This is a genomic window from Nostoc sp., assembly GCF_036917635.1.
Lineage (GTDB): Bacteria > Cyanobacteriota > Cyanobacteriia > Cyanobacteriales > Nostocaceae > Nostoc.
Window position 1 is genome coordinate 57672 of sequence record NZ_JBALCW010000006.1, and the last position, 56317, is coordinate 113988.

The following is a 56317-nucleotide window of genomic DNA, read 5'->3' on the forward strand; positions in this document are numbered from 1 at the left end:
GACGTTTGGCTTCTCCAATGAAAGTACGAATTAAGTCTTCCTGTGCTTCTAGCATAGTATTGTAAAGATGGGCATACCGGATTAAATCAATTTTTAGATCCTGCGTCCACGCTTGGGGGTGTGCAAGGGCTTCTGTCTGGAGCGCCAAGGCGTTTTTGATCACTGCTCCCAAAAGTTGTTCTTTGCTAGCAAAGTGGCGAAATAAAGTCACCTCATTCACACCAGCAACACGAGCTATTTCACGGGTAGTTGCTCCTTGAACACCTAAGCTAGCAAATACCTGTGAGGCGGCTTCAATCAAACGTGTACGGGTGAGAGTTGATGAACGGATGGTTTTATTCATTTATGCTGGCAAGTACTTACTTAGATCATAGGTTATGTGGAAAAAGTTGTCGCAACTTGGGGAAAATAATCTTGATACTAGCATTTTTAAAGTTATTGAAAATCTTATATTGGCTTAAACTTATTTCGGTGCAATAACTAATATTTTACTCATTTTAGTAACTGGAACAACTACTCCACTTCTTAAATAATGAGGCGCTCTTTGGATGGCAGTAAATCCCAGTCGTAAATAAAAACCTTCCGCATAGAGGCTAGCAGTTGTAATTACCTTATTTATACCTTGATTAGTTGCTTCATCGCAAAAATGTTGAACTAAAGCACGCCCGACACCTTTACCTTGATATTTAGGATGGACATACAACCCGATCAGTTCATCAACAATAAAACTAGCAAAACCTATAACAACATCTCCCTCGATCGCAACCCAGAAAGTTTCCACTTTCATCCTCTTCAAGATTTTTGAACCATCAGGTTTGTCGCGGTTATTACGCCAAGCTAAAAGTTCTTTTCGGGTGTAAAAAGTTGCAGGCAGAGCTTTGATGGCAGCAATATGAATTGCACTCAGCACCCACGCATCTGTTTGTTGGGCAGGCCGAAGAGATATTTGGTTAGCGCTCATAGGTTCAAGACTGGTAAGTAGGTAGACAAGATAAAACCAAACTATGTAACGAAAAGTAAAATCTCTGTATTTGGCTCGTAGTTGCGCCCTCTTGCGCTTTAGCGCAACTACGAGCCAGTGATGATTATTTGCGCCCACTTACTTATGCAAAATTTGAGTTACGTAGGCGTAGCCCGTTGTAGACATCGCAACACATCAACTAGCCAAATTAAACCAAATCTTAGTTGAGAACCGTAGTTTTCACCCTCTCCCTAAATCCCTCTCCCTCTCTCTGGGAGAGGGAGTTTGAAATTCTGGCTCCCCGAATCCCTCTCTCTGGGATTCGGGGTTGGGGGATGAGGGCAAATCCTTTTCATCATGGAAGAACTATAGGTTTCAAGATAGACGTGGTTTATTAACTACTTTAGTGATCTTAGCAGTTTCCAATTGAGTCACAACTCGCTGGACAATCTGCCGTCTGATTTCCTGAGCATTGTGACTCGCAGCAGTAACGCGAGCAACTACACCCGCAGGAGCAGTTTGGGGAGAACCACTGTTAAAAGGGGGTTGGGGATTGTATTCAATCCCTAGTTGAATTGCTTGAGCAATCGCTTCCCCGAATAACTCAGCAGCTAGAGCCAGCCCAAAATCAATGCCAGCTGTCACACCAGAGCCTGTAATTCGATTACGATCAATGACAACCCTTTGGGCAACTGTCTCAACTCCCAACATCTCAAGTAAATCCAACGATAGCCAGTGAGTAGTAGCGCGATACCCTTGAAGTAAACCAGCCGCCGCCAAAAGCAGAGAACCAGTGCAGACAGCCGTAACGTAGCGGGCTTGTTTTCCTTGGGTTTTGAGAAAGTCGAGAAACTTTTCATCTTCCATTTTGGCATTGATACCTGGGCCTCCTGGCACAAATAACACATCTAAGGCTGGGGCTTGAGCAAAGGTTGTGTCAGGTAGAAAAGCCAGTCCGCGATCGCTCCGAATTGGTTCGAGTGTTTGGGCCAGCAAATATAATTGCACGTTTGGCAATTTTGCAAAGACTTCATAAGGCCCCGTGAAATCTAACTGCGTCACATTTGGGAACAATACTATCCCAATGGATAGAGAAGAAACTTGTTCTGTAGCAATCATTATTTATACCCTTGTTCACGAAAATCCTGATCTAAACCAAATCTTAGTTGAGAACCGTAGTTTTCACCCTCTCCCTAAATCCCTCTCCCTCTCTCTGGGAGAGGGAGTTTGAAATTCTGGCTCCCCGAATCCCAGAGAGAGGGATTCGGGGTTGGGGGATGAGGGCAAATCCTTTTCATCATGGAAGAACTATAGGTTTCAAGATAGACGTGGTTTAATTGCTCCCTCAACTTGCCCAATAGTATAACTCTTGAAATATAAATTACGGTAATCCTATCGATAAAAAGTATAATATAATCAAATTACCGATAAATCTATCGGTAAACCGTATATTATGGATAAAGCAATAAAATAACCAACTTCAAAATATGTATTTTGAAGTAATCAAGCAATATCTTTTGATATTTAGCTAATTTTAGGGTGCTTATTTGAATGTCTTCTTAAAGCTTGCTGATTCGACTATTTATCAAGCTAGAAGCCATTAGAAAGTCAAAAGGAGTGAATGTGATCAACGCCATACAGATTAACGAAAACTTGACAACAACAGGACAAGTCATACCAAAACAGCTTGAGCAAGCTATTCAAGAAGGTTTTAAGTCCGTTTTAAATCTGCGATCGCCTGATGAGTTAGGATTTTCCCAGGATGAGCAAAAAGTAGCGGAAGCATTGGGGCTGCATTATACGAATGTTCCACTCAAGGTGGATTTAAAAAATTTAAATGAAGAGGCTATTACCAAAATCCTTACGACACTCGAACAAATGCCTAAACCAGCAGTGGTGCATTGTGCAGCCGGGATGCGATCGACTGGAATTGCGCTCTTAAGTATCGCTATCCAGGAAGGATTAACACCAGAAGAAACCTTAGCAAAAGCCAAGAATCTGGGTTTTGGATTTTTTGAACACGCCAGCGTTAGTCCCCGGCTGAAGCAATTATTTGTGGACTATGTTAACAAACACGCGAAAGTAGTTGTGCCTAGTTGCTGAAACAGCCAATTTAACAAACCTCCCCCTGCCCATAAAGCTCAAGGTACAAATTTAAGGCGATCGCCCCATAATATAAAAGCTTTTGCTTGAAGGGTGCGATCGCCTTTCGTATAGCCATCAAGCTATTGAGAGAATAAGCACTTACCAAAAAAGCTAAAAATCTTATCTAAGACTATTGGATTATTTTAGAATAAGCGTTACATTATTCCTATGAACCTTAGCCAATGTTTTTGGGAATTAATTAATGTCAAAAATTATATACGATGTCATCCAGCGTTTTGAGGTAGAAAATGGCGTTCCCCGTTTGATTTCAACAAATATTCAGGTGATTGAAGGCGGCGAAGATTTGCTGTCTTTAGCTATGACTATGCTGGAGAAACTTGGTTTTTATGAAAAGTTTGAGGAAAAACGCACATCTCAATATATAGGATATAAACTGAAAAATCCTGGAAAAGGAGCTAAACGTTATCAGCTTATTTTGGCTCAGAGAAAAGAAGGTTTATCTATTTCTATTCCTCAGGAGATATTAGAGCCGTATTTGCTAAAGCTAAACTTTTCAATCAATTTTTTTACAAAAATGCCTGAATTGAAAAATGTAGTAACAATGTTTCAAGAAATATCAAAATTTTATTGGATAAGACCTAGTAAAAAAAGCGTTTTTTTGGATTTAAGTAAAGAATATAGAGAAACCTTTGAAAGCCAAATTACAGGAGAATTTGAATTAAATTTTGAGGGCATAGCTTATAAAGAAGCCAAAAATACTTATTCTGATTCTAAAAGTCAGAATATTAATAATATGCAAATCATTGATATAATCCAAAAAAAATATATAAGTAAGCATCCCCTTTCCAACTCTTTGGATAATAGTGACTGTTGCTTAAAAATTGGTAAAGACGACATAAGTAAAGATAAGCTTTTTAATTATGCATATCAGGTAGCTATAAATTCAAAAGAAATATTAGAAGAATTTGTTACTTATTTTGCAAAAATCCTCATGGAGCAACAATAATGTCTGTAAAAGTCAAAAGGCTAGTTAATGCCTACGAAGAAAGGATGCTAGAGTTTTTGCAAACTTGTGTAGATGATAGTTATAAAATTCATACACAGGTTAGTTTATGCCAATTTTGCGTACTAGACGAAAGCATTGATTGGGAACTAAAAAAATTTTTCTTTAGCTCTAATGTCGATGCTTTAATAACAAACCATGATTATAAACCTTGTTTGGTTGTAGATTTTCAGTCTTCATACCATGACTCAGATGAAGCAAAAGAGCGCGATCGCAAAAAAGCAACTATCCTCGCTCTTGCAGAAGTTCCCTTACTTTATTCACGGGTGAAAGACTTTGGATTATTACATCTTTCCTCTGAATCTGAAGAAGTAGTATGTAATTTATTTACAGGAAACCGACGCGAAAATGCCCAAGCTCTAATTAGAAAGTATTGCGAACAATCTTTTTCTTCTAATGTTCAAGTTACAGCTTGCTAAACCACAAGATGTTTGCACGCCAATCGCCATCAATGTCAGCGATGCCTCCGGCTGTAAACTACGCAAAATTAACAGATTATGGTATAACTTTGGCTGCATTAAATTACTATAAAATATAAATAAGCTTTTATATCAAAGCAGCGGTTATCCTTTCAACGGCAGCACAAGCCCTAAAATGTGTCTACCTATGTCAATTATTGACGACTGCTTACAAACCAATTTACATGGTGCGTCTGGATGAGCGCACTGGAAAAATATTCATCTTGGCTAGAAAAGATATAGAAATTCTGATTAGTCGTGATGGCAACTTGGAATATCCATGAGTAAACCAAACTTTGATGCTATGAGTCAAGGCAGAATTACGCGCCTACGTCCTTGCACATCAAGATGATCAAGAGGCTTTTAATGCATTTGCGGATCGTTTGACGGCAAAACCTCCCTCTGCGACTTATCCCGCATCAATGACAAGAGAGGAAATCCACAAGGCAGTGTTAGAAATTATTCAACAGAAACAACAGAAACAGCGTAGGCGCAGCCCGTCGTAGACATCGCCAGACTCCGAAAAAACAGCATAAATTTTTAATACCCTTGCTCCCAGATATAACCAAGGTGGTACACTACATCAATGCTAGGGGTGCCTACATAAGCAGGCTGAGATCACACCCTTAACACCTGAGTCTGGGTAATACCAGCGGAGGGAAGCTGTTTATTGAGGAATTACAATATGCGGACAGAATGGGTTGCTAAACGACGTGGGCAGAGTAATGTATCTCAAATGCACTACGCCCGCCAAGGTGTTATCACCGAAGAAATGCACTACGTCGCCCAACGGGAAAATCTCCCTGCTGATCTCATTCGTGAGGAAGTGGCGCGGGGACGAATGATTATCCCGGCTAATATTAATCACACTAACCTAGAGCCGATGGCTATTGGCATCGCCTCCAAATGTAAGGTAAATGCTAATATCGGCGCTTCTCCCAACTCTTCTAATCTTCAGGAAGAAGTTGATAAACTGAATCTGGCGGTAAAGTATGGTGCTGATACCTTGATGGACTTGTCCACAGGCGGCGGTAATTTGGATGAAATTCGTACCGCAATCATCAAGGCTTCACCTATTCCCATTGGTACAGTGCCAGTTTACCAAGCTTTAGAAAGTGTCCACGGCACAATCGAGAACCTGACTGCTGATGATTTTCTGCATATCATCGAAAAGCACGCCCAGCAAGGAGTAGACTATCAAACTATCCACGCAGGGATTTTAATTGAGCATTTGCCTTTGGTGAGAAACCGCATCACTGGTATTGTCTCTCGTGGCGGCGGTATTTTGGCAAGGTGGATGTTGCATCACCACAAACAAAATCCGCTTTATACCCACTTCCAAGATATTATTGAGATTTTCAAAAGGTACGATGTCTCCTTCAGTTTAGGAGATTCCCTGCGTCCCGGCTGCACCCATGATGCCTCAGATGAAGCACAATTAGCTGAATTGAAAACCCTTGGACAGCTAACTCGCAAAGCCTGGGAAGATGATGTACAGGTGATGGTGGAAGGTCCTGGACACGTCCCAATGGATCAAATTGAATTCAACGTCCGTAAGCAAATGGAAGAGTGTTCTGAAGCACCTTTCTATGTTTTGGGGCCATTGGTGACAGACATTGCTCCCGGTTATGATCACATCACTTCAGCTATTGGAGCAGCGATGGCTGGATGGTACGGTACTGCAATGCTGTGCTATGTAACACCTAAAGAACACTTGGGCTTACCAAATGCCGAAGATGTTAGGAATGGGTTGATTGCCTATAAAATAGCGGCTCATGCGGCTGATATTGCTAGACATCGCCCTGGTGCAAGAGATAGAGATGATGAACTTTCTAAGGCGCGTTACAACTTCGATTGGAACCGTCAGTTTGAATTATCACTCGATCCAGAAAGAGCTAAGGAATATCACGATGAAACTCTGCCAGCAGATATCTATAAAACTGCTGAGTTTTGTTCGATGTGTGGGCCTAAGTTCTGCCCAATGCAAACTAAGGTAGATGCTGATGCGCTGACAGAATTAGAGAAGTTCTTGGCGAAAGAGACTGTGACTCAAAGTTAGCAGATTGTCATATCGATTCTGGTTGAATACCTATAGCGGTTTCAGATGGATGAGATATGGGATGGGATTGTGGTTTAAATAGTTTTGTCGGGTTTGTTGTGGATATAGGGGTTTTCGCTTGAGTAAAGCACAAAAACCCCACCCCCAACCCCCTCCCCGCTTTTCGAGAGGGGGCTATGATGTAGCTTACTAGGAAACGCTATCTATATTCGTCCTAAAATTCGAGGTGGTCTATATTCAATTCAAATACTGTGAGATTTCTTTTTCCTAGCGATTACTTCAATCCTAAAAAAGCGGATGCAGCATACTTGGAGCAAGTTGCTTGTATGCAAAATGCTGGGTTTACAACTTCTGTTATTTCTTTGGAGTCGCTGGGATCTGATTCATTAAAGATTATCCCAGTCCCTACTCCTGATTCAAAAGTGGTCTATCGGGGTTGGATGCTCTCGCCTTCCGATTATGAGTTATTGGTTAGTGTTGTAGAGAATACAGGGGCAAGTGTTTTAACTTCTAAGGCTGAGTATCTAGCTACGCACTATCTGACAAACTGGTATCCCCTGATTACTGATTTCACTCCAGAGACTAAATTTTATTCCGTCGATGATGATTTAGAGGGTGAGTTGAATCGACTTGGCTGGAATGGATTTTTTATCAAAGATTATGTTAAGTCTCTCAAAACCTCAGTTGGTTCGATGATTGATAAACCTTCACAAATCAAAACAGTGGTTGCCCAAATGCAGAAATTTCGGGGCAGTATTGAGGGAGGTATTTGTGTCCGGCGGATTGAAGATTTTGTGCCTGAAACCGAAAGGCGTTACTTTGTCGTATATGGTAAACCTTTTGCCGCTTTACCAGATGAAGAAATTCCAGAGATTGTTTCTGAGTGTGCCAAGCGCATTAAAAGTCAGTTTTTCTCTGTGGATGTAATAGAGCGTAGAGATGGTACTAAGCGGATTGTAGAAGTTGGTGATGGACAAGTATCAGATATTGTTGGATGGACGGCTGAACGTTTTACTCAACTGTGGGTAGTATAGATGATTAAACTTTTGCGTTCCTCTGCGCTAACCTTTGCGATCCTTTGCGTTTAAATTTCAACTCTCAATTCATCACGAATTTACACAAAAAGGTTGGGTAAAGCGATCGCTCACCCAGTCTACAATTATCCTTAAGCTAATACGCTTGGGTTAAAATCCAATTTCAATGGTTAAGCTGCGAATTTTTCCTGTATCCGCCTCAGCTTTATCTGCAACTTCAAGAGTCCAGGTTCCTTCGGGACTTTTACCTTTAAAGGCGGCAAGTTTAAGGGTATTTACCTCGTCATAAGTAGTTTTTATATTATCTGTAGCTCCGCCCTGGCGATCGTGCAAAATTACAGGAAGTACGCTTGTTTGCACTGGGGGAAAAAGAGTAACTACAAGATCCCCAATAAAAGTATGCTCAATGTCTACATTAACTTTGATTGATTTCATTAGGCTAGTACTAGCGATCGCCAACGATAATGTTGATGTTTGTAGGTCGTTAATTGGGACATCTTGCACTGCCTGGAATCTGCTGATGGGTGATGTTTCAGCTGGCTTGGCTAGTTCCACAGCTTTGAGAGCATTGATTCGACCGTAACCGTAGAAAGGGCTACGACCATTGGCATCATATTTACCTCCAGATGGATCAATGCGATCGCAAGAGCGTTTAATAATATCTCGCACTTCGTCACAACGCAGATTTGGGTTTCTAGCAATAATTAGGGCTGCTACACCAGCTGCACCCGGACAAGCACTGGAAGTTCCCCCGAATTGGTTCGTGTAGTTGCCTGGGACATCACCCAGATTCCGATTACCCGAATTATAGCCAAGTACACCAGAGCGATCGCTTGTCCAAATTCCAGGGGTTTGAGAACTATCGCCATTGTTGCTGGGGAAGGCACACCAGACCGCCTTACCAAAGTCACTGTAAGCGCTTCTCGTGCCATAGTCGTTACAAGCTGCCACAGCAATCACCTTTTGGTAGCTGGCGTAGCCATCATTATCGACGCTTTCGTTACCATTGCCAGCCGCAAATAAAATTACACAGCCCTTGCCGTTGCGTCCCTTATTAATTGCAAACTCCATAGCAAGGCGTGTGGAATCAGGTAGAGGTACTTTCTGGTTGTGTAGAGGATCGTTTGGATCGTACCAAACTCCATCTGCTGGCCCCCAGCTACAAGAAATTACATCAGCACCATTTTGAGCCGCCCAAACAAAAGCATCTGCTTCATTCTGCGATCCTAGCGCCGAAGCTAAACGAATCGGCATCAGCTTTGCACCCGGCGCCACACCAGATGCACCAAAGTTGCCGTTGGCACAAGCTACTCCTGCACAGCTTGTCCCGTGGTTATCGTCGTTTCCCGGTCTGGGATTGTCAGTTTTACGTGTGACATCACGCGGGGCAACAATTTTTCCAGAGGATCGGAACTCTTCATGTTCGAGATCCACGCCGTCGTCAATAATTGCAATAATCGCTCCTGTGCCATCGCTCAACTTCCAAGCTGCCTCAACGTTGGCATGGGCGTTAATTACCTTACCATTAATTGTTGTTTGCTTTAAGTGCCACTGCTGCCAAAAAACCTGACGTTGGCGTGATTCACGCACTAGTTCAGGATGGCACAGTTCAACTGATTCTTCATGCAAAAGTCTCTCGGCGATGTCAAAGATGGCTATACCAGTATTTGTAGGTGCATTGACAAAATAAGCATTTTGTGCATATTCAAGTTGGCGTTTAATTGTTAAGCCGTAACGTCTTAAGACATTTTGGCAGATCCCTGACTCTTCTTCGTTATCGAATTTAACGAAGAGGTTTTCGGTGTAAATTATCGGTTGATTGGATGCTCGATCGATAAGAACACGTCCGGCAAATTGGACTTCAGACTCTTGGTTGAGAATATCACGGGCGCGATCGCGCAAAGCGACACCAAGAGTGGGAACTTTCGCTCGCAAAATTTCCACACCCGCTTGCCGAAACCGCGTTGCTAACTCGAATTCATTAAGGATGCTGCGAGCTGCGGGTGATACTGGTGCAACTTCAAAGGGTCTTGCACCGACAAGACCACTGCGGCTTTCGGTACGCACTACAACGTGTTCGTCACTGATAGCAAGTTCATATTGTTGGCCATTCTGGCCACCATAGCGAACTTGAACCATAATTTTATCTCCTGGGATATTTAAAATATTACTATCTTAAAAATCTGACAATTCAGGTCATCTGGAAAATCTCACTTCTATTGCGCTTGGAGTTTGTATGAAGTAGATTTTTGTCAGAGTGAAACTGTCAGACTCAACGATATCCCGCCCAGAACTAAAGTTCTTTGGCTATGAGACTCGGAATTCATTCCGAGGCGGGATAGAAACGCAGTGCGAGATTTATGAATCTTCAGTATGAATAAAGGCGGATAGCTTGCATCCCGATGGAAGATTTGTATTCCATTCCATACCATTGAAAAACGTTATAACATCATTAGAACTTGAGAAAAATGTTTTATTTCCCGGCTGAGTATTTTCTACAGGTGTACTCTTTACCCCTGATTCCTGAAGTGAGATTTCAAAAAGATTACTTTTCTGAGTATCCTGAACAAATTTGCGTTGGCGGCGATGCCGAATCCGGGCTACGTCTACGTACTGCTGTATCCTACACTCGGAAGCCTGGGTACTATGCAATACATTACAATCAACCTAAAACCGTGGCATTAGGAGCAGTTTTACAACTTAACGATGGTAAAATAGCAGTTTTTTCAGGGGAACCCAATCAATCAGAACAGGGGATACTAACTCCAATTTACACATTACAACCAAATGGTTCGATAGCAGTACCAACTGGGCTGGTTTTCATCCGCTTTGCTGAAGGCGTTGATGTGAAGTCGCAGCGCCAGGTAATTAATCGAGCCGGTTACGAAATAGTAGAAAGCCTTGACTATGCGCCTCACACCGCTTGGTTGCGTGTCCAATCAGGTAATATTGCTGATGCGATCGCCCGGATTTCTCAGTTAAAAGTGATACCTAAAGTTGAGAATATCGAACCTCAGATGCTTATGGAAAGAGGTTTGAGGCTAGGGGATTAATTTTTTTATAAACACCCTCTAAGATTTTTCATTAACCTATAATCTAACTCACCACGGTAGGCAAAGCCGGTCGTAGCGATCGCTATTTTAAGAAAATGTCATCTAGTGAGTTTATCCTTCCCCGCTCCCCAAAAGTAAAAGGCGATCGCAGTGGTCACAATTGCGAGAAACTGAAAGCAGATTAATTAGGAGAGGAGAACCTAATGAGTTGGACTAAAGTTCTTGCAGTCGAAGCACTTTCCCCAGGTACGCGACAAGTGGTGAAAGTTGGTAACCGGAAAATTCTGGTTTTGAATCACGAAAATCAGCTTTATGCTGTAGATAACAACTGTCCCCACTTAAAATTACCGTTGAAAAGTGGGAAAATCACTGAAGATGGGGCAATAGTTTGTACCTTCCATCGCAGTGCTTTTGACCTGCGGACTGGTGAGGTACAAGGCTGGTGTTCCTGGCCACCTGGTGTAGGTAAGGTACTCTCGATGGTTTCGCCACAAAAAGCATTGCCAGTATTTCCTATTCGTGTGGAAGAAGGCAGTATTTGGGTTGATGTTCAAGAGGAATAGCGCCCTCTGTCTGAATTTATTGGAATATATTAGCCGATCTGTTTTTTAGAAGTTAACTAACAAAAACCCCAGCTGATAAGTTTAGCTGGGGTTTTTCTCAAAATGCAACTATTTCTAAAGATATAAAAACTATTGAATGAGAGAGAAAATTTTCTCAAGTAGCTTAAACGCCAGGGCTATTTCGTTTTAGACATAAGCGCCCAGAACTAAAGTTCCTCTCTTATAGCCCAAGTCCACGCTTATAAGCTGTTCCACAAATAAACTTGCATATACTGGGCGGGCAGGATGCCCACCCCACAAGAGTTATATTTAATAAGGGTTATGCAAGCTTATTTGTTTTTTAGCTTACCATTTCTTTGTGAGGCTGCGCCAAATTTTCTTGGCTTCTTCTTTCTTTGTTTCTTTGTGTCGTCTGCGCCCTTTGTAGTTCGTTCCTTATATATTTTGGCGCATCTTCATATTGGTATTAGTGGACTAAAAGTCTTTCTTAGTCGTCTTTAGACGAGTTTTGCTATTAGGGACTTCCAAATTTAAAAATATCCAAAAATCTCATATAAAAATCCTCTTTCCTCTTCCTATCTCTGTGTCCTCTGCGCCTAATAAGGTTCGTTTTATTGGATAATTTACTTCTTGGAAATCCCTTAGCCTCAGAATTTATTCTGAGGTGGGCTAGATGAGAATGAAATAGCCCTGGCTTAAACGCTTTGTTGTGATGTAATGTTGGGTTGTGTATTACCCCAGCTTCTATAGAAGCTGTAGCATTTTGAGAGGGGACTAAATTCACTTTAAATACTTTGTTTTGGTGTTGCTCTAGTTTAGGTAAAGTCAGAATTAAAATCCGATCTTTCATGTCTGCCTTAACTTGTTGATTCTGAATGCTTAGTAAAGGAACTACTCTAGTAAAGTCGCCATACCGAAATTCAGGTTATATTAATTATGAATAACAAATTAAAATTATGTGGTTAGTAGCTGTTTTTATCTGTCTTGGTTGGATATTGTCTTTATGTTTGCATGAATTTGGTCATGCCGTAGTAGCTTATTTGGGTGGTGATACTTCCGTTAAAGATAAGGGATATTTGACCTTAAATCCACTCAAATATACCGAGCCGAGTTTGAGTTTGGTGATCCCATTATTTTTTCTCCTCATTGGTAGTATTGCTCTGCCGGGAGGAGCAGTTTATATTAATCAGAATCGATTACGCGATCGCAAATGGAAAAGTGCTGTTTCTGCTGCTGGACCGATTGCGAATGTTATTTTAGCTTGCTTGCTGGCCTTGCCTTTTCAATTTGGCTGGTATTCCTTGAGGCTACAAAGTCAAAATTCGGTTTTGTATCTTTTTATTATTTCACTAGCTTATATAATTTCTCTGAATATATATATAGTTTTAATTAATTTATTACCTATTCCTGCCCTTGATGGCTATGGAATTATTGAGCCGTGGTTACCAAAACCAATTCAACAGCAATTTAACAAGTTTAGGAAATATGGAATTTGGGTGCTGATTGGTCTGTTATGGTTTGCTACACCTTTCAATAGATTATTATGGAATTTGACTAATGAAATTAATCAATTTTTAGGCGTTCCCCTAGACTTAGCCTTTATAGCTAGTGGGATATTTAGACAGTCATCACAGTATTTAGTACTAGGAATAATTTTGCTATTATGGATATTTAGAGATAAAAACAAAGATTTACAGCGCCAAGGCGATCGCCTATTTTCTTCGCAACAATACGAGCAAGCGATCGCCTGCTATGACAAAGTTGTTAAAAGGGAACGTAAAAATGCTGATGCTTGGTATTGGCGAGGCTATGCGCTTTATTTTTTAAATAAACATGAGGAAGCGATCGCCTCCTTTGACCAAACTATTCAAATTCAACCAGACTACCCTAAGGCTTGGTTTCGGCGTGGTTATTCGCTTTATTCTTTACAAAGATATGCAGAGGCAATTACAGCCTACGAAAAAGCACTAGAAACTAAATCTGACGATCCAGAAATTTGGTATTATCGAGGAATTGTTCTTAAAGATTTAGAAAAATACGAAGAAGCTTTAGCAGCATACGACCAAGCGATCGCCGTCCAGTCAGATTTCTACCAAGCTTGGTATAATCAAGGCGAAATTTTGGCAAAATTACAGCATTATGATAAAGCGATCGCTGCCTATGATAAAGTGATTGCAATTAGACCAGATGACAGCAATACTTGGTGGTTACGAGGAAAAACCTTAGCAATACAGCAAGATTATCAAGCCGCTGTAGACTCTTATGAACGAGCAATCGCTATCGATTCTGACTTTTATGGTTTTTGGCTAGATCGTGGCAATGCACTTTATTACTTACATCGGTATGAAGATGCGATCGCCTCTTATGACAAAGTTATGGAACTAAAACCAGATAATAGCGATGCTTGGAATTTTAAAGGTGTCACTTTAATGGAATTACAAAGATATGAAGAAGCGTTAGTTGTTTACAACAAAGCAATTGAAATCAAGCCTGACTATCCAGAATACTGGTACAACAAAGCTTGTTGTTATGCGCTGCAAAGTAATGTAGCTTTGGCGATTCAAAATTTACAACAATCAATAAAAGGCGAACCAGATATATTCTGGGAACTTGCTAAAACTGACCCAGACTTTGATAGAATTCGGGAACATCCGCTTTTCAAAAATTTAGTTGATAATAAGTAAGTGGGTCAAATTAAATATAACACCTCACCCTGCCTCCGGCTTCCCTCTCCTTATTAAGGAGAGGGATTGAGGGTGAGGTTTGATATAGATATTTAATTACGCCTACCTACTTATCTATAATCTTGCTTTTGAATACTGCCCAAACGAGCAGCATCACGAATATTATAGTCGGGTCGAGTAAAGCGATTTAGCTGCATCTCAAAAAAATCTCGATTGGCTTGTAAATGCTTAGGATTTGGGTCATCTAAAGGATATAAAAGTGCAGTTCTCAAGGCTTGAATTACCGCAGAAGTAACACAGTACATTGACCGTTGAAAACTAACTCCCAACTGAATCAACATATCTTCTTCACCCCGGCAATGTTGGCTGTAGTAATCAATAAGATATGGGGGCAAAAAGTGCAACATATCTTGCATTAATAATGTTGGGGGAATGCCAGCAGTACCCACTGGAAATACATCAGCGTAAAGAATACCATAGTGAAAGTCTTTCTGGTCTTCTGGTACTTGATGCGCTTGAGCATTATAAGATTTTGTCCCCCGGAAGGGTACGGTGCGGTAGAAAACAGCTTCTACATAAGGTAATGCTGCTTCATATAGCCACATAAAACCCTTGGATTTGGGGACAATTTCGTAGCATTCGCCACGAATATAAACCTGATGGTAAATGGGACGACCTGCGATCGCAAATATACCATTAACTATGAAGCTCATTGCCTCTGGGACGCTGCTAATAGTACCTTCGTCATAGCGATCGGACATTTCAAAGAACACTGGCGCCATGATTTCCCAGAATAAGCCCAGATTAGCGTAGTATGACATCTGGCGGCACTGTTCTAAAAACATATCGGGAAAAAGCTTGTAAAGTCCCAGCATGACTGGGTTCCCTTGGAAGTAAGCTTTAATTGCTCGGTCGGCGTTGGCTTTATATTCCTCAGAATCTAGGTAAGGGTCAAATTGTCCACCCATCCCTCTATGCCATAACATCGCCCGCATACAAGCTTCCGCAAATTCCATGTTAATGCGATCGTGGAATAAGTGATGCAATAACTTCGGCATTTTGAAAGTTTCACCCTTTTCAATAAATGCCAAAAGTTCTGGATGTGCAGTAGCTTCGCCGCGCCAAATTCGCAAATCGGCATCATCACCAGCATAATGATTATGCAGTTCTAAATACTCCTTGGGTAAGAAGTATTTAAAGAAGGGAAGCGGGTTTAAAAATTCGTTTTCAGCAATATAAAGTAGGTCGCGCCAGTAAAAATCCATCGGCACAGCATAAGCTTTATATAAACCGATGATTTGCATCAAATTTTCTGGAGTATCGGGTAACATTGCACCGCCTGCTTCTAAGCGGTGAATTACTTCAGCAAATTCGTGCTTGGAAGGAGGTAATTTAATTGCTGTTTTAATTGCTGTCATAGTATGAGGAATGGGGAATGGTAAAGAGGAAGAAACTGTAACCTATTTCAGCGCTACTTCCGAGATTACGGTTTTTTCTAAGGAGGGAATTGCAGCCACCATTGTTGTAGTTGTGGATTCACTCCAACGGACTAACCAAGTGGGTTGTACTCCCAAAAAGATGATAAAAGCTGCCAAAATTAAAGCTGGTATTTTCTCAGACCAAATAACTTTAGGATAGTAAGCGAAGTTATCGAGTCTGCCAAAACAAGTACGGTTGAGGAGGATGACAAAATAAACTGCGGTTAATCCGCTAGCTACTACACACAAAATTGTCGGAATCGGAAAGATAGAGAAACTACCTTGAAAGACGATAAATTCGGCAATGAATCCTGTTAAACCGGGAATACCTGCACTAGCCATCCCACTTAAAACTAGTAAAGCGCTAATTAGAGGTAAGCCGCGGATGGGACTCATCAAACCATTGAGTTTATCTAATTCGCGGGTGCCAACTTTGGCTTCTACGACTCCCACCAAGTGGAAGAGAATCGCCAGAATGATACCGTGGCTAAACATTTGAGCAACTGCACCAACGAGTGCTAAGGGAGTACTGGCGGCAGCACCTAGCAAGATATAGCCCATGTGACCAACGGAACTGTATGCTACCATGCGCTTGATATCTTTTTGAGCGATCGCAACTACTGCTCCATAAATAGCGCTGACTGCTCCCCAAATTGCCAAAGTCGGTGCAATAATACTCCAAGCATGGGGAAACATACCCAACCCAAATCGCAACAATCCATAAGTTCCCAACTTTGCTAACACGCCACCGAGAAGAATCGCAATTGGTGCTGAAGCTTCAACGTAAGCATCCGGTAGCCAAGTATGGAAGGGAACTAAAGGAATTTTAATCCCAAAACCTAATACTATCCCTGCTAGTAAAAGGATTTGTTTTGCTGTTGATAGATTTTCTGTAGAGAATGCATCAAAAGCAAAATTAGTAGAACCACTCAGCCATACCATACCCAAGAATGTTGCCAGAATTAATGCTCCTGAAACAGCAGTATAAATCAGGAATTTAATTCCAGCATAACCCCGTTTTGACCCTCCCCAAATGGAAATTAGTAAGTAAAAGGGGATTAATTCTAGTTCGTAAAACAGGAAGAATAGTAGTAAATTCTCTGCTAGAAAAGCACCTGCGACTCCTCCACTAACTAATAAAATCATGGAGTAGAACAGCCGGGGGCGTTCAGTTTCTTTACTACTGCTGTAAATAGAAATCCAGGTGAGCAGGCTATTTAACACCAACATTAATATAGAAAGCCCATCAACACCTATTTGATAGCTCAAGCCAAGGGTTTCGTTCCAGGGTAAGTACTCTTTAAATTGCATCCCTGGATTGCTAATGTCAAATTTTAGCAGGATAAACAGGTTCCATAAGAAAACTATTCCAGAACAAATTAATGCTGTTAAACGAATGCGATGTTTAGGGATACTTACAGGTAATATTGCTATGATAGCGGCGGCTAAAATTGGAAGCCAAATCAAAACACTTAACATGGTAATTTTTATCCTTTGTCCTTTGTTCTTTGTCCTTCGTCCTTTGTCTTTTGTCCTTTATTACTTACTGACTAATGACAAAGGACAAAAAATTTAACTGACTATGCTGATTTTACCAGTATCTAAATCGTAATAACCTCCGACTATTTTCAGCTTTTCTGCCTTGATTAACTCAGATAAAACTGACGATGATTTCAATTTTTCAACTTGTGCTAAAACATTTGCTTTACAAGCATTTTCTAACTTATCTCCTGATTTTCCTTTTGAGCTTTCTACACTTGGTTTAATTGCCTCAAGCAAACTGCCAATTTGTCCTGGTACTTCACCACCTTTGATTGCAGCAATTACTGCACCACATCTTTCATGCCCCACTACTATTATGACTTTGGAACCTAATACTAAACTACCAAATTCTAGGCTACCAATTTCTTCTCGTGTGGCAATATTACCAGCGACACGGCAGACAAATAAATCTCCAAGTCCTTGGTCAAAAACAATCTCTGAAGGCACTCGTGAATCTGCACAACCTAGAATAGAAGCAAATGGCTTTTGTCCTTTGGCAACTTCGACTAAACGTGAATGGCTTTGGTTGGGATTGCGACGTTTATTTGTGACAAACCTTTCATTCCCATCTAATAATTCTTGCAATGCTTTGTCGGGGGTAATATCATCTTCTACCGGTGCTTTTTTTTCGGCTGCAAGTAAGTTAGAGCTAAGTCCGGCTGTCAATACACCTGTACCGATCGCACCTGCACCAAACTTGAATAAACTTCTTCTGGAAAGATTCATTTGGGGATGTTGTCTGCTCATGGAATTCTTGTGAAAATATTAGACTGTAAACTTTTAGTAGGATAGTTACTACTACCCAAGTGTCGAAATTTGGAAAATCAAATTTAAAAACTGGATTCCCCAAAATGGCCAAGTTACCCACATTCCTAAAACACTTACTCCGAGAAGGACGGTTAAGGCATAAAACTGGGTTTGACCAGATGTGCTGTATTTAAGACCTTCACCACCTAATAGCGAAAATAAACCAACAAAATTAACGATGCCATCGACTACAAAGCGGTCAATCATATCGGCAAGTTGGGATATTTTGGCAACTCCAAAAATTATGGTCATTTTATAGAGTTTGGGGGTGTAAAAGTCGTATGCAAATAAATTTTGTAAACCTTGCCAAGGGAGGCGAATCGGTTTAGGAATGTTGCCTAAATAAATCACACCAGTTATACTGCAACCGAAAATACTCGACCAAATTAAAAGCAATGCGACATCTTTATTTAGGCTTGCCCAATCTGGTAAAAGTGATAAGCTTTGCAACACTAAAGGAAGATGTAGGCTGACACCAAGTAAAATCATCATTGGCAAAACCATAGGCCAGTGTGCTTCAGGCGATCGCTGACTCATTTGTGTAGCTTTACCGCCAAAAATTAAACCAAATTCTCTGGTTAAACTTACGGCTGTTAAAGCATTTACTGCTACCACTACTCCCACTAACCAAGGTTGGGTTTCCCACAACCCATCTACTAGTTTCACCAACGCCCAAAAGCTACCCAGTGGTGGAAAACCAATTAATCCCAAAGTCCCGACGATAAAGGCTATTGCGGAAATCGGGCGACGTGTCCACAATCCGCCTAATTGCGTTACGTCTTGGGTGATGCTATTCCAGATAATTCCGCCAGTACTCATCACCAACAGGGCTGCGGATATGGCATGGGTGAGTACTAACAATAGCGCCGTTTCGTATTGTTGCGTTCCTACAGCGATGAATATTAAACCCATGTAGGCACTGACAGAATAGGATTGGCAGCGTTTAAGATCAATTTGAGCGATCGCAATTAAAGAAGCACCCAACGCTGTCACTACCCCAATGGTCACCATAGCTGAGGAAACTATGGGCGAGATGGTTAACACTGGTTCCAATTTAATTAGCACCCATGCACCACTAGCTACTACTACCGAATTCCGCAAAATTGTACTGGGAACAGGGCCTTCCATCGCTTCATCCAACCACAGGTGCAGAGGGAACTGAGCGCATTTACCCATCGGCCCAGCAATTAAGGCTAAACCTACCAGTGTCATTGTTGTCGGGTTGACGTTAGCAGTAGCCGCCCACTTAGCTAGTTCTGGATAACTCCAAGTTCCGGCTAAGGGCCATAATGCCAACACGCCCATTAGTAAGAATAAGTCTCCCACCCGCTTAGTTAAAAAAGCATCTCTAGCACCTGAGACTACTAACGGCTGGCTAAACCATAAGCCCACTAGTAGGTAGGTTCCCAGCGTCAGGACTTCCAAAATTACATAGCTGAAGAACAAGTTATTACATAAAGCAAGGGCGCAAAGTCCCGCTTCAAATAATCCTAATAAGGAATAGAAGCGTCCCCAACCCCAATCCATTTCCATGTAACCGATTGCATAAATCTGCGCTAGCAAATTCAAGCCACTAATCACAACCAAAGCGCCGACACTCACCGAGGATATTTCTAAAGCAATGGTGAGGTCTAAACCAGCTGTAGATAACCAAGGAATAAATACTTCTTCGGCTGGCTGATTCCAAGTTGCTTGTAAGGCGATCGCACTATGTACAAACGCCAAAAATGTCATTACCAAATTTACATAACCCGCCGGCCTTGGCCCCGTTTTCCGAATGATCCCTGGCGACCAAGGTACGGCTAACAAGCCACCTATTAAGGCATAGCACGGAACTAGCCAAACAGTCTCAAGTAGAAACTGAGCCATAAACTTACCTCTATCTTGTTATTAAAAATTTGGGGTTTTGAGTCAACTCGCGTTGATCCCCGTTAACCTAGAGATGTCTACGATGGGCTATTCGGCGTCGCAGATCAGACAAATTTATCTTTATTTAATTTTCTTAGAAACAGCTTACCGTTATATTTGTCAAAATGGAATTAATTTATCTAAACAAATTTGAGATAATTACTCTAAATAAATCTTATATAAGAGACTATTGGAGTAATCAATAATAGCTATTGTTTTTTATCTATGAATTAACTGTATTTATCATGAGTTTTTACTTATTGACATAAATGATAAAAGACGCAAAAGACTTGCGTCTCTACAATTCAGGTAAACAAAAATCACATTGGGGTAATTTTGTCAATCTGCCAACAAAAAGAAATAATCGCAGGCGCTTGGCTAAATTGGCTGATGGGTGCGGGTTTCATGTCCCGATAGTCGAGCAGTTGGACTAAGATCAGATATGCGATCGCTAAAATGACCGAAATCGCACCTGTAAGAATGGCAATTATTTTCGAGCGGTTCATTAGTATTTCCGGTAATGCAAGTTATTGTGCTGTGTCTATATCCACATTAATACTTAAAACACACACCACACACTGACCAATACAATATACTTGCAGCCAATCAAAGTAACAGTTTAGACGTTCCGTTAGTAATCCATTCGACTTACTTATCTTTACATAGTTTAGTTTTTTCGTGCCTACCTGCTTATTAAAGCAATGTATGAATATGGAGTTTTGCTTACACTGCAAACATCTGCAAACTCTAAAAAGTCATCGCCAAGTTAAGATTAAAGTTAATTAACAAGAGGATTGTAGCCATTTACGATTACAGTTTCTTTACAGGTTACAAACATTATCTAAACAATCTTACTGATAAATAGGCTACATATTTACTGTTATCTCGCTAGGATATTTATTAGGGCGGGATAGTTACTTGTATTTAAATTAAAAATCTCATGATTAGTATTACTAAATTAAATAAAATTGACTTTATAGTTGTAATTATTGTTGTCATAATTGGGCTTGTGCATTTACCTTTTCCATTTGATGGAGATCAAGCATTTTTTAGGCTAGGTGCTTTAGAGATGCAACAAGGAAAGGTACTCTATCGTGATTTTTGGGATGTCAAGCAACCGGGTATTTTCTGCTTTTATTATTTGGCGGGAACTTTGTTTGGTTTTAATGAGATTGGTATCCATGCCTTTGAACTTATTTACATGGTATTTTTTTCGATAATATTGCTGCTGACTTTAAAAAGCTATTTTCGGCATCAGATAATTGCAAGCCTAGTACCTTTGTTAACAGTTGGTGTTTACTATGTTGTTTCAGGCGCTTGGCACCTTACTCAAGTTGAAGCACTCGTTGGTTTCCCTTTATTTCTTTGTCTTTGGCTAACTTTTAAATCTTTTAAAAGCGAAGGAAAGCAAAGATTTATCCTGCTTTTACTCTCAGGCTTTATTGGCGGAATTGTCCTCCTATTTAAATTAATATTTCTGCTGATATTAGTTTCGTTTTGGGTAACTATATTGATGTATTCTATAGTAATAGAACGACAGAAGATTAAAAAAACATTTATTGATATTTGTTTGCCAATTTTTATAGGAGTTATGATTCCTATTGTAGTCGTTGCCAGCTACTTTATCTGGTTTAATAGTTTTTCAATAGTGTATCAGACATTTATTATATATCCACCTCTTATTGTTGCTGAATCAGTATTTGATATAAGTAAATTTATTGTGGGAATAAAATGGTTTTTACAGAATTTTGAGCCTTTAATTTTAATTGCTATTATTGCAGTATATACATCATTTTTAAAATCTAAAAGTCTATTTAGTTTACTACTTTTTCTTTGGTGTATTTTTGGTTTAGGTGTTATTCTTCTACAACATTCATCATTATGGGAGTACCATTATTTACTATTCTTTGTACCCATAGGTATTTTAGCAACTAAAGGATTAGATGTATTATGGGACTCTTTAAAAGAATTAAATTCCCCACTTCCGACAATGTTGCTCATATTTTTATTGTTTTTACCTTTATCAAGCACTCTTATAAAAAAGAGCGTGGCTCTGGTTAATAATAACTTTGCTTTAACTGAAGATACACGATTGAAATATCAGACTATCTTTAGAAAAAAATATCCATCCCTTCATTCAGAGGCTAACTTTATATCTCAACCAGGAAGCCTTAGTGGTGATATTTATGTAGCTGGCGATCCATCTATTTACTACTTTTCTGGTCGGACTCAAGCAACAATTCTACGTGGTTGGGCGCTTGAATATTTTCTGCATGAGCAATGGTTAACACTTATAGAGCAGTTAGATTTATCAAAGCCTCCTTATATCTTTATTGATTATGAACCACAGGCTATAATCAAAGAAAAATTTCCTAGACTGCTAGAATTTGTTGAGCAAAAATACCAAATTTTACGTCAAAGTAATAACGGTATTTGGTATATCATCAAATGATAGAGGTAGGTTTCATGTCGTGGTAGTCTAGTAGTTTGACTAGGATGAGATAGGCGATCGCTAAAATAACAGAAATCGCACCTGTAAACTGTTATAGGAATCATATTTGATTTTTGAACAAAATTAGGTTCGGATTTTCCCGCCTTAGAAAGCTACCGTGTACACACAAGTCAAATTACCCCCCTCAATCCCCCCAAAGGGGGGAAGCCGGAAAATCCAGTTCCCTCCCCTTTGTTAGGGGAGGGTTAGGGTGGGGTAAAAAATATTTGATACATCAATCATGACTTTTCAAACATCCTCTTAGACTTCTTCGCTCCAAATCTCCGAGGACGCAACTTAAAAGGTAGGAAAGACCTAGCGGGTGCAAATAAATCATGCGTAAAAAATTTTATTTTCTCGTGGTATTTACAAGTTAAGTCATTTAATAGTAATCTTCTAGTGTCACAGGACTTACGCATTGACAAAAATACCAAATATAGATGGGTTGAAAAACCATATCTGTTGTAGGGTTTAGCATTGCTAAACCCCTACAGCGTGTGTTTATTTACTATCTAAGAATAATTAATCAAAGCTTGAAACGATCTATTTGGGTAAATTCATACCATGATTAATTTGTACAGTGCGTAAGTCCTATGTCAATATTTATGCCAAGATGTCTTGATTTGATGAATATGATGAACTTTAAAATCCAAGCCTTTTTTACGACCTTAATAATTGGTACTGTGTCAGCATTGACCATTTCAGGTGCTATCTCTCAAAAGGTGAACGCCCAAGCTGCGCCTTCTTGTAATAATGCAACCATAAAAGGTAGCTATGGAATTAAGTTCACTGGAACCTTCCCAGGAAAACCTATAGCTGAAGTTGGTTTCTACAAGTTTAATGGAACGGGAAATTTTCAAGGAACAGTTACTCAGAGCACTAACGGTACTGTATCTACAAACACCGAAGTGTCAGGACTCTATAGTGTTAAACAAGATTGTACGGTGCTGATATTTGGTGATGGTTCTTTAAGCGGTATTATTGTTGATGGAGGCAAAGAAATCTTTATTATCCAAACTGATCCAGGTTCACTAATTACTGCTACTTTTAAAAAAGTGAACTGATTTACTCCATCTGTCCCAACACTTGAAATAAATCAGTTACCTCATTCATGGGTTGCTAAGAAACCAGACATTTCACGGCATCTGGAAAACCTCTCTCTAAATCTCTCTCCTAAGAGGAGAGAGACTTTGAATTTTCCTCCCTTCCCGCGTCGGGAAGGGGGTTAGGGGGTTAGGTTTTTCGTGGATTTTTTCACATGAGCTGAATTGTCAGAGCTATGGTTAAGCCTAAGCCGTTCTTTTGGGCAATTCGTGTTGCACTTCGCCAAAACTCTATGAGGTTTTGCGAGGTAATAAAAAGCTCTAACTCTGCTCCTCGTAAAGTTGAAATTGCGTTCAGTGTATCTGCATACATTGGATGGTGTGGCTGTACGCTTAGTAGCAATAAGTTGGTATCGACAAGATAAGTCACTTAAATATCTTCCGACTCCTCATCATCGTATATTCCTGCCCGACTTAAAGCATACTCTGATAGTAAGGGCGTATCTCGCCTATGGCTCTCTGCCCATTCCCGAAAAGCTGTTATCCACTCAAGAGCCGTTGCAGTTTTGTAAAATGGTTGCTCCTGTTTTGATTTCATCAACTGCTCAAGCAATGCATCCAAATGTGGCTTAACCACTTCAACAGGGAGCTTAGTTACGTTTGCTAACACCTGCACAACGCCTTCTAACTCTTCTTTGTCAACCTCTGGGGGTAATGGTAGTATTTGATTATTATTATTGATCACGGTCGTAGCTCTCCATAAATAATATCGTATCTACTTTCTCTATTCTCAGGTAGTTTTGGAATGTAGAGTTGAATTTTTCCAAAATGTCTTTAACTGAAGAAATTCTTTCCCAATTACCCGGCGACGTTTTAGCAGGGTTACGCCAAAGCGATCGCATCTTAACATCTCTGCGCGAAAACACCGCACCTATCCCAACGTTAGTTAAAGAAACTCAACAGCCTTTAGGCGTTGCAGACTTCGATGTACTTATCTGCGGTGGCACTTTGGGTATTTTAATTGGTTGCGCCTTGGCGGTGAAGGGACTGCGGGTAGCGTTGATGGAACGGGGTATTTTGCGGGGGAGGGAACAAGAGTGGAATATTTCTCGCAAAGAATTAGATGTATTTGTGGAATTAAACTTGCTGACTGAGGATGAATTAGAGAGTGCGATCGCCACTCAATATAACCCAGCGCGAGTTAGTTTTGCTGGCGGTACAGAAGTTTGGGTAGAGGATGTTTTGAATATCGGCGTAGATCCAGTTTATCTACTAGCTACTTTAAAAACTCGATTTCTCGCCGCAGGTGGAAAGTTGTTAGAAAACACACCTTTTACTGAAGCGGTGGTTCATCCAGATGGGGTGATGGTAAATAACCAATTCAAAACTCGCTTATTAATCGACGCAATGGGACATCTTTCACCTATAACTCAACAAGCACGTCAAGGCAAAAAACCAGATGCACTGTGCTTAGTTGTAGGAAGTTGCGCCCAAGGTTTTGCAGAAAATAACTCAGGCGATTTAATATTATCATTTACACCTTTGCAAAATCAATGTCAGTACTTCTGGGAAGCTTTTCCAGCCAGGGATGGCAGAACAACTTACTTGTTTACTTATATGGATGCAGAACCCCAACGTTTAAGTTTAGAAGCTCTATTTGAAGAATATCTGCGTCTTTTACCAGAATATCAGGGAGTGGAGTTGAGCAAACTGAAATTTCAGCGATCGCTATTTGGTTTCTTTCCTACCTATCGCCAAAGCCCCATCAAAACCCCTTGGAGTCGCATTCTACCAGCCGGAGATAGCAGTGGTAGTCAATCTCCCTTGAGTTTTGGTGGTTTTGGGGCAATGGTACGTCACCTGAAGCGTTTAACGTTTGGCATTTACGAAGCACTAGAAACAGAACAATTATCTGCAAAGGATTTAGCACTACTACAACCCTATCAACCAAGTTTGACAGTTACCTGGTTGTTTCAAAGGGCGATGAGTGTTGGTGTAAATCAGAAAATTTCCCCAGATCAAATTAACCAACTACTCTCGGCGGTATTTGAAGAAATGCAACAGTTGGGTACACCAGTGCTAAAACCATTTTTACAGGATATAGTGCAGTTTTCGGCATTAACGCAAACACTGTTAAAAACTGGTTTATCTCATCCGGTATTAGTTGCCAAAATAATTCCGCAAGTAGGTTTAAGAAGTTTATTAGATTGGACACTGCATTACAGTAATTTAGGTGTATATACTGCCTTATTTTGGTTCAGTCCAATGTTAGAAACATGGATAAAGAATCAACCAAAAGAACAACAATATTATTGGCATCGTTTGATTGATGCTTGGAAATATGGTTCTGGCGGTGATTACTCAGATGAAACTTAGAATTTTAGCTGTATGAGGATAACATGATTGAACGGAAATCTGTAGGAATCAAATACTTTGCGGTGCTGATTGGATTCCTGCGCGATCGCCAAGGATTTTTAGAGGAAGTTCGCCAAGGCACGAGATTACCAAATAAAATTATTTCTCTACTAGTTTGCAGTTCCTTATTTCTCGCCGCTTATGGCGGAATCATTGGCGCATATCATAGTTGGATGCAAGCTTTGTCTTCCGCTATTAAACTTCCAGCCCTTTATTTAATTACACTTCTAATTTGTATACCAACGTTGTACTTTGCTAACGTTATTTTTGGTTCAAAGCGGACTTTTGGACAACATTTAGCATTAGTATTGACTGCTGTTTCAGTTACGAGTGTACTTTTATTCAGCTTTGCACCAATTACACTGTTTTTCTTAATTACCACCAATAATTACCAATTTTTAATTCTGTTAAATGTATTCATATTTGCATTAACTGGATTTATTGGGATTTCGTCTTTATATCAAGCTACAAATTTAGTTTTAGAACAAGATAATGAAGGTAGTAAGACACGCCAGAAAATTTTACAATTTTGGCTATTTCTTTACGCTTTCGTCGGTAGTCAGTTAGGATGGACACTCAGACCATTTTTTGGCACACCAGATTCTACTTTTCAACTATTCCGCGAAAGAGAAGGTAATTTCTATTTGAGCGTCATTAAATCTATTGGCTATCTCTTGGGAATCCATTAATTAGTGAGCAACGGAAAAACCCCTATACTTGTGTGTACACCGTAGGACTCTTTGCTTATAAAGGTCAATACGCTACAACAGAAATAACCCTATACTAAATCTGTGAAAAAACGAGTAACCCTTACCTTCCCAAAACGCGCCGTACAAATGCCAGTCACTTACGTACTGGCCAAAGAGTTCAACGTTGCTGCGAATATTATCCGCGCCCAAGTTGCGCCAAATCAAATTGGCAAACTGGTAGTGGAACTATTGGGAGATATCGATCAATTAGATGCAGCGATCGAATGGATGCGATCGCGCCATGTTAATGTTTCTCATACCTTAGGCGAAATTGCGATCGACGAGGATGTGTGTGTCCACTGTGGCTTGTGTACTGGGGTTTGTCCTACCGAAGCCCTCACCCTCCACCCAGAGACATACAAACTCACATTCACGCGATCGCGTTGTATCGTCTGCGAACAATGTATCCCTACCTGTCCTGTGCAAGCAATCTCCACTAACCTTTAACAATCCAAAATGTGTGCTTTCAAATTATCTACAAAAGTCAATAAAACTTAATTTAGCTAATTTGAGCTTGACATTTTATGATTGCACAAAAATTAATGATATTATCCTTAAGTAGGTAGGCGTAATTAACATAAGATAAAACCTCACCCTCAATCCCTCTTCAAAGCATGAAAGAGGCAAGCCGGAAGCAGGGTGAGGTTTTATATTTAATTTGACCCACTTACTTAATATTTTTAGAAGCTATCGTACATCTAAAATCTCCTGGCAATTCAGGTTATGTGGAAAAGCTAACGATTAACCTAACGGCCTTCTTGAGAGTCTAATGGGAAAAATTAAAAGTCTCTTTCCTTAAAGGAAAAAAGAAATAGAAGTGAGGTTTTCCAGATCACGGCAAAAGTCAGATAAAATCGCCAGGGTGAATCTGCTCTTTAGGGACTTCCAAATAAAAAAATGTTCCAAAACTGACGCAAAAACTCTCTCTATTTCTTCTCTCTGCGTTCTCTGTGGCTTTGTGGTTCGTTTATTTATTGTAGGACTTACGCAAAATCAGGATAAAACGAACCGCAAAGTCCGCAAAGGACACAAAGGAATAAAAGTTTTAGAGGGTTCTTGCGTAAGTCCTGTATTGGAATAATTTATTTCTTGGAAGTCCCTTAGACCTTTGATAGATATTGGATATTTTTCTCAGAGGATGCAAGTATTAATGCTTATAAGCATATTTCATAATACTCATTGAATAAAAATATCAAAAGTAGATAGAAAATTTTAACTAATGTTATTATGCAATAACCTCATGAGGTAATCGTTATTTAAGATCAATTATGAAATTAGCCACACAACCCACGGTAAAAACTCTAGGAGACTACGCCTACCAAGCAATTGAAAAACACTTTAATAAAACCTTGAAGTACGAAAAATCAGTAAAGAAAGATGAAGATCCAGAAGCGCTGCACCAAATGCGAGTGGCAATGCGTCGCTTACGGACAGCTGTAACTAGCTTTGGGCTAGCGGTGCATGTGCCGAAACCAGTCAGCGATAAAAATATCGGTAAAATAGCCCGTCGTCTTGGTAGTCTGAGAGATTTAGATGTACTCAAAGAAAGTTTGGAAAACGATTACAAACCAAACTTACCTCGCAAAGAGCAGGAATCTCTAAAAACAGCTTTTACAGCTTTGGCGAAACAACGTGAAGATGTACTATCGGATGTGCAAAAAACCTTAAAAGATGAATCTTACAAGTCTTTAAAAGATGCATTAGACAAATGGTTAGAGAAACCCAGCTATCAACCTTTGGCATCTTTTCCCATTCAGCAGATACTACCAGATTTACTTTTACCAGAAGTCAGTAACTTCTTGCTGCATCCGGGTTGGCTAGTTGGCACCCAATTTGTAGAATCAGAAGTGATAATCCAGAAGAACTGGAAACCAGAAAAGATAGAAAAACAATTAACAACAGAAGGTGAAATTATTCACAGTTTGCGAAAAGAAGCTAAACGTTTACGCTACCAAATGGAGTTATTTACTGACTTATATGGCGAGTCTTACGCAGCTTATCTTACAGAAGTGAAAAATATCCAAGAAATTTTGGGTACGATGCAAGATAGTGCTGTTTTAACTGATTGGCTTACAGATGTATTCAAGTCAGAAATTGAGAATGAGTTACCTACCCTTGCTAGTTTCTTAACTCAAAATCGCTATCAGTCGTGGCAGAAGTGGCAACCCTTACAAGAACGGTATCTGAAAGTTGAAACTAAGCATAGCTTTCATTTAACAATACTGCACCCGCTTTCAGGAGTAATAGCGTAACGGGAGACACAGTGATGTGTCTCCCTAGTCAGCAGAAAAAGCCTCCTTCAATCTGCCCTCTAATGTCAGTACCCCTTAAGTTGATAAAGTTTTTATCTTGTAAAACCAACTCCTAGCGTATAAGAAAAATCAGGTTCAGAGTTAGTACCAAAGAAAACTCCATTATTTTGAGGCAAGAAAGAATCTTTGCTCACTGAAATTGAGTACTGACCTGCACTCACTAAACCAGTGATTGATGACGAATTTTGACTGGTCACTAAAGTCCCATAGTTAAACAGTCCGATATTTGCCTTACCCGATGTCGCTATGTTGATAGTGACGGTTCCTGGATTTGGTAAATAAAATGAGAAAAAGTCAACATCGGGATTGCTACTCGATTGAACTGTTGTTAACTGTCCTGAAATATTAACTTTTGAGCCTGATGAGAAAGAACCTAAATCTTCAGGATTCCCTAGTGTGTTGTTTGTAGCTTCTCCAGCATTTTCCCGCTCATAGTAAAGGAAGTCATCGCTACTAAGTCTGAGATTGTTTCTTCCCTGCACAATACCTATTAGCTCATCTACCTGTCCCGATTGCCGTGAAAATATTCGTGTGTTGTTTCCAGAAACTTGCAGACGGTAGTCCTGTGGAGTTCCTTTGAGTTGAATTTGATCTTGGCTAGAGTCGAAGTCAGTAATAGTAGCGAAGTCCCCAAAACCAGCAGTCGTAGGGTTGTTATCGTCGTAGAAAATATTTGAAGCGTCCCCTAAGAAAAATGTATCTGCGCCAGCCCCGCCAGTTAAGATATCAGTTTCCCCTAGTCCCGGTGGAAGCAGACTACCAGGATAAGCACCGATGAGGATATCGTTTCCAGCCCCACCATTGAGTACGTCATTGCCAGGCCCGCCTTGTAGGCTATCATTGCCGTCCTCACCATTGAGGATATCATCGCCTAAATTACCATCTAACGTGTCATCGCCCGCTCTTCCATTCAAAGTGTTGTTAACACCATTACCATTGAGGAAGTTGTTAAGATTGTTACCTGTAGCGTCAATGGCCTGACTTGCGAATTGCAGTGTTAAGTTCTCCAGATTTGCGCCCAGTGTGTAGGTGATAGAAGACCGAACGCTATCTGTGCCTGAATTAATAGCTTCCCTAATCGTGTCCCCAACATTGTCAATAATGTAAGTATCGTTGCCTGTTCCCCCATCCAAGATGTCGATACCTGTGCCACCATTAAGTATGTCATTGCCAGCGCCACCGACTAGACTATCGTTTAGCGTCCCACCATTAAGTGAATCGTTACCAGCCAAACCATTTAAGGTATCGTTACCGGACGGACTATTGACATTATTACCACTAGCCCAACCAACTATCGTGTCATCTCCCAAAGTCCCATTTTTGTTGTCAGGACTTGTAGTGCCGAAAATAAAAGCCATATTATTTCTCCTGAATTTTTCACTAACTTAGGACTTACGCATCAAGTACCAAATGTAGGGGCAATTCATGAATTGCCCCTACAGGAAATCAGGACTTTCACTGCCTTGAAAGCGTAAGTCCTATAACTAATACGTAAGCTGAGTCTCAGTCAAAGAACTATTTATCAGTCAAATGTAGATTACTTGCCATTTGCGTAATCTTAAGTTAGAAAACATTAATTATTTTGTTAGAAACTTATAAAGAAAAAATATCCAATTACTTATGTGTGGGCTGACCCAAAAAGCGCGTCTTTGGTTGCAGACAAGTAAGACGCCTAATCTAAAAAATTAGATAATTTATTTCCTGAAAATCTCTTAAATAATTAATCAAATGGTAGGTAATTAGGTCACGCCGCTTCTATATAAGACGGTGTGTGACTTTGCTTAAGAGAAGGGATACGCTCACAGTTCAAAGTTTACGCATTACAATCCCCACAATATAGATTTATGAGCTTGTGATAAGCATACCGTATTTTCCTCTATTTTTTTGAATCTATCCGTAAATAAATTTTTAAATAAACCGCGTCCATCTTGAAAACTGTAGATATTCCATGATGAAAAGAAAAAACCCTCATCCCCCAGCCCCTTCTCCCAAATTTGGGAGAAGGGGAGCCGCAAAGTTGTCCCTCTCCCTTCTTGGGAGAGGGATTTAGGGTGAGGGCAAAAACTACGGTTCTCAAAATAGATGAGGTTTATCTATCATTAATGAATGTGCTTAAAAAATATTGCTTTGTCTAAATCAGTCATAGTAGAGGTTATAGCTACTGGATACAAAGGCTCCTCTAAAGTGTTTTTAGAGTGGCTAAGTTGTATGTAAATTCAACCAGCAGCTAAAATGAAGGTTTATAAGCGTCAAATATGAATGTTTTACTTCTATACCCCCGTTTTCCAAAAAGTTTTTGGTCTTTTGAAAAAACACTCGCTTTATTAGACCGTAAAGCAATGTTACCGCCTTTAGGCTTGGTAACTGTAGCGGCGATTTTACCGCAAGAATGGGATTTCAAGCTAGTAGATCGAAATGTTCGCGTCTGTACGGAAGCAGAGTGGGCTTGGGCAGATTTGGTTATTATGTCGGCGATGATTGTGCAAAAAGAGGATTTACTCTCTCAGATAATAGAAGCAAAACAGAGAGGTAAACGGGTAGCTGTGGGTGGCCCTTTCCCGACAGCGCTACCAGATGAAATGACATCTGCTGGAGCAGATTACTTGATATTGGACGAAGGGGAAATTACCCTACCTTTATTTGTAGCAGCGATCGCACGGGGCGATCGCACAGGCATTTTTCGCTCTGGCGGTGAAAAACCAGATGTTACCAACACTCCAACTCCTCGCTTTGACTTGCTAGAATTTGAAGCCTACGCGGAGATGTCGGTGCAATTTTCGCGTGGATGTCCTTTTCAGTGTGAATTTTGCGACATTATTGTGCTATATGGTCGCAAACCCCGCACCAAAAATCCAGAACAAATATTAGCAGAACTTGCTTGTCTGTATAAACTGGGTTGGCGACGCAGTATTTTTATGGTGGATGACAACTTCATCGGTAATAAGCGGAATGTCAAGTTATTTTTGAAGTCCCTTTTGCCCTGGATGGTAGAACATAACTATCCCTTTTCCTTTGCCACAGAGGCTTCAGTTGATTTAGCCCAAGATCAAGAACTGATGGATTTGATGGTAGTGTGTAATTTTGGTGCGGTTTTTCTGGGAATTGAAACCCCCGACGAAGAAAGTCTCACTTTCACTCAGAAATACCAGAATACCAGAGACTCGCTCAGTGAAGCGGTGAATAGGATTACCCGCTCAGGGTTGCGAGTCATGGCAGGCTTTATCATTGGATTTGATGGGGAGAAAGTAGGAGCAGGCGCACGAATTGTCAAGTTTGTCGAGGAAACAGCAATTCCCACGGCCTTATTTAGTATGCTGCAAGCCCTTCCAGATACAGCGCTTTGGCATAGATTAGAAAAGGAAGGACGACTCCGCAATAAATCTGCCAACATCAACCAAACTACGTTGATGAACTTTGTCCCAACTCGACCTTTAGAAGACATCGCTCGTGAATATGTGCAGGCGTTCTGTGATTTGTATGAGCCAGAGCGGTTTTTGGAGCGTACATACAAACACTTCCGGCTTTTGGGCGAAGCAACCTACCCGAAAAAGGGCAAAGCTGCCAAGAAACCATTGAACTGGAAAGTACTTCGAGCGTTTCTGATTATTTGTTGGCGCCAAGGTGTCCGTCGTCAGACGCGCTGGCAATTCTGGCGCAACTTGTGGAATATGTATCAGCATAATCCGGGTGGGGTGAGTAGCTACTTAGCTGTTTGCGCCCAAATTGAGCATTTCTTGGAGTATCGCCAAATTGTCCGCGATGAAATTGAGGCTCAAGTCGCTGGATTTCTGGAAGCAGAAGCTAGGGTAAAACCTGAAGTACAAGTGATGGTTAATTCGTAGCGAATTAAATTTCGCAATACCCTGCATTGTTAATCTGACAATTCAGCGGTATCTACAAAACCTCTCTCTAAATCTCTCTCCTAAAAGGAGAGAGACTTTGATTTTTCCCGCTTCCATGCAAGGGAAGGGCGTTAGGTTAATAGACATCTCCGAAAAAGAATGTAGAGACGCGAAATTTCGCGTCTCTACAAGGGTTTCATTTTGCAGATATTTAATTTTCGGAGATGTCTAATGCGTTGGCTTGCATTGTTAAGGGAACTCCAAAAAATAAATTATCCAATTTTTGGAATCAAAAGGGCTTTTCCTCCCCCTGCCCTCTTTTCGACTTTTGACTTCCCCGTACCCCTCCGGGGATCTTGCTACGCGCAGCGTCCCTTAGCGAAAGGGCTGACCATGCCAACTGATAATTTAGAGATTAATCAAGCGATCGCAGTACAATTTGCTCAATTAGTACTGGATTGTATCGAGCGGGAATATCCCCACAGTGGTCTGTATTGGGCTGATAGCGACGAGGATATCAAACCACCGCGTGAATTGACTCCTGCTTTTTATGGCTGTTTAGATTGGCATTCAGCCGTACATGGTCACTGGTTGCTGGTGCGTCTGCTGCGTCACTTTCCTGAAGCCTCTTTTAATTCAGCATCAAAGCAAGCACTTGACCAAAGCCTAACACCTGAGAAAATTCAAGGAGAAATTGCCCATTTTCAACGGTTGCCCTTTTTTGAATTTCCTTATGGTGTAGCATGGCTTTTACAACTGGCTGCGGAACTTCACGAGTGGAATCATCCTCAAGGGAAAGAATGGCGGGTTATATTAGAACCCCTAGAAAAGTTGATTACAGCTAACTTACAGCGCTGGATTGACAGGCTCAAACTCCCAAATCGCACAGGGATGCATAGTCAGACAGCTTTTGCACTTGGTTTGATGCTAGATTGGGCAAGGATTACCGAAAATGCTGAGTTTATTCAGTTAGTGGAGAACAAAGCACGGCAATTTTATCTTAGCGATCGCAACTACTCGTTACAATTCGAGCCACTTGGTTACGATTTTTTATCTCCTGGACTTGCTGAAGCAGACCTGATGCGGCGAGTTCTCCCAACAACAGCTTTTACTGACTGGCTCACCGATTTTCTTCCCCAAATACCCATTGATAATTCAGCAAATTGGTTACAACCACTCAAAATAGATAATCCTGAAGATTATATGCAATCCCATTTCTGTGGTCTTAATCTCAGTCGTGCGTGGATGCTTGAGGGTATCATATCTGGATTGGCAAATAGCGATCGCCGCATACAAACACTTCGCTCTGCTGCCCTTCACCATCGTCAGCATGGACTAGCAAATATTGTAAGTGAACATTATGCAGCTAGTCACTGGGTAGGAACTTTTGCTGTTTACCTCCTAACGAATCGTGGCTTGCAAAGGCAAATTATTTGAGTCGCACTTTTGCGACTCGTTAAAACATCCTCTAACTCCTAACTCCAAACTCCAAACTCCAAACTCCAAACTCCTAACTCCTAACTCTTAACTCCTAACTCCTAACTCCAAACTCCAAACTCAGCACTCTTTTGCCCAATCCCCAATCCCCAATCCTTAAAAGATGCCAAGTAAATATGCCTTAGCTGACTGATACTGTCAGGATCAAAGAGTAAAGAGTAAAAGGCAATCTATTTTGACTTTTAACTTTCTCCTTTTGTTCAACTTTCCACAAGGGTAGGTTTTATCTTGACTAAATTGAAGGTTGGTATCAATGGCTTCGGTCGAATCGGGCGACTTGTGCTTCGCGCTGGCATCGATAACCCCAACATTGAGTTTATAGGCATTAACGACCTAGTACCACCAGATAACCTCGCTTACTTATTAAAGTACGATTCAACCCACGGTAAACTAAAGCATAAGGTTGAAGCCAAGGAAGATGGTATCCTCATTGACGGACACTTCATTCCTTGCGTGTCGGTGAGAAATCCAGCAGAGTTACCTTGGGGAAGATTAGGTGCAGATTATGTAGTGGAAGCTACCGGACTCTTCACTGACCACGAAGGAGCCGCAAACCACTTGAAAGCAGGTGCAAAGCGAGTAGTAATTTCTGCTCCTACCAAAGATCCAGATAGAGTTACTACCTTACTCATGGGTGTAAATCATCACTTGTTTGACCCCAGCAAAGATATAATTGTCTCCAATGCTAGCTGCACTACAAACTGTCTAGCTCCCATAGCTAAGGTGATCAATGACAACTTTGGGTTGACTGAAGGGTTAATGACTACAGTCCATGCCATGACTGCCACTCAGCCAACTGTAGACGGACCCAGTAAGAAAGACTGGCGGGGTGGTCGAGGTGCAAGCCAGAATATTATTCCTTCTTCCACAGGCGCAGCTAAAGCTGTAGCGTTGGTTTTACCAGAATTGAAGGGTAGGCTGACTGGTATGGCATTACGAGTTCCGACTCCCGATGTCTCTGTAGTTGATTTAACTTTCAAAACTGCCAAAGCTACTAGTTATAAAGAAATCTGTGCTGCCATGAAGGAAGCAGCCGCAGGTTCACTGGCGGGTATCTTGGGCTACACAGATGAAGAAGTAGTTTCCACAGATTTTCAAGGCGATACCCATTCTAGTATCTTCGACGCCGGTGCTGGGATTGAGTTGAATTCCAACTTCTTTAAGGTAATTGCCTGGTATGACAACGAGTGGGGCTACTCGAATCGCGTGATTGACCTGATGTTGTCTATGTCACAAAAGGAAAAACTCGCACCGACAGCAGCTGTGGTTTGATTGGTCATCATAATTCGTAATTCGTAATTGAATAGGGATTGATACCCCCGAATAATAAACAGCTTGTATGTTAGTCGGGGTTGAAATCCCCGTCACCAAACATAATTACAAACTACGGACTACGAACTACGAATTGTTTAATTGACTGTTGACTTTTGGGATTTCGGTCAAATGGTAAATACTCCGAAAACGGAACATCATCTAGTATCTTGATTTAGCAAACCAGTGATATGAAGCATGTGTAAATTTGGATGCTGGACTGTGATGCTCGAACGCGAACAGCGTGTCCTCGCTAACGTTGCGCTATCGGTCTTTTAATTACGAATTACGAATTACGAATTACGAATTGGTATGAGGCATCCAAACTCACACGTTACTCCTCAACCCACAATCCCTATGCGTCGAACCAAAATCATTTGTACTGTTGGTCCTGCTACATCTGCACCCGAAAAGCTGCACGGCTTGGTAGAAGCTGGAATGAATGTAGCGCGGCTGAATTTTTCCCACGGGGCTTATGAATTCCACGCCCAAACTGCTCACTATCTTAGACAAATTAGCACTGAGCAGCAAAAACCGATCGCAATTATGCAAGACCTATGTGGCCCAAAGATTCGTTTGGGAACTTTACCACCAGAAGGGTTAAATTTAGAAGCTGGTAGTGAAGTCACCTTTGTTTTGCAAGAAAAGGGTGAGAGTATCGACGAACTACCCTTACCATTGCCGACTTTGTTCGCAATGGTGCGACCAGGCGAACCGATTTTGATTAATGATGGTCGCGTCAAGTTGATTGTTACCGATCGCGATGCCGATCGCATTCGCGCACAAGTAAGAATTGGCGGGTTAATTTCTACGCACAAAGGAGTAAACCTACCACAAACTCCTTTACCTGTTAGTTCGATCACCGAAAAAGACTTGCTGGATCTCCGCTTTGGGATTCAGTTGGGTGTAGACTGGGTGGCGGTGTCCTTTGTGCAATCACCACAAGACTTGGAACCCGCCAAACGCATGATTGAAGCAGCTGGCGCTTCCATCCGCTTAATTGCCAAAATCGAAAGAGCAGAGGCAGTTGAGAACTTTGACTCCATTCTGAAGGTTGCGGACGCGATTATGATTGCCCGTGGCGATTTAGGGGTAGAAGTGCCAATTCACGAAGTACCCTTAATTCAAAAAGATATTATTCGCCGTTGCAATCGGGCTGGCAAGCCGGTGATTACAGCCACCCAAATGCTAGAGTCGATGATTAGCGCCCCCGATCCCACCCGCGCCGAAGCCACCGATGTAGCCAACTCCATCTTAGATGGAACAGATGCGGTAATGCTTTCTGGTGAAACAGCTGTCGGACAATATCCCGTCGCCGCCGTCGAGATGATGCACAATATCGCCGTGCGGACAGAACAGGCTCTAGATGAGGGTAGCAAACATGCCTGGTGTCATGAGGCAGGCAGTCTCAGCGTTACCGAATCTGTAGCAGAATCCGTGTGTCGCATCGCTTATGAAACAGGCTCACGAGCAATTCTCTGTAACACTTCATCAGGAAATACGGCGAGAATGGTGTCTAAATATCGCCCTACTTCTCCCATTATTGCCCTAACCTCTGACATCACCACTTATCGTCAACTAGCGCTTTCTTGGGGTGTGGAAGCTTTGTTGATCCCACCAGTCTACAATGCCGAAGAGATGTTTACCAATGTCGTGAACACAGTTGTAGACATGGGTTTAGCCAATAAGGGCGATAAAGTTGTTATTACCTCTGGTGTTCCAATTGGTAAATCAGGAACAACTAGTTTAATCAAAGTGCATTCCATTGGACAGCCAATTTCTGCATAAGGCACTTAAAATAAGGCTGTGGCTCAAGATAGTAAGCAAAATTGGGCAATGATCAAAAAAAATTGCCAGAATCAGAATTGAAGGAACTAGGGAGTGGGGAGTAAGGAGTGGGTACGGTGGAGCCAAGGAGCAGAATAATAACTCCTAACTCCTAACTCCTAACTCCTAATTCAGCACTCAGCACTAATTTGGTGGGGAATAAGTAAATCCTAAACAAACGTTACGGAGTATTTTATGTCTAAGAATTTACTAGAACAATTGCGACAAGTGACTGTTGTAGTCGCAGATACAGGGGATATCCAGGCAATTGAAAAGTTCAAGCCCCAAGACGCTACCACCAATCCTTCACTGATTACTGCTGCGGCACAAATGCCAGAATATCAGGGAATTGTCGATCAAACTTTACTCCAAGCGAAAAAAGATGCTGGAGCCGGAGCCACCCAAGCACAGATAGTTTCTCTAGCTTTTGACCGTTTGGCAGTTGCTTTTGGATTAAAGATTTTGCAAATCATTCCCGGTCGCGTGTCTACAGAAGTGGATGCTCGTTTGTCTTACGATACCGAAGCTACCCTAACTAAAGCACGAGACTTAATTGCTCAGTATAAAGCTGCTGGAATAGGCCCTGATCGCGTCTTAATTAAAATTGCCACAACTTGGGAAGGCATTCGCGCTGCGGAAATTCTCGAAAAAGAAGGTATTCACTGTAACCTTACCTTGTTGTTTGGTCTTCACCAAGCGATCGCCTGTGCAGAAGCCGGCATTACCCTAATTTCTCCCTTCGTTGGTCGCATTCTCGACTGGTACAAAAAAGATACCGGACGCGATAGCTACCCAGCAGCCGAAGATCCAGGAGTTTTGTCAGTCACCAAAGTCTACAACTACTACAAAAAATTCGGCTATAAAACGGAAGTTATGGGCGCTAGCTTCCGTAACCTTGGTGAAATTACTGAACTTGCAGGTAGTGATTTGCTAACCATTTCGCCATCACTTTTGGCTGAATTGCAAGCAACAATTGGAGAACTGCCACGCAAACTTGACCCCGCCAAGGCAGCAAACTTGCAAATTGAAAAGATATCTGTTGACAAAGCTAGCTATGACAAGATGCACGCTGCTGATCGCATGGCAACCGACAAACTAGATGAAGGTATTAAAGGTTTCACCAAGGCATTAGAAGACCTTGAGAAACTTTTAGCAGACCGACTAGTTCGCCTTGAAACAGAGGTAGTTGCAGCTCATTAGAACCTAACAATAGTTAGTGGTTAGTGGTTGAACCACTAACCATTAGTTAGTTGCATCAGCCATCGTTGATTAACCCAGAATTTCAAAGTCCCTCTCTCATATATTGGGAGAGGGATTTAGAGTGAGGGCAAAAACTACGGTTCTCAACTTAGCTCCGGTTTAAATTCTTATTTTTCTGAAAAAGATTCGTAAAAACTGCCATAAGAATAGAATTAAATAGCCCTGAGAAGGGACAGAGACGATAAAAACACTTTAAATACATCTGTCCAAATGGTGATGGATAGTATTATTACACATGCGCCAAGCTGCGTGCTAATTTGGAAAGCATGTAAATAATTTGTCAATTTTGACTAATGGAAAACTTCAATAAGTAGGTAGGCATAATTAAATATAAGATCAAACCTCACCCTCAATCCCTCTCCGATGCTTTGGAGAGGGAAGCCGAAGGCAGGGTGAGGTTTTATATTTAATTTGACCCACTTACTTATAATCTATAAAAACGAGAGAGTATTTTTACGAGTGCGATTACTTATATTTAACTTTATTAAACTTCTGATTAGATTGAAATTTCCTAATATTGAGGAAATTACAAGCAAAGAATTAGCTCAATTGCTATTAGATTCTCGAAATCCGCGGCCATTAGTGCTAGATGCACGAAGTCAGACAGAATATGCGGTGAGCCATATCGAAACAGCAACGCAGATGGACCCACTTACACCTGACTTAGCAGTACTTTCAACAGTTCCAAAAGACCACCCAATTGTTGTCTACTGCGCCGTTGGCTACCGTAGCGCCAAATTAGCCCAGCACCTTAATGAAGCTGGGCTGAAGTGCATTTATAACTTGAGCGGCGGAATTTTTCACTGGGCAAATGAAGGAAGACTCATGTTTAGAGAGCAGCATCCAACACAGGTTGTACATCCTTACAATGCAATCTGGGGAAAACTGCTGAAATCTAGTTACCATGATCATGAGCAGTAAAGTTGAATTTTACCGTTTTTCCCGCAATCTCTATTTTTCATATTTAACATGATATCTTGATTGAGTCTAGCTTGTTGCGGCTGTGCCACAGAATAATATTTAGAAAAAATACCTAGTTGTACCATTTCTTTGTGACGCTGCCCCAAACCCTTTTAACTTCTTTCTTTGCGTCCTTTGGACGAACGGAATCGACGGAAACCGCCTTCGCGGAGCGTCTCGCAGAGAAGACTCCGACTTCTTCACTTTGCCATCGGATAATGATGTTAAGCTTGATCAATGCTGATTAATTCTGAATCTTTGAGCTTTGCGATCGCCTCATAAATGCTACTTTCGGGAATATCCCACTCAATAGACAGTTCTAGGGGCTTAATACGAAGTGGGCGATCGCATCTGCCAAAGTCAGCCTGTAATATTGTTCTTTCACAGATGCACCTCGCAGCGCAAAGTGCGGTCTTGGCGGTTTCCGCCGTTCGCAAAGCGTCTCCGACAGGAGAGGAGCAACTTTGTAAGAGAGGTTACATCTGGCACATAAATAAGTGTCAAAGATCCGTTTAAAGACGTTTGAGAAAAACATTGAATCAGGGCTAACAGTAATTACAGGTTCCTCGCCGTCAGCCTCATTAATTAAGGTTTCCAGTTCGCTGATTAAATCGCTCAGTTTTTCTAGAATCTGATTTATGTCCATAGATTTACTCCGTCAAACAAGAATGAGTGGTGTTAAAATAAATTTGCCTGGTGTGCATAGGAACCTTGGTCGGATACCGTTCACTCTGGGCGACCCTCTCTTCTCTTGAAAAGTTGCTCCTGGGGGAAACCCCCAAGACCGCACTTTTCGCTATGGCTGTGGGCTGGCGGCCAGTTAATTACCAGTCTGTAAATTCTGGCTCTAGTTCATGGTCAAATTCACATAGCTTACCCCGCGTCTCATTTGCTGCCGCATCTCTACGATTCAGCCAGCAGTACTCATACTGACGTTGAGTTTCAGCCCCGATGTACTTCCAGGCTGCAAAGATGTGTTTATCTGGGATTTGTCCCTGAGTTTTGATATTAAGCATTAAGTGTTTGGCTGCAACTGCATCCTGATTAAAAGCTTTCTCTAAACCTGAATAAGCGTGACAAGTGCAAGTGATTTCATGCTGGTAGAGTTTCACTTCGTAAAAATCACCCGTGTTACCTCTAGCAATCAGTTCATCCCAATCCGATCCAGGTTCTAATTTATATGGGTCAGCTTTTGCCCAAGAACGATTAATTAAAACTTCTATAAAATCAGCCTTTGAGATAAAGCCAGAGATGCCACGAATTTTAACTATCTGCTTACGTTTCTCGATTTTGTTGGGGATGTGGAGATAAACAATATTCTTATAACCCACACTCTGCACTTCAATTTGAAGTATAAATAGATTACATTCAAAAAAAAAGCAATAAATCAGAATAATCAGGAAGAGAATACTCAACGAGTGTGATGTTGATCAAAAATGATCAAATGTCAAAATTTTTCTTCAGAAAGTGGTTTTTCTAAGCAACAAAAGTTGGAGGAATAGTTATTTTACCCTTCAGAGATTGAACAAATGATATTTACCTTATTTTGACGTTGTTTTAACTAAGAAAGCAGATAATACTTTTGACAAGATGATGGCATAAAATTCAAAATAAAATGGCGTGATTCTGTGAGATTAAAATCATAAAAATTAAAGCATTCCCTGCTGAAAAAAAAGTGAAACTGTTCCGGGTTACTATCTCTACCGATAGAACGGATTATGTCGCAACTAATGATATCAGGACATACGCAACTGGTATTGAAGAAAACTTGCTCTTGATGACCATGTACTAAATCATCAGTTACATCAGGTGATTTTGGCTGTTCAAACCTGAACTACCTTGGTATTGATCGCGTTGCTGGTCGAGTCATACTTTAAATTTTTTTAAATGCTTGCTATATATACATTTTGTCAGTTTATACTACCGTTTTTTTTCGAGGTTGTGATAAATCTGGGATGAAGCTGCAATCTGCTGTAGGAGCAAAAAGCTATCAAATATATAGCTGAAGTGGTAAAATTTTCTCAAATCCGTTTCTGTGCCTTTGTAGCTTTATGCAAATAGTAGGTAATACGATTAAGCAAACCATCTTCTGTAGCAGTTAAAGAGGTGAGAAATTTCTGTAAATCAGGGTTTTTTGCTTGTCTAAATCTGGTGGTGGCAAAATGATTTTAAAAATAGCAAGCTTTTTAATAAAAATGGGGAAAGTATGCTGTGTATGCTTTTGGGATTTAACACTAGCTCTAAAAATTGCCAGAATTTTAGGAGTGTTACTTGCTTTTAACCAGGGTAGTGCCTTGGCTGATGTCTTGCCTATTAAGAACCAAAGACAGTCTGTTGAAGAAATTGAAAACTTAGCTTTGTCAGAAACTCGTCTGTTGACGAGCCAGCATCAATTGCGTCAGATCCCAGTACCGGCAACAGGCTTATCAAAGTTGAAGCAACTAAGATTAGACCCAATTTTGTCTCAGGTTCTCGACTCAAAGCCAATCCCAATCCCAATCCCAATCCCACAGCCACGACCAGAACCTGCCCTTGAACTTCCTCTTAAAAAATTTCCCTCCTATCAAGAACACTTAGACCTTCCTCAAAGTATCATCGTTAGCAAATTCGAGTTTGATGGAAACACAGCATTTAGCGACGAAAAGTTAACTAAAGTTACTGCCCAATTTACCAAGCGATCGCTAACCTTTGTAGAATTACTACAAGTTGAGGCTACTGTCAGCAAACTCTATACCGACGCGGGGTATATTAATTGTGGTGCTGTGATTCCGGCTGGTCAAACCTTATCTCAACAGGGATCTGTCGTCAAAATCCAGATTATTGAAGGAGGGCTAGAAGAAATTGCGGTGACGGGTACACGACGGTTGAACTCGAACTACATCCGTAGCAGATTAGCTATTGCCACCGCTAGACCCTTAAATCAAAAGCGTTTGCTGTCAGCTTTGCAACTATTGCAACTTGACCCCCTAATTCAGAATATATCAGCCGAATTGTCTGCTGGGTCGCGTCCAGAATTAAGTTTACTGACAGTCAAGGTAGTAGAAGCCGACTCCTTTAATACAGAATTTTTTATAGATAATGCTCGTGCGCCTAGTGTTGGCAGCTTACGACGCGGTGTCCGCATTAACGAAGGAAATTTATTCGGTTTTGGGGATGGCTTGAATCTGGAATATATCAATACTGATGGTAGCAACTCCTTTGACTTGCGCTACAACATACCTGTTAATCCTCGTAATGGCACAATTACCCTCAGAGGTGGGTTGACGAATACTGAAATTGTCGAACCACCCTTTGACCGCTTAGATATCATTGGTAATTCCAATTACTTCGAGTTAGGTTTTCGTCAACCTTTAATTTTATCTCCCAACAGAGAATTTGCTGTGGGTCTATCTGCGTTACGACAAGAAAGCAAATCTCAACTGCTAGGTTTTCCCCTGCTGTCAGCCGGTGCTAATGAACAGGGAGAAACCCGCATCTTTGCGTTACAATTCTTCCAAGAATATCAGCAGAGGAATTCTCAAGAAGCCTTAGCCCTGCGCTCTCAATTTAACCTCGGTTTAGATGTCTTTAATGCTACCGTCAACAATGACCCTCCTGATTCTCGGTTTTTTTCTTGGCGGGGGCAAGGACAATACGTGCGACTTTTAGCACCGCAGACTTTATTCGTCATCCGTTCTGACCTGCAATTCTCAAGCCGTGCCCTTGTGCCTTTAGAGCAATTTGGGCTGGGCGGTCTGCGTAGTGTTCGGGGTTATCGACAGGATATTCTCTTGACAGATAACGGCTTTTTGGCATCAGCAGAAATACAATTACCAGTACTGCGGCTAAAAAACGTCGGAGGAGTTTTGCAAGTAGTGCCGTTTATTGATTTTGGTGTGGGTTGGAACAGTTCCGGCAATCCAGACCCAAATCCGAATACTTTGCTGGGGTTGGGATTGGGTTTACAGTGGCAAATGAGCGATCGCCTGAATGCTCGCCTTGATTATGGCATTCCATTAACAAATATTCAAGACAGAGACAGGACTTTACAGGAAGAGGGTATTTATTTTTCAATAGTTGCGAATCCTTTCTAAAAAAATTTTGTCAAAAAATTTCTAATTAACAAAGGTCTAGAAATCAAAAGTTATGCAACATCCCAAGCGATCGCTCCTGTCTTCTACTTTACCTCTATCTATAGGGGTAAATTTTGTGTTGGCTTTGTTGTCTTGTATCGCTCCTTGTCCAGCAAAAGCACAAATTACACCTGATGGGACTCTAGGCGATAAAAGTTCAGTTGTAGTACCAAACGGTTCTATTGACCAGATTTCTGGGGGAGCAATTCAAGGAAGCAACCTATTCCACAGCTTCAAAGAATTTAACGTTGGTGAAGGAGCAAAAGCCTATTTTACAAATCCAGAAGGAATTACGAATATTTTGACTCGGGTGACAGGGAGTAATGCCTCGAATATTCTGGGAACTCTGGGGGTTTCGGGTAATGGGAATGCAAACCTGTTTTTGATTAATCCTAATGGAATTGTCTTTGGTTCCAATGCCTCTTTGGATCTAAGAGGTTCATTTGTAGCTTCTAGTGCAGATAGCCTAGTGTTTGATAATAGGTTGGAGTTTAGCGCCACAAACCCCCAAGCCCCGCCACTGCTGACAGTGAATATTCCTGTAGGATTGCGCTTGAGAGAGAATTCAGCAAGCATTGTCAATCAATCATCTGCTGTTCTTTACTTACCGGCGGGGAACACTTTGGCGCTGGTCGGTGGAAATGTCAGCCTTGATGGTGGAAAGTTGCAGGTACCTGGGGGTCGCATTGAGTTGGGAGGATTGACTGGTGCGGGAATAGTTGGTTTAAATGTCCAAGAGTCCCAAGGAATACCAAGAGTAGCTTCTCTAAGTTTTCCCAATAGTATTGAACGAGCTGATGTATCCCTGTCTCAAGGAGCAGTTGTGAATGTTCAGAGTAAGGGTGGCGGTAGTATCGCTATTAACAGTCGTAACTTAAATATTGTCGGAGGAGGTCGGTTATTAGCTGGAATAGACCCACATTTCGATTCACCTGAAACTCAGGCGAGAAATATTGAAATTAATGCCACCGATCAGGTAGTTTTTAGTGGCGCCAGTAGTGGAGCATTGAATCAAGTAGAGATTGGAGGGCAAGGCAACTCTGGTGACATCAATATCAAAGCTCGTTCTCTTGAGGTGAGAGAAGGCGCTCAACTTGGTGCCAGTACTTCCGGAAAGGGAGATGCAGGTAAGATCAACATTACTGCCACTGACAAGGTGCTATTTGATGGAGGAAGTAACCCCACCAATTTCAGTTACGTCTATAGCCAAGTGGAAAAGGGCGCTGAAGGCAACTCTGGTGGAATTGAAATCAACGCAGATAGTCTAACAGTTACTAATGGTGCTCAACTCAGCAGCAGCATTAAAGGCTCAGGCAATGCAGGCGCAATCCGCATTACTGCCACTGACAAGGTACTCTTTGATGGAGAGTCTGCCACAAACAACCGCACTGCCTTACAGAGTCAAGTTGTTGAAGAAGCAGTTGGAAAATCTGGCGATATCGTGATTAAAACTCCAATTTTAGAGGTGACGAATGGTGCGTTTCTGGATACTAGCATTAAAGGTAAAGGCTCAGGACAGGCAGGCGCAATCCGCATTACTGCCACTGACAAGGTACTCCTTGATGGGGAGAGCAAAGGCAATCGCACTGCCTTACTGAGTCAAGTTGGTGAAGAAGCAGTTGGAAAATCTGGCGATATCGTGATTGAAACCCCAATTTTAATGGTGACGAATAGTGCGTTTCTGGATACTAGTACTAAAGGCTCAGGCAATGCAGGCGCAATCCGTATTACTGCCACTGACAAGGTACTCTTTGATGGAGAGACTGACAACGGTTTCTCTAGTGGAGTATTCAGCCAAGTTGTTGAAAGAGCAGTTGGAAAATCTGGCGATATCGTGATTGAAACCCCAATTTTACAGGTAACGAATGGCGCTTTTCTCGATGCCAGCACTAAAGGCTCAGGCGATGCAGGTGCAATTCGTATTACTGCCACTGACAACGTAATCTTTGATGGAAAAAATAACGGCAATAGTACTTATGTGGCGAGTCTAGTTGGTAACGAAGCAGTTGGAAAATCTGGCAGTATCGTGATTGAAACCCCGATTTTAAAGGTGACGAATGGTGCAAAAGTAATTACTACTACTTTAGGGAAAGGCAATTCCGGCTTGATCCAAGTCACAGCTTCTGATAGGGTATTTTTTGACGGTACTTCCACTATTAGTAGTGAAGTTGGGGCTGGCGCAACCGGAGGCTCCGAAGGGATTACAATCAAGGCTCCTCGCTTGCAAATAAGTAATGCGGCTATTGTCAGCGCCAATAGTAATGGAAATGGCAATGCTGGTAACATTGAGATCACATCTGACACTATTAAACTTTCCAGTGGCGGACAAATTCGTACTAACACTTCAGCTAGTTTACAAGCAGGCAATATCACACTGAATGTACCAAACAGCCTTACTCTGTCTGACTTTGGAACCGCAGTCTTAGCTGAGACTGAAAAGACTTCTACCAGTGCTGGCGGTAATATCTTCGTGATTGGCTCCCCCAAAAATGTCCTGATTCAAAATGGCGCCAAACTCTCTGTCAATAGTCAGGGAAGTGGAGTTGGAGGTGATATATCTGTGCAAGCCAATTCTCTAACTTTGGATCAAGGAACGATCTCAGCTGAAACCGCCAAAGAAACAGGCGGCAATATCAAGCTAGACGTAGCAGATTTATTGCTGATGTCAGGCGACAGCAAAATTAGTACCAGTGCAGGCATTGAAAGCCAACCAGGGGCAATTGGTACTGGCGGGAACATTAAGATTGATACCCAATTTCTAGTTGCACCACCCTCAAAACCAAATGGTAGTGATATAACCGCCAATGCAACTTATGGTAAGGGTGGTCGTGTTGATATTACAGCTACCGGAATCTTTGGGATTGAATTTCGGGACAAACCTAGAGATTTCTTAAATGACATCACCGCTAGTTCAGAATTTGGTGGCAATCCGGGAGTGATAAACATCAATCGGTTGATTGATCCCAGCCGGAATTTAGTGGAATTACCCGCAACTATTGTCAATCCCAATGACCAAATCGCCCAAAATCCCTGTAGTAAAGGTGTTGCTAGTGAATTCACGATCACCGGACGGGGTGGGTTACCTCCTAGTCCCAACGAAGACTTAAGCCAAGAAGCGACTCAGGTTGGTTTAGTTGAACCAGTGTCAACCGTCAGCAATGTAAAACCACCACAAAAAACCTCCTCTAGCCATAATTCCCCATCCCAAATCCCCAGCCCAATTGTGCCGGCTCAAGGATGGATATTCAACAATAAAGGTGAAGTAATTCTCACCGCCTACAATCCCAAAGTCACTGAAATTCATCGCTTACCTAAGAAATTAGATAGTTGTTCTGCACGATGAGACGCAGGACAAAAGGTGAAAATAGATATTTTTGTGAATGACTTGACAGAATCAAGAAAATATGAATAAAAAAAAGCAGAGAGGGCAATCGCTCAAAGCAAGATTTTTCTCGAAAATTAGCGATTATAAACAGACTAATTTCATAGTCCGTAGATTTTATAGTAGTCAAGTGCGATCGCTAATCTTAGCACTTTTATTATTTTTCTTGTCTGTGGGAGGAGTGCTGGTTACTACCCAGGTTTGGGCATCAACTGCGATCGCCCAAACTCAACAAGAGCCTTTACAATTGGTAGAACAAGGCAAATCCCTTTATAAAAATGGGCAATTTGCACAAGCTCTAACCGTTTGGGAACAGATAGCTGCGGCTTTTGCGGCGCGAGAGGATAAACTCAACCAGGCAATGGCGTTGAGCAATCTTGCCCTCACGGCTCAACAACTTGGCAGGTGGGAGCAAGCCAAAAAAGCGATCGCTACCAGCTTAAATATCCTGCAAACACAGCCAAAAACACCAGAGCGAGCCTCCGAAAGAGGAGCTGCGCTAACGCAAATCCTCAGTTCCACATTAGACATTCAAGGACAGTTGCAACTAGCAGTAGGAGAATCAGAAGCAGCCCTCGCAACTTGGAAAGAAGCGGCTGAAATTTATCAAAATCTCGGCAATCAAAATGGTGCAATTAGAAGCCAGATTAACCAAGCTCAAGCTATGCAAGATTTGGGTCTTTACCCAAAGGCTTGCAAGACCCTACTCAAAACTTTAGAACTTGATCATCAAAACTGCCAGATAACAAAACAAGAATTGGAAACCCTTCAGGAACGATTTGTCAAGCAGAAAAATTCCTTGTCTTTACATATTTTGGCTTTGCGTAGTCTCGGCAATGTTTTACGAGTTGTTAGTCAACTCGAACAATCGCAAATGGTCTTATTCGCAGCTGGGCAATTAGCTCAACAATCAGGAGATTCGCAAAATCTGGCTGCTACCTACCTGAGTTTAGGCAATACAGCCCGGTCTTTGGGTAATAGAAAAATACAGTTGGGAAAATCAAGCCAACAACAGCTAGCCCTTACACAGCCTATAAACTGCATTCAAGGAGCTAGTATAGCCGATGCTGCCCAATTTTATCAACAGGCTGCTAGTTGCTATCGGCAAGCTGAATCATCTACCTCATCAGATATCAAAAAACAAGCTCAATTGAATCGATTTAGCCTTTTGGTACAAACTCAACAATGGACTGAAGTACCAATTTTGCTATCTGAAATCACGTCTAACCTCAATGACTTATCTATTAGTCATCCCACTGTCTATGCTCACATCAAATTTGCTCAAAGTTTGATGTGTCTGCAATTAGGACTGAGTGAAAACTCATCAAATGCTTTATCCCCAATTCTGCAACTATGTAGCATCAGAAAAAATACACCTACGGCCACTGGTGTTAAAACTCTTGAATACTCAAAAATTCCCTCATGGCCAGAAATTGGGCAAATTTTAGAAACCGCCCTCAACCAAGCTCAACAATTGGGAGACAAGCAAGCCGAAGCCGATGTGCGTGGTTATCTAGGAGGAGTTTATTTGCAAATGGGAAAATTGGCAGAGGCACGACAATTAACTGAACAAGCTTTAGAGCAGAAATCTGCTTTTAATGATTCTAGTATCACCTATCTTTGGCAATGGCAGCTAGGACGAATTTACCAAACTCAACAAGACCCAAAAAGCGCACTCAAAGCCTACACCTTAGCCTATGAAACTCTTCAGTCTTTGCGTAAGGACTTAGTTGGTATTAACCCAGAAATTCAATTTACTTTTCGGGATAGTGTAGAACCAGTCTATCGAGAACTGGTCAATTTGCTCTTGCCACCCCAAGCTTCTCAACAGATAAAGCAAACGGAGATTAATCAGGAGAATCTCAAACTTGCTCGTGATGTTATAGAAGCACTTCAACTAGCAGAACTGACCAACTTCTTTCGGGAAGCTTGTGTAACCAGCCAACCCCAACCAATCGACCAGTTAGATCCAACTGCTGCGGTCATCTATTCGATTATTTTACCCGATCGCCTTGCTGTGATCTTGTCTCGACCTCAAAAACCCTTAAAATACTATGCAACACCTCTGAAGCCTAATTCTCAGCCAGGAGAAATCGGGGAGGTTGAGCGTGTCTACAATGATCTGTTTGCTGACTTCACCCGTTACATCTACTTAGATTCACTTCGTCCCCAAACAATTTTTTATGATTGGTTAATCCGTCCAATTGAGGCAGAACTGCAAAAGGATGACATTAAAACTTTGGTGTTTGTACTAGATGGAGTTTTGCGCGCAGTACCCATGTCGGCACTTTATGATAGTCAGCAGCATAAGTATCTGATTGAAAAATATAGCCTTGCTTTGAGTCCAGGGTTGCAGCTGTTGTATTCACCTTCGCTTTCTCCAAACAAATTGCAAACTTTAGTGGGAGGTTTGGCTGAGGCTAGTCAAGGGTTTTCCAAACTACCGGGAGTGGAAGAGGAAATTCGGGAGATTGCAAAGATAGTTCCCACAGAAGTTCTCTTAAACAAAGAATTTACCCGCAATCGCCTGAAAGTTAAAATCGACAATGCATCTTTCCCCATTATTCATTTAGCAACCCACGGTCAATTTTCTTCCCAGGCTGAAGATACCTTTTTGTTGGCTTGGGATGGTCGGATTAATGTTAAAGAATTAGATCAATTATTGCAAGCACCCGATCGCCCTGGCCGAAGTCCTTTAGAATTGTTAATTTTGAGTGCTTGCCAAACTGCCGCAGGTGATAATCGAGCGGTTCTGGGACTAGCAGGGGTGGCGGTGCGTTCCGGGGCCCGTAGTACATTAGCAACGCTTTGGTCAGTAGAAGATGAATCTACAGTTGAGCTGATGAACAAGTTCTATTCAGAATTAAGCCAACCCGGAGTAACTAAAGCTGAGGCACTTCGTCAAGCTCAGTTGTCTCTGTTGCGATCGCCAAATTATCATCGTCCTTACTACTGGGCGCCATTTGTCTTAGTAGGTAATTGGTTGTAGCCAGCAATTAGTACACTATTTTTGCGGAATTGAGCATTAGTAATGAGTATCACTTAATTAAAGATAGACTTTACCAAAAGATAACTCATGTTAAATAATCAACAGTTGATTGGTCTAATGACGATCGGGTTGTTTGTGATGGGGACGCAACCAAGAATTGCCCAATCAAATGCAAATATTCCAACGCCGAATAATCGCTCAAAATCCCAACATATAATATTCAAACCACCATCAAATCAGGGTAAGCCAAAATCCACATTATCAGCAGGGTCTCGGAATGGGCAATTTCCTCAAGATACAACATTAACAGCCACTTCATTTAACCAGATCCCTGTAATGTCCCTTGTTCCCTCTAATACCATTTCTTTGTGAGGCTGCGCCAAATTTTTTTGGCTTCTTGTTTCTTTGTTTCTTTGTTTCTTTGTGTCCTTTGCGCCCTTTGTGATTCGTTCCCTATATATTTTGGCGCATCTTCATACAGAATTGGTATAAGGAACAAGAATTAAATAACATACAATTTATATCCCTAGCTTACCTCACCCTCAATCCCTCTCCGATATATTGGAGAGGGATCGTGATAATTGATGAAGTTTTGCATTTTATTTAATGCACGTTCCTAAATAGGTAATTGGTTGTAGCCAGCAAGTAGTATACTATTTTTGCGGAATTGAGCATTAGTAATGAGTATCACTTAATTAAAGATAGACTTTACCAAAAGATAACCCATGTTAAATAATCAACAGTTGATTGGTCTAATGACGATCGGGTTGTTTGTGATGGGGACGCAACCAACAATTGCCCAATCAAATGCAAATATTCCAACGGCGACTAATCGCTCAAAATCCCAACATATAATATTCAAACCACCATCAAATCAGGGTAAGCCAAAATCCACATCATCAGCAGGGTCTCGGAATGGGCAATGTCCTCAAGATACAACATCAACAGCCACTTCATCTAACCAGACCCCTGTAATGTCCCTTGTTCCCTCTAACAGCAACTATGGGTTGACTACAGCAGAACATCCGATATTTTTAGTCTATCTGCCGCAAACATCTGCCAAGCAACTAGTCTTAAGCTTAATCACAGAAAACAATCAGCTTTATTCCCAAACTTTCATTCCCATTAAAGGTAAACCTGGTATTACTAGCATCAAGTCAGCAGATAGCTCACCCCCTCTAGAAGTAGGCAAAAATTATCAGTGGGCTTTAGAGTTGATATGTGAGGAAAAACCTAGCCCTAACGATCCAGTAATCACCTCGTGGGTACGCCGTGTGGCTTTACCTCAACTCCAGAGTCAGCAGCGGACAACTTTGGAGCAGGTAGATGCTTACAGTGAACGCGGAATTTGGTACGATGCGGTCATTACTTTAGCTCAAATCAAAAACACTCAGCCTGATAATCAAGCCATAGCAGATATCTGGAGTGACTTTCTGAAGTCTGTAGGGCTAGAAGCGATCGCTACTCAACCACTTCGATTGTAGAAGTGGCTAACTGTTTTTCTCGTAACTGCTGCTCAATAAAAGCCTGATTATCCTGGCTTTCTGACTGCTTGAGGTATTCAATGGCAATTGCTCCAGTAAGGGGATGGTCTTGGCACATTTCTAAAAGCAGTGCCAAAATATGATGGAATTGGAGTCTTTCGAGTTGCTCATAAGTAACCAACTCTAAGGTAACTGCTGACCCCAAAAGCACTAGCAGTGAGGGAATCAAGGGTAACCACCAGCCCAAGCAAAAGGCTAAAAAGCAAATCCCCAAAAGCCCTCCACCAGCAAGGATTATACTGCTAGCGATCGCCATTGAAGACCTCAACTGTCGGCTTACTAATGCTCCTAACCCCGCCCAAACTAAAATCCACAGCCATTCTATGGGTTTTTGCCAAACCCGAAGCAAAGGTCTACCATCAATAACAGCACTAATTATTTGACTGATAATATTGGCATGAACAGTGACCCCAGTCATCGGCTGCGAAGAACTAAATAGACTACTATTATAGGGCGTATAAAATACATCTTTAATGCTGGCAGCAGTAGTGCCAATCAAAACTAGGCGATCGCGTAAACTATCAGGGGGAATGCGCTTTGCCAAGATATCCCTTAAAGGGAAAGTAGCAAAATTTTCCTGATTCCCTCTAAAGTTCAGCAAAATCTGATAACCTCCAGAATCCGCATGGACGTAGCCTCCATCATTGCCCACAAACCTTTCAAACACTGCTTTCCCCCAACGCAACCTTTGACGTTGGCGATCGTTCTCAACCAATTCTATGGTTATTCCTTCGGACTCTAAATAGTGCTGCGCCAGTTTCATTGCCAAACTGTAGCCTGTTTCATTTTGCGAGAGGTTTACTGATAATAATGCACGACGTACCTTGCCATCTGCATCCACCACCTGATCGGCAAAGCCGACTCTTTTTGCGTTGAGACTGGGAGGAGGCGCAATAATGGGATTTACAACTTTTTCAATTCCATATAAGTTAGGAGTTGATTTGAAGATGTTAACTAAGTCCTGATGCCCAGGTTCTACAGGCAAATCTCGAATAATATCTAAACCAATAGCTCTAGGTTTTTGGGCTTTAATATTGGCAACTGCCTTAGCTAAAACTCCATCGGGGATAGGCCACTTTCCTGCCTTTTGTATATCTTCTTCATCAATAGTGACAATCGCTATCCGCTTCTCTGGTGATTCTAGCAATAGCCGCCACCCCAAAAATTGGTCAAGCATATTCCACTCGCCACCCTGCAACAGTCCACCAAAGCGCAGCAGCAGAATAGGTGCAGTCACACATATCGCAACCCGTGGTATCCAAAATAAGCCAATTCGTCGTTGCAAAACTTCTAGCTTGGCTTTTTGTCTAGCTTGTGCCAAAAGTTTATTAGCTTGTGCTAGTGCTTGTAGTGACATTTGGGCTTGGCGTTTGGCTAATTCCTGACTAGCGGCTAAAAATTGATAATCTAAATCGCCAAGACTTTTACCTAATGCCCAAGCTAAGGTATCCTGTAAAACTTGTCCTCGCAATAGATAAGATTCATCTTGGCAAGCTGATGCTGACCAGGCTGCGATCGCTTCTGCATAAGGTCGCAACTCTGCTAATTTCCGCTCAACCCAACTGTGGTTGAATACAGCTTTGTAAATGCGATTATATACCTTGAGCTTGCGTTGTTCCTCAACTACTAACCCTGACAGTCGTAATTCGATTTGTTCAGGAGTTCCATCAGCATAAATTTCTCCTTGACGTAAAATTTGCTGGTATAATTCTAATAATCTACCTGTACGTTTTTCATTTCTGTACAAAATGCGATCGCGAATCGTCCTCAAATGCTCAGGTTCATCTTGAGATTCCCAATTCTCAACAATGTGCGACCTTATTACTTGCTCAACCGATGAAAATCTTTGAGCAGTTGACTCCAAAACTATAAACTGACACAGCTTTTGCGTCAAAAACGGTTGCCCACCCGTCCATTCTAGTATCTGCATGAGAACTGCTTCGGGGTTACTCACTCTCTGGTTCAAACCATCCATTAATGGTTGCACTTCATCAGGCTGAAATCCTTGCAGTTCAATCGCCTTGCCAATATTGAATGGTGTCTGGGTCTTATCTTGAATCAGTTCGTTAGGATTTGCAACCCCCAATAGTGCAAAAGTCAAACGCCTATATTCATAATTAACTTCTCGTTGCTGAAAAAAGAATCTAATTAAAGCAAAAAAATCATCCAATGAGAAATTCTGACTCAAAACGCGATCAATTTCATCAATAAAAATAACTATATTTTGCTTTACCTCTACTAGAAGTACTTCTTCAATAAATTTGCTCAAACACTGCACCGGTGAAAGCAAATCTCGCCGCTCACGCCACCAACTCCGCCATTGAATTTTGGAGTGCAGTTGACAACTACTCACCAAAGATTGGACAATCCCTGCATACCACTTTTCTGGAGTGACATCCTGTGTTCCCATTCCTGTCAAGTCAATAAACACACAGATGATTCCTTCTGCTTGTAGCCTTTGCATCATCTGCACTCGTAAGCTAGACTTGCCCATTTGCCGCGAGTTCAGCACATAACAAAACTGACCCCACTTTAAGCGCTCATAAAATTCTGTATCAGCACGTCGTTTCACATAGCTAGGAGCGCTACTCTCAAGACTCCCTCCTATTTGATATTCAAAATTTGACTTCGCTGCTGTCATCAAGGCTGTCCTTTACATTTTCCAATATATTTACTTTTAATTTTATATACAGTCATATAAATAATTTATTATCTAACACTCCTAGAGAAGAATTATACTATTTTCATTCATTAACTGACTTTACCTGACTTTTACCTATTTTTGATTTTTGAGTATTCCTAATTCATTAATTAATAAACATCTGACTTTATCCTCTTGTATGATCCACAACATAGCATGAAGATACTGGTATGGGTTGAAGAGAACTTACGAATACCATTAACTACTACCAAAGGAGTCTAAAATGTCTTTTCCAAGCTTGAAAAAATTTCTTTCATTTGCTTCTGGTATAAATATTAACATCGTATCAGATGATTCTATGTCTCCTGAAAACCGTTTTTCAGAAGAGAATAAGTATGCACCAATAGATGCATCTATTGTACTTACTGCCATTGTAGCTTTTTTATCTGGTAGCTATGCATTATACACTGTATTTAACTCTGTTCTAGTCTCTAGTTCGGTAGGTTTTATTTGGGGAATAAAGATTTTTAATTTAGATAGGTTTGTTATTTTAAGTAGCATGAAGAAAAAAAATAATTTTTGGGCAGATATCATAGTAATCATTCCTCGTTTAATGCTGGCTTTTTCATTAGGTTTTGTTATTGCTAAACCTGTGGAGATAAAAATTTTTGAAAATCAAATAAACCAAAAAATCGATGAGGCGAATGTTCAAAAAAATGCAGAGTTTAGCAAAGAAGAGAGGAACGCATTGGAGATAATTCATAATAAACAAGTCAATGAAATAGCTTTTTTAAAGCAAAATTCAAATTCAAGTGATCTTGTTAAAAAAAGTAATGAAGATTACGATAAGCAAAAAGAAAAAGTTCAAGAAGAAACTCAAATAAGGCGAGAAGGACTTAAAGCCAGGACTTACGCAACTGGCACATTGCGATCGCCACTTAGTAGTACTTTTGTATTGCAAGCGATATTTTCTGAAATTAGACTTTTTTATAATTGTTAATAGTAAATTTCGGGTATTAATTTTATGTGAGAATAATTAGAGGTTGCATTAAAAAATCAATTAACGATGAAATTTACTAAACTTAATTATTGCCAATATTTACTTAGCAGTCAAATCAACTACACAATGACTAATCTAGCAGAACATTTGGACAATATTAGTCATGATAAAATTAATTATTATTTAAAACATGAGAAATTAACTCCTCGTTTACTTTGGGAGAATGTGAAAGATTTAATTGTCCCTGATGAAAATGCTTGTATTATATTTGATGAGCCAGTTTTAGATAAAAGATTTTCTTTTATAGATTGAAATAGTGCGAAGGCAATATAGTGGAAATGAACATGGACTCGTCAAAGGAATTGGAATAGTCAATTGTATATATGTTAATCCTAAAAATCTAAATTTTTGGGTGATAGATTATCGTGTTTTCAAAGAAAGACAATGATGGTTTAACTAAAATTGACTATGTAAAAAATATGTTACAAGGGGTTGTATATTAAAAAGTTTATTTATTACTATTTTATTTATTGTCTTTGTAGCTGTGGTTTCCATTGCCCCAAAGGGGTATCTCACGTAGTGCAATGATCATAAGTTTTTTTAATGGAGCATTGTTATCACCATGTACGGAACAAAAAAGTTAGCTCTCAACAAGTTTAGCCTTTTGCAAAAATGGACTAATTTTGGCAAATTTCCACGCCAAGTTGCTGATGTAAATGGTGATGATCGAACTGATATCGTTGGTTTTAGCTGTAATGCTGTTTATCTATCTTTAGGTCAAAGTAATGGAACTTTTGGTCAAGCTTTTATAGCCAGAAAGGATAATTTTACTGTTAATAAAGGAGGATGGACTAGCTTTGACAAGTATCCGCCTCAACTCGCTGATGTGAATGGTGATGGTCGTGCAGATATTGTTGGTTTTGCAGGTAATGCTGTTTACGTATCTTTAGGTCAAACTAATGGAACTTTTGGTGAAGCCTTTATAGGCATAAGTGATAATTTTACTGTTAATAAAGGAGGATGGACTAGCTTTGACAAGTATCCGCGTCAACTCGCTGATGTGAATGGTGATGGTCGCGCAGATATTGTTGGCTTTGGATATGATAATGTCTTTGTCTCTCTTGGTCAAAGTAATGGAACTTTTGGTGAAGCCTTTATAGGCATAAGTGATAATTTTACTGTTAATAAAGGAGGATGGACTAGCTTTGACAAGTATCCGCGTCAAC

The 56317-nt window shown here is 41.0% G+C and carries 43 protein-coding genes, 3 pseudogenes and 1 riboswitch (1 of these 47 running past the window's edge); of the genes and pseudogenes, 31 read left to right on the forward strand and 15 right to left on the reverse strand.

Translation table 11 applies throughout. The features are described 5' to 3' along the window. The 3 genes from V7K32_RS00640 to V7K32_RS00650 all read right to left on the reverse strand — a co-directional run. Positions 1-343: the 5' portion of a TetR/AcrR family transcriptional regulator gene (locus tag V7K32_RS00640; protein WP_334989372.1), read on the reverse strand. It extends 305 nt beyond the left edge of the window; 343 of the gene's 648 nt are visible here — the first part of the coding sequence; the start codon lies at positions 341-343; its stop codon lies beyond the left edge, outside the window. A gap of 120 nt (positions 344-463) precedes the next feature. Continuing rightward, positions 464-961: a GNAT family N-acetyltransferase gene (locus V7K32_RS00645; RefSeq protein ID WP_334989374.1), complete on the reverse strand. Its 498-nt coding sequence runs from the start codon at positions 959-961 to the stop codon at positions 464-466. Between the two features lie 375 nt (positions 962-1336). Continuing rightward, positions 1337-2080, reverse strand: a complete 744-nt coding sequence (locus tag V7K32_RS00650; RefSeq protein ID WP_334989376.1) for a DJ-1/PfpI family protein — start codon at positions 2078-2080, stop codon at positions 1337-1339. Positions 2081-2584: 504 nt separating this feature from the next. On the opposite strand from V7K32_RS00650, the gene V7K32_RS00655 reads away from it, so the two are divergent. From V7K32_RS00655 to V7K32_RS00675, 7 genes and pseudogenes are all read left to right on the forward strand, one after another. Then, positions 2585-3064, forward strand: coding sequence for a beta-lactamase hydrolase domain-containing protein (locus V7K32_RS00655; protein ID WP_334989454.1), 480 nt, complete (start codon positions 2585-2587; stop codon positions 3062-3064). Positions 3065-3308: 244 nt separating this feature from the next. Next, positions 3309-4073, forward strand: a complete 765-nt coding sequence (locus V7K32_RS00660; RefSeq protein ID WP_334989378.1) for a hypothetical protein — start codon at positions 3309-3311, stop codon at positions 4071-4073. Further along, positions 4073-4549 (forward strand): DUF2726 domain-containing protein, encoded by a 477-nt coding sequence (locus V7K32_RS00665; protein WP_334989379.1) that lies wholly within the window; start codon positions 4073-4075, stop codon positions 4547-4549. Before V7K32_RS00660 ends, V7K32_RS00665 begins: the two co-directional genes overlap by 1 nt. A 146-nt stretch (positions 4550-4695) precedes the next feature. After that, positions 4696-4872 (forward strand): DUF6888 family protein, encoded by a 177-nt coding sequence (locus V7K32_RS28630; protein WP_442938672.1) that lies wholly within the window; start codon positions 4696-4698, stop codon positions 4870-4872. An 87-nt stretch (positions 4873-4959) separates the two neighbouring features. Then, positions 4960-5094: pseudogene (locus V7K32_RS28635) on the forward strand (hypothetical protein); the annotation flags it as partial. A 75-nt stretch (positions 5095-5169) separates the two neighbouring features. Beyond that, positions 5170-5266: riboswitch (TPP riboswitch) on the forward strand. Between the two features lie 7 nt (positions 5267-5273). After that, on the forward strand, positions 5274-6647 hold the full coding sequence (gene thiC / locus V7K32_RS00670) for a phosphomethylpyrimidine synthase (protein ID WP_334989381.1): 1374 nt from the start codon (positions 5274-5276) through the stop codon (positions 6645-6647). A gap of 251 nt (positions 6648-6898) precedes the next feature. Continuing rightward, on the forward strand, positions 6899-7681 hold the full coding sequence (locus tag V7K32_RS00675; protein WP_334989383.1) for an ATP-grasp domain-containing protein: 783 nt from the start codon (positions 6899-6901) through the stop codon (positions 7679-7681). A gap of 150 nt (positions 7682-7831) precedes the next feature. Here V7K32_RS00675 and V7K32_RS00680 read toward each other — a convergent pair whose 3' ends face one another. Beyond that, the gene (locus V7K32_RS00680) at positions 7832-9820 is read right to left on the reverse strand and encodes a S8 family serine peptidase (RefSeq protein ID WP_334989385.1); all 1989 of its coding nucleotides are present in this window, start codon (positions 9818-9820) and stop codon (positions 7832-7834) included. Positions 9821-10149: 329 nt separating this feature from the next. Between V7K32_RS00680 and V7K32_RS00685 the strand changes: the two genes are divergently transcribed. The 3 genes from V7K32_RS00685 to V7K32_RS00695 all read left to right on the forward strand — a co-directional run bounded on the left by V7K32_RS00685 (position 10150) and on the right by V7K32_RS00695 (position 13981). Beyond that, entirely contained in the window at positions 10150-10734 is a 585-nt protein-coding gene (locus V7K32_RS00685) for a hypothetical protein (protein WP_334989387.1), read from the forward strand. 203 nt (positions 10735-10937) lie between these two features. Further along, complete coding sequence (locus V7K32_RS00690; RefSeq protein ID WP_229452053.1) at positions 10938-11297, forward strand: Rieske (2Fe-2S) protein; 360 nt, start codon at positions 10938-10940, stop codon at positions 11295-11297. Between the two features lie 956 nt (positions 11298-12253). Further along, a complete protein-coding gene (locus tag V7K32_RS00695; protein WP_334989392.1) occupies positions 12254-13981 on the forward strand; it encodes a tetratricopeptide repeat protein in 1728 nt (575 codons plus the stop codon). A gap of 110 nt (positions 13982-14091) precedes the next feature. On the opposite strand, the gene V7K32_RS00700 is transcribed toward V7K32_RS00695, so the two are convergent. From V7K32_RS00700 to V7K32_RS00720, 5 genes are all read right to left on the reverse strand, one after another. Continuing rightward, positions 14092-15399 (reverse strand): CO2 hydration protein, encoded by a 1308-nt coding sequence (locus V7K32_RS00700; RefSeq protein ID WP_334989394.1) that lies wholly within the window; start codon positions 15397-15399, stop codon positions 14092-14094. A 42-nt stretch (positions 15400-15441) separates the two neighbouring features. Then, entirely contained in the window at positions 15442-16938 is a 1497-nt protein-coding gene (locus tag V7K32_RS00705; RefSeq protein WP_334989395.1) for an NADH-quinone oxidoreductase subunit M, read from the reverse strand. A gap of 93 nt (positions 16939-17031) precedes the next feature. Beyond that, positions 17032-17748, reverse strand: coding sequence for a carbonic anhydrase (locus V7K32_RS00710; protein WP_334989397.1), 717 nt, complete (start codon positions 17746-17748; stop codon positions 17032-17034). 51 nt (positions 17749-17799) lie between these two features. Beyond that, entirely contained in the window at positions 17800-19677 is a 1878-nt protein-coding gene (locus V7K32_RS00715; protein WP_334989399.1) for an NAD(P)H-quinone oxidoreductase subunit F, read from the reverse strand. A gap of 359 nt (positions 19678-20036) precedes the next feature. Continuing rightward, positions 20037-20222 (reverse strand): hypothetical protein, encoded by a 186-nt coding sequence (locus V7K32_RS00720; RefSeq protein WP_334989401.1) that lies wholly within the window; start codon positions 20220-20222, stop codon positions 20037-20039. A 434-nt stretch (positions 20223-20656) separates the two neighbouring features. Here V7K32_RS00720 and V7K32_RS00725 point away from each other — a divergent pair, with 434 nt between their 5' ends. Continuing rightward, positions 20657-22168, forward strand: coding sequence for a hypothetical protein (locus V7K32_RS00725; protein WP_334989403.1), 1512 nt, complete (start codon positions 20657-20659; stop codon positions 22166-22168). Positions 22169-22800: 632 nt separating this feature from the next. After that, the gene (locus tag V7K32_RS00730; RefSeq protein WP_334989404.1) at positions 22801-23271 is read left to right on the forward strand and encodes a hypothetical protein; all 471 of its coding nucleotides are present in this window, start codon (positions 22801-22803) and stop codon (positions 23269-23271) included. A gap of 190 nt (positions 23272-23461) precedes the next feature. On the opposite strand, the gene V7K32_RS00735 is transcribed toward V7K32_RS00730, so the two are convergent. Both V7K32_RS00735 and V7K32_RS00740 read right to left on the reverse strand, forming a co-directional pair. After that, positions 23462-23680, reverse strand: a complete 219-nt coding sequence (locus tag V7K32_RS00735; RefSeq protein WP_334989406.1) for a hypothetical protein — start codon at positions 23678-23680, stop codon at positions 23462-23464. Further along, a complete protein-coding gene (locus V7K32_RS00740; RefSeq protein ID WP_334989408.1) occupies positions 23681-23995 on the reverse strand; it encodes a hypothetical protein in 315 nt (104 codons plus the stop codon). An 83-nt stretch (positions 23996-24078) separates the two neighbouring features. Between V7K32_RS00740 and V7K32_RS00745 the strand changes: the two genes are divergently transcribed. The 4 genes from V7K32_RS00745 to V7K32_RS00760 all read left to right on the forward strand — a co-directional run bounded on the left by V7K32_RS00745 (position 24079) and on the right by V7K32_RS00760 (position 28666). Continuing rightward, positions 24079-25626, forward strand: coding sequence for an FAD-dependent oxidoreductase (locus V7K32_RS00745; protein WP_334989410.1), 1548 nt, complete (start codon positions 24079-24081; stop codon positions 25624-25626). A gap of 23 nt (positions 25627-25649) precedes the next feature. Beyond that, positions 25650-26354 (forward strand): actin-binding WH2 domain-containing protein, encoded by a 705-nt coding sequence (locus V7K32_RS00750; protein WP_334989412.1) that lies wholly within the window; start codon positions 25650-25652, stop codon positions 26352-26354. 102 nt (positions 26355-26456) lie between these two features. Continuing rightward, entirely contained in the window at positions 26457-26861 is a 405-nt protein-coding gene (locus V7K32_RS00755) for an NIL domain-containing protein (protein WP_118166795.1), read from the forward strand. Between the two features lie 821 nt (positions 26862-27682). After that, positions 27683-28666, forward strand: a complete 984-nt coding sequence (locus V7K32_RS00760; protein WP_334989414.1) for a CHAD domain-containing protein — start codon at positions 27683-27685, stop codon at positions 28664-28666. Positions 28667-28758: 92 nt separating this feature from the next. Here the strand turns inward: V7K32_RS00760 and V7K32_RS00765 are convergent, their stop codons facing one another. Further along, positions 28759-30084, reverse strand: coding sequence for a calcium-binding protein (locus V7K32_RS00765; RefSeq protein ID WP_334989416.1), 1326 nt, complete (start codon positions 30082-30084; stop codon positions 28759-28761). Between the two features lie 897 nt (positions 30085-30981). Here V7K32_RS00765 and V7K32_RS00770 point away from each other — a divergent pair. The 6 genes from V7K32_RS00770 (at position 30982) to V7K32_RS00795 (ending at position 39384) form a co-directional block, all read left to right on the forward strand. Further along, positions 30982-32568, forward strand: a complete 1587-nt coding sequence (locus V7K32_RS00770; protein ID WP_334989418.1) for a B12-binding domain-containing radical SAM protein — start codon at positions 30982-30984, stop codon at positions 32566-32568. 393 nt (positions 32569-32961) lie between these two features. Next, a complete protein-coding gene (locus tag V7K32_RS00775; RefSeq protein ID WP_334989420.1) occupies positions 32962-34005 on the forward strand; it encodes a DUF2891 domain-containing protein in 1044 nt (347 codons plus the stop codon). A gap of 288 nt (positions 34006-34293) precedes the next feature. Continuing rightward, positions 34294-35337, forward strand: a complete 1044-nt coding sequence (gene gap / locus V7K32_RS00780) for a type I glyceraldehyde-3-phosphate dehydrogenase (protein ID WP_334989422.1) — start codon at positions 34294-34296, stop codon at positions 35335-35337. 396 nt (positions 35338-35733) lie between these two features. Continuing rightward, positions 35734-37164, forward strand: a complete 1431-nt coding sequence (gene pyk / locus V7K32_RS00785; protein WP_334989424.1) for a pyruvate kinase — start codon at positions 35734-35736, stop codon at positions 37162-37164. A gap of 234 nt (positions 37165-37398) precedes the next feature. Next, positions 37399-38403 (forward strand): transaldolase, encoded by a 1005-nt coding sequence (locus V7K32_RS00790; protein WP_334989426.1) that lies wholly within the window; start codon positions 37399-37401, stop codon positions 38401-38403. A gap of 561 nt (positions 38404-38964) precedes the next feature. Then, on the forward strand, positions 38965-39384 hold the full coding sequence (locus V7K32_RS00795) for a rhodanese-like domain-containing protein (protein ID WP_334989428.1): 420 nt from the start codon (positions 38965-38967) through the stop codon (positions 39382-39384). 358 nt (positions 39385-39742) lie between these two features. Here V7K32_RS00795 and V7K32_RS00800 read toward each other — a convergent pair whose 3' ends face one another. Next, positions 39743-40069: a hypothetical protein gene (locus V7K32_RS00800; RefSeq protein WP_334989430.1), complete on the reverse strand. Its 327-nt coding sequence runs from the start codon at positions 40067-40069 to the stop codon at positions 39743-39745. Positions 40070-40247: 178 nt separating this feature from the next. Further along, entirely contained in the window at positions 40248-40754 is a 507-nt protein-coding gene (locus tag V7K32_RS00805) for a hypothetical protein (RefSeq protein ID WP_334989432.1), read from the reverse strand. A 305-nt stretch (positions 40755-41059) separates the two neighbouring features. On the opposite strand from V7K32_RS00805, the pseudogene V7K32_RS00810 reads away from it, so the two are divergent. From V7K32_RS00810 to V7K32_RS00835, 6 genes and pseudogenes are all read left to right on the forward strand, one after another. Next, positions 41060-41176 (forward strand): annotated as a pseudogene (locus tag V7K32_RS00810) (IS701 family transposase); the annotation flags it as partial. Positions 41177-41618: 442 nt separating this feature from the next. Next, positions 41619-43496 (forward strand): ShlB/FhaC/HecB family hemolysin secretion/activation protein, encoded by a 1878-nt coding sequence (locus V7K32_RS00815; protein ID WP_334989456.1) that lies wholly within the window; start codon positions 41619-41621, stop codon positions 43494-43496. A 52-nt stretch (positions 43497-43548) separates the two neighbouring features. Continuing rightward, the gene (locus V7K32_RS00820; RefSeq protein WP_334989434.1) at positions 43549-46878 is read left to right on the forward strand and encodes a two-partner secretion domain-containing protein; all 3330 of its coding nucleotides are present in this window, start codon (positions 43549-43551) and stop codon (positions 46876-46878) included. A gap of 61 nt (positions 46879-46939) precedes the next feature. After that, a complete protein-coding gene (locus V7K32_RS00825) occupies positions 46940-49906 on the forward strand; it encodes a CHAT domain-containing protein (protein WP_334989435.1) in 2967 nt (988 codons plus the stop codon). 87 nt (positions 49907-49993) lie between these two features. Continuing rightward, positions 49994-50278 carry a hypothetical protein gene (locus V7K32_RS00830; RefSeq protein ID WP_334989437.1) on the forward strand — a complete coding sequence of 95 codons (285 nt, stop codon included), beginning with the start codon at positions 49994-49996 and terminating at the stop codon, positions 50276-50278. A 353-nt stretch (positions 50279-50631) separates the two neighbouring features. Beyond that, positions 50632-51390, forward strand: coding sequence for a DUF928 domain-containing protein (locus tag V7K32_RS00835; RefSeq protein WP_334989439.1), 759 nt, complete (start codon positions 50632-50634; stop codon positions 51388-51390). On the opposite strand, the gene V7K32_RS00840 is transcribed toward V7K32_RS00835, so the two are convergent. Continuing rightward, the gene (locus tag V7K32_RS00840) at positions 51368-54091 is read right to left on the reverse strand and encodes a CHASE2 domain-containing protein (protein WP_334989442.1); all 2724 of its coding nucleotides are present in this window, start codon (positions 54089-54091) and stop codon (positions 51368-51370) included. The genes V7K32_RS00835 and V7K32_RS00840 overlap by 23 nt on opposite strands. A 283-nt stretch (positions 54092-54374) precedes the next feature. On the opposite strand from V7K32_RS00840, the gene V7K32_RS00845 reads away from it, so the two are divergent. The 3 genes and pseudogenes from V7K32_RS00845 to V7K32_RS00855 form a co-directional block, all read left to right on the forward strand. Next, positions 54375-55091 carry a DUF4407 domain-containing protein gene (locus V7K32_RS00845; RefSeq protein ID WP_334989444.1) on the forward strand — a complete coding sequence of 239 codons (717 nt, stop codon included), beginning with the start codon at positions 54375-54377 and terminating at the stop codon, positions 55089-55091. Positions 55092-55157: 66 nt separating this feature from the next. Beyond that, positions 55158-55591 (forward strand): annotated as a pseudogene (locus V7K32_RS28640) (IS701 family transposase); the annotation flags it as partial. A 122-nt stretch (positions 55592-55713) separates the two neighbouring features. Continuing rightward, positions 55714-56317 (forward strand): FG-GAP repeat domain-containing protein (locus tag V7K32_RS00855; protein ID WP_334989448.1); only part of this gene is annotated, 604 nt, incomplete at its 3' end.

Coding starts and splice junctions, on each gene's coding strand:
- V7K32_RS00700 (WP_334989394.1), bottom strand. CDS start 15,399: ATGACAGCAATTAAAACAGCAATTAAATTACCTCCTTCCAAGCACGAA.
- V7K32_RS00650 (WP_334989376.1), bottom strand. CDS start 2,080: ATGATTGCTACAGAACAAGTTTCTTCTCTATCCATTGGGATAGTATTG.
- V7K32_RS00830 (WP_334989437.1), top strand. CDS start 49,994: ATGTTAAATAATCAACAGTTGATTGGTCTAATGACGATCGGGTTGTTT.
- V7K32_RS00715 (WP_334989399.1), bottom strand. CDS start 19,677: ATGGCTCAGTTTCTACTTGAGACTGTTTGGCTAGTTCCGTGCTATGCC.
- V7K32_RS00720 (WP_334989401.1), bottom strand. CDS start 20,222: ATGAACCGCTCGAAAATAATTGCCATTCTTACAGGTGCGATTTCGGTC.
- thiC (WP_334989381.1), top strand. CDS start 5,274: ATGCGGACAGAATGGGTTGCTAAACGACGTGGGCAGAGTAATGTATCT.
- V7K32_RS00845 (WP_334989444.1), top strand. CDS start 54,375: ATGTCTTTTCCAAGCTTGAAAAAATTTCTTTCATTTGCTTCTGGTATA.
- V7K32_RS00685 (WP_334989387.1), top strand. CDS start 10,150: ATGTTTTATTTCCCGGCTGAGTATTTTCTACAGGTGTACTCTTTACCC.
- V7K32_RS00815 (WP_334989456.1), top strand. CDS start 41,619: ATGGGGAAAGTATGCTGTGTATGCTTTTGGGATTTAACACTAGCTCTA.
- V7K32_RS00645 (WP_334989374.1), bottom strand. CDS start 961: ATGAGCGCTAACCAAATATCTCTTCGGCCTGCCCAACAAACAGATGCG.
- V7K32_RS00745 (WP_334989410.1), top strand. CDS start 24,079: ATGTCTTTAACTGAAGAAATTCTTTCCCAATTACCCGGCGACGTTTTA.
- V7K32_RS00840 (WP_334989442.1), bottom strand. CDS start 54,091: ATGACAGCAGCGAAGTCAAATTTTGAATATCAAATAGGAGGGAGTCTT.
- V7K32_RS00725 (WP_334989403.1), top strand. CDS start 20,657: ATGATTAGTATTACTAAATTAAATAAAATTGACTTTATAGTTGTAATT.
- V7K32_RS00690 (WP_229452053.1), top strand. CDS start 10,938: ATGAGTTGGACTAAAGTTCTTGCAGTCGAAGCACTTTCCCCAGGTACG.
- pyk (WP_334989424.1), top strand. CDS start 35,734: ATGCGTCGAACCAAAATCATTTGTACTGTTGGTCCTGCTACATCTGCA.
- V7K32_RS00710 (WP_334989397.1), bottom strand. CDS start 17,748: ATGAGCAGACAACATCCCCAAATGAATCTTTCCAGAAGAAGTTTATTC.
- V7K32_RS00775 (WP_334989420.1), top strand. CDS start 32,962: ATGCCAACTGATAATTTAGAGATTAATCAAGCGATCGCAGTACAATTT.
- V7K32_RS00760 (WP_334989414.1), top strand. CDS start 27,683: ATGAAATTAGCCACACAACCCACGGTAAAAACTCTAGGAGACTACGCC.
- V7K32_RS00660 (WP_334989378.1), top strand. CDS start 3,309: ATGTCAAAAATTATATACGATGTCATCCAGCGTTTTGAGGTAGAAAAT.
- V7K32_RS00800 (WP_334989430.1), bottom strand. CDS start 40,069: ATGGACATAAATCAGATTCTAGAAAAACTGAGCGATTTAATCAGCGAA.
- V7K32_RS00705 (WP_334989395.1), bottom strand. CDS start 16,938: ATGTTAAGTGTTTTGATTTGGCTTCCAATTTTAGCCGCCGCTATCATA.
- V7K32_RS00730 (WP_334989404.1), top strand. CDS start 22,801: ATGTCAATATTTATGCCAAGATGTCTTGATTTGATGAATATGATGAAC.
- V7K32_RS00835 (WP_334989439.1), top strand. CDS start 50,632: ATGTTAAATAATCAACAGTTGATTGGTCTAATGACGATCGGGTTGTTT.
- V7K32_RS00790 (WP_334989426.1), top strand. CDS start 37,399: ATGTCTAAGAATTTACTAGAACAATTGCGACAAGTGACTGTTGTAGTC.
- V7K32_RS00820 (WP_334989434.1), top strand. CDS start 43,549: ATGCAACATCCCAAGCGATCGCTCCTGTCTTCTACTTTACCTCTATCT.
- V7K32_RS00825 (WP_334989435.1), top strand. CDS start 46,940: ATGAATAAAAAAAAGCAGAGAGGGCAATCGCTCAAAGCAAGATTTTTC.
- V7K32_RS00770 (WP_334989418.1), top strand. CDS start 30,982: ATGAATGTTTTACTTCTATACCCCCGTTTTCCAAAAAGTTTTTGGTCT.
- V7K32_RS00680 (WP_334989385.1), bottom strand. CDS start 9,820: ATGGTTCAAGTTCGCTATGGTGGCCAGAATGGCCAACAATATGAACTT.
- V7K32_RS00665 (WP_334989379.1), top strand. CDS start 4,073: ATGTCTGTAAAAGTCAAAAGGCTAGTTAATGCCTACGAAGAAAGGATG.
- V7K32_RS00695 (WP_334989392.1), top strand. CDS start 12,254: ATGTGGTTAGTAGCTGTTTTTATCTGTCTTGGTTGGATATTGTCTTTA.
- V7K32_RS00765 (WP_334989416.1), bottom strand. CDS start 30,084: ATGGCTTTTATTTTCGGCACTACAAGTCCTGACAACAAAAATGGGACT.
- V7K32_RS00750 (WP_334989412.1), top strand. CDS start 25,650: ATGATTGAACGGAAATCTGTAGGAATCAAATACTTTGCGGTGCTGATT.